Origin of the sequence: Arthrobacter sedimenti, from assembly GCF_042652025.1 — a bacterium.
Classification (GTDB): Bacteria; Actinomycetota; Actinomycetes; order Actinomycetales; family Micrococcaceae; genus Arthrobacter; species Arthrobacter sedimenti.
In genome coordinates, this window is record NZ_JBHSDQ010000010.1 from 1 (window position 1) to 57,671 (window position 57,671).

At 66.5% G+C, this 57,671-nt stretch carries 45 protein-coding genes and 2 tRNA genes (1 of these 47 running past the window's edge); 19 read left to right on the forward strand and 28 right to left on the reverse strand.

All coding sequences use genetic code 11. The annotated features are described in order from the left end of the window. Positions 1–360 precede the first annotated feature (360 nt). Genes ACFO0G_RS17965 through ACFO0G_RS17975 form a run of 3 tightly spaced genes read right to left on the reverse strand, consistent with a single transcriptional unit; the run spans position 361 to position 7,905 of the window. A complete protein-coding gene (locus ACFO0G_RS17965) occupies positions 361–4,071 on the reverse strand; it encodes a 1,4-alpha-glucan branching enzyme (RefSeq protein WP_376979337.1) in 3,711 nt (1,236 codons plus the stop codon). A gap of 1 nt (position 4,072) precedes the next feature. Beyond that, entirely contained in the window at positions 4,073–5,866 is a 1,794-nt protein-coding gene (treS, locus tag ACFO0G_RS17970; protein WP_286401885.1) for a maltose alpha-D-glucosyltransferase, read from the reverse strand. Further along, a complete protein-coding gene (locus ACFO0G_RS17975; RefSeq protein WP_286401882.1) occupies positions 5,863–7,905 on the reverse strand; it encodes an alpha-1,4-glucan--maltose-1-phosphate maltosyltransferase in 2,043 nt (680 codons plus the stop codon). The genes treS and ACFO0G_RS17975 overlap by 4 nt, the downstream gene beginning before the upstream one ends. Before the next feature lie 191 nt (positions 7,906–8,096). On the opposite strand from ACFO0G_RS17975, the gene glgP reads away from it, so the two are divergent. Both glgP and ACFO0G_RS17985 read left to right on the forward strand, forming a co-directional pair. Further along, entirely contained in the window at positions 8,097–10,715 is a 2,619-nt protein-coding gene (gene glgP, locus ACFO0G_RS17980; RefSeq protein ID WP_376979340.1) for an alpha-glucan family phosphorylase, read from the forward strand. 62 nt (positions 10,716–10,777) lie between these two features. Next, on the forward strand, positions 10,778–12,565 hold the full coding sequence (locus ACFO0G_RS17985) for a thiamine pyrophosphate-requiring protein (protein ID WP_376979342.1): 1,788 nt from the start codon (positions 10,778–10,780) through the stop codon (positions 12,563–12,565). Positions 12,566–12,601: 36 nt separating this feature from the next. Here the strand turns inward: ACFO0G_RS17985 and ACFO0G_RS17990 are convergent, their stop codons facing one another. From ACFO0G_RS17990 to ACFO0G_RS18025, 8 genes are all read right to left on the reverse strand, one after another. Continuing rightward, positions 12,602–12,958 carry a barstar family protein gene (locus ACFO0G_RS17990; RefSeq protein WP_286401874.1) on the reverse strand — a complete coding sequence of 119 codons (357 nt, stop codon included), beginning with the start codon at positions 12,956–12,958 and terminating at the stop codon, positions 12,602–12,604. A gap of 7 nt (positions 12,959–12,965) precedes the next feature. Beyond that, positions 12,966–13,454, reverse strand: coding sequence for a guanyl-specific ribonuclease (locus ACFO0G_RS17995; RefSeq protein ID WP_376979345.1), 489 nt, complete (start codon positions 13,452–13,454; stop codon positions 12,966–12,968). 44 nt (positions 13,455–13,498) lie between these two features. After that, positions 13,499–15,610: a glycogen debranching protein GlgX gene (glgX, locus tag ACFO0G_RS18000; RefSeq protein ID WP_376979347.1), complete on the reverse strand. Its 2,112-nt coding sequence runs from the start codon at positions 15,608–15,610 to the stop codon at positions 13,499–13,501. 90 nt (positions 15,611–15,700) lie between these two features. Next, positions 15,701–16,690: a 23S rRNA (guanosine(2251)-2'-O)-methyltransferase RlmB gene (gene rlmB / locus ACFO0G_RS18005; protein ID WP_286401866.1), complete on the reverse strand. Its 990-nt coding sequence runs from the start codon at positions 16,688–16,690 to the stop codon at positions 15,701–15,703. 113 nt (positions 16,691–16,803) lie between these two features. Further along, complete coding sequence (cysS, locus tag ACFO0G_RS18010; protein ID WP_376979349.1) at positions 16,804–18,267, reverse strand: cysteine--tRNA ligase; 1,464 nt, start codon at positions 18,265–18,267, stop codon at positions 16,804–16,806. Between the two features lie 21 nt (positions 18,268–18,288). Beyond that, on the reverse strand, positions 18,289–18,777 hold the full coding sequence (gene ispF, locus ACFO0G_RS18015) for a 2-C-methyl-D-erythritol 2,4-cyclodiphosphate synthase (protein WP_286401860.1): 489 nt from the start codon (positions 18,775–18,777) through the stop codon (positions 18,289–18,291). Positions 18,778–18,785: 8 nt separating this feature from the next. Continuing rightward, the gene (gene ispD / locus ACFO0G_RS18020; protein ID WP_376979351.1) at positions 18,786–19,568 is read right to left on the reverse strand and encodes a 2-C-methyl-D-erythritol 4-phosphate cytidylyltransferase; all 783 of its coding nucleotides are present in this window, start codon (positions 19,566–19,568) and stop codon (positions 18,786–18,788) included. A gap of 106 nt (positions 19,569–19,674) precedes the next feature. Continuing rightward, complete coding sequence (locus ACFO0G_RS18025) at positions 19,675–20,157, reverse strand: CarD family transcriptional regulator (protein WP_011690592.1); 483 nt, start codon at positions 20,155–20,157, stop codon at positions 19,675–19,677. Positions 20,158–20,428: 271 nt separating this feature from the next. On the opposite strand from ACFO0G_RS18025, the gene ACFO0G_RS18030 reads away from it, so the two are divergent. After that, positions 20,429–21,046: a hypothetical protein gene (locus tag ACFO0G_RS18030; RefSeq protein WP_286404289.1), complete on the forward strand. Its 618-nt coding sequence runs from the start codon at positions 20,429–20,431 to the stop codon at positions 21,044–21,046. A gap of 89 nt (positions 21,047–21,135) precedes the next feature. Here the strand turns inward: ACFO0G_RS18030 and ACFO0G_RS18035 are convergent, their stop codons facing one another. Next, a complete protein-coding gene (locus ACFO0G_RS18035; RefSeq protein WP_079598280.1) occupies positions 21,136–21,816 on the reverse strand; it encodes a response regulator transcription factor in 681 nt (226 codons plus the stop codon). Next, on the reverse strand, positions 21,813–23,081 hold the full coding sequence (locus ACFO0G_RS18040) for a sensor histidine kinase (RefSeq protein ID WP_286404286.1): 1,269 nt from the start codon (positions 23,079–23,081) through the stop codon (positions 21,813–21,815). Before ACFO0G_RS18040 ends, ACFO0G_RS18035 begins: the two co-directional genes overlap by 4 nt. 205 nt (positions 23,082–23,286) lie before the next feature. Here ACFO0G_RS18040 and phoU point away from each other — a divergent pair, with 205 nt between their 5' ends. Then, positions 23,287–23,949, forward strand: a complete 663-nt coding sequence (gene phoU / locus ACFO0G_RS18045; protein WP_376979354.1) for a phosphate signaling complex protein PhoU — start codon at positions 23,287–23,289, stop codon at positions 23,947–23,949. A gap of 198 nt (positions 23,950–24,147) precedes the next feature. On the opposite strand, the gene ACFO0G_RS18050 is transcribed toward phoU, so the two are convergent. Then, positions 24,148–24,894 carry a phosphoglyceromutase gene (locus tag ACFO0G_RS18050; protein ID WP_286401855.1) on the reverse strand — a complete coding sequence of 249 codons (747 nt, stop codon included), beginning with the start codon at positions 24,892–24,894 and terminating at the stop codon, positions 24,148–24,150. An 88-nt stretch (positions 24,895–24,982) separates the two neighbouring features. On the opposite strand from ACFO0G_RS18050, the gene ACFO0G_RS18055 reads away from it, so the two are divergent. Continuing rightward, a complete protein-coding gene (locus ACFO0G_RS18055) occupies positions 24,983–25,837 on the forward strand; it encodes a class I SAM-dependent methyltransferase (protein ID WP_286401853.1) in 855 nt (284 codons plus the stop codon). A gap of 23 nt (positions 25,838–25,860) precedes the next feature. On the opposite strand, the gene ACFO0G_RS18060 is transcribed toward ACFO0G_RS18055, so the two are convergent. Then, positions 25,861–26,214, reverse strand: coding sequence for a DUF2516 family protein (locus ACFO0G_RS18060; protein WP_286401851.1), 354 nt, complete (start codon positions 26,212–26,214; stop codon positions 25,861–25,863). 9 nt (positions 26,215–26,223) lie between these two features. Continuing rightward, positions 26,224–27,414 (reverse strand): trans-sulfuration enzyme family protein, encoded by a 1,191-nt coding sequence (locus tag ACFO0G_RS18065; protein ID WP_376979357.1) that lies wholly within the window; start codon positions 27,412–27,414, stop codon positions 26,224–26,226. A gap of 133 nt (positions 27,415–27,547) precedes the next feature. Between ACFO0G_RS18065 and tmk the strand changes: the two genes are divergently transcribed. The 4 genes from tmk (at position 27,548) to ACFO0G_RS18085 (ending at position 31,164) form a co-directional block, all read left to right on the forward strand. Next, on the forward strand, positions 27,548–28,261 hold the full coding sequence (gene tmk / locus ACFO0G_RS18070; RefSeq protein WP_286401847.1) for a dTMP kinase: 714 nt from the start codon (positions 27,548–27,550) through the stop codon (positions 28,259–28,261). Beyond that, positions 28,258–29,421: a DNA polymerase III subunit delta' gene (locus tag ACFO0G_RS18075; RefSeq protein WP_376979359.1), complete on the forward strand. Its 1,164-nt coding sequence runs from the start codon at positions 28,258–28,260 to the stop codon at positions 29,419–29,421. The genes tmk and ACFO0G_RS18075 overlap by 4 nt, the downstream gene beginning before the upstream one ends. Beyond that, positions 29,418–30,986, forward strand: coding sequence for an alpha/beta hydrolase (locus ACFO0G_RS18080; protein ID WP_286401843.1), 1,569 nt, complete (start codon positions 29,418–29,420; stop codon positions 30,984–30,986). Before ACFO0G_RS18075 ends, ACFO0G_RS18080 begins: the two co-directional genes overlap by 4 nt. 105 nt (positions 30,987–31,091) lie before the next feature. Then, a tRNA-Thr gene (locus ACFO0G_RS18085) sits at positions 31,092–31,164 on the forward strand. Between the two features lie 132 nt (positions 31,165–31,296). Here the strand turns inward: ACFO0G_RS18085 and ACFO0G_RS18090 are convergent. Beyond that, the gene (locus tag ACFO0G_RS18090; RefSeq protein WP_286401841.1) at positions 31,297–31,509 is read right to left on the reverse strand and encodes a hypothetical protein; all 213 of its coding nucleotides are present in this window, start codon (positions 31,507–31,509) and stop codon (positions 31,297–31,299) included. A gap of 316 nt (positions 31,510–31,825) precedes the next feature. Between ACFO0G_RS18090 and ACFO0G_RS18095 the strand changes: the two genes are divergently transcribed. From ACFO0G_RS18095 to ACFO0G_RS18115, 5 genes are all read left to right on the forward strand, one after another. Next, the gene (locus ACFO0G_RS18095; protein WP_376979361.1) at positions 31,826–33,910 is read left to right on the forward strand and encodes an APC family permease; all 2,085 of its coding nucleotides are present in this window, start codon (positions 31,826–31,828) and stop codon (positions 33,908–33,910) included. Positions 33,911–33,980: 70 nt separating this feature from the next. Further along, positions 33,981–34,928, forward strand: coding sequence for a polysaccharide deacetylase family protein (locus tag ACFO0G_RS18100; RefSeq protein ID WP_286401836.1), 948 nt, complete (start codon positions 33,981–33,983; stop codon positions 34,926–34,928). 120 nt (positions 34,929–35,048) lie between these two features. Further along, positions 35,049–35,687: a hypothetical protein gene (locus ACFO0G_RS18105; protein ID WP_376979363.1), complete on the forward strand. Its 639-nt coding sequence runs from the start codon at positions 35,049–35,051 to the stop codon at positions 35,685–35,687. A 61-nt stretch (positions 35,688–35,748) separates the two neighbouring features. Further along, entirely contained in the window at positions 35,749–37,185 is a 1,437-nt protein-coding gene (locus ACFO0G_RS18110; RefSeq protein WP_376979365.1) for a phenylacetate--CoA ligase family protein, read from the forward strand. Next, on the forward strand, positions 37,182–38,036 hold the full coding sequence (locus ACFO0G_RS18115; RefSeq protein ID WP_376979367.1) for an alpha/beta fold hydrolase: 855 nt from the start codon (positions 37,182–37,184) through the stop codon (positions 38,034–38,036). The genes ACFO0G_RS18110 and ACFO0G_RS18115 overlap by 4 nt, the downstream gene beginning before the upstream one ends. Here ACFO0G_RS18115 and ACFO0G_RS18120 read toward each other — a convergent pair. Beyond that, positions 38,033–39,274, reverse strand: coding sequence for an NAD(P)/FAD-dependent oxidoreductase (locus ACFO0G_RS18120; RefSeq protein ID WP_376979369.1), 1,242 nt, complete (start codon positions 39,272–39,274; stop codon positions 38,033–38,035). The genes ACFO0G_RS18115 and ACFO0G_RS18120 overlap by 4 nt on opposite strands. A 128-nt stretch (positions 39,275–39,402) precedes the next feature. On the opposite strand from ACFO0G_RS18120, the gene ACFO0G_RS18125 reads away from it, so the two are divergent. The 3 genes from ACFO0G_RS18125 (at position 39,403) to ACFO0G_RS18135 (ending at position 41,831) form a co-directional block, all read left to right on the forward strand. Continuing rightward, entirely contained in the window at positions 39,403–40,386 is a 984-nt protein-coding gene (locus ACFO0G_RS18125) for a hypothetical protein (RefSeq protein ID WP_376979371.1), read from the forward strand. Between the two features lie 65 nt (positions 40,387–40,451). Further along, the gene (locus ACFO0G_RS18130) at positions 40,452–41,543 is read left to right on the forward strand and encodes a hypothetical protein (RefSeq protein ID WP_376979373.1); all 1,092 of its coding nucleotides are present in this window, start codon (positions 40,452–40,454) and stop codon (positions 41,541–41,543) included. A 102-nt stretch (positions 41,544–41,645) separates the two neighbouring features. Beyond that, a complete protein-coding gene (locus tag ACFO0G_RS18135; RefSeq protein ID WP_376979375.1) occupies positions 41,646–41,831 on the forward strand; it encodes a hypothetical protein in 186 nt (61 codons plus the stop codon). A gap of 152 nt (positions 41,832–41,983) precedes the next feature. Here the strand turns inward: ACFO0G_RS18135 and ACFO0G_RS18140 are convergent, their stop codons facing one another. The 9 genes from ACFO0G_RS18140 to ACFO0G_RS18180 form a co-directional block, all read right to left on the reverse strand. Then, the gene (locus tag ACFO0G_RS18140; protein WP_376979377.1) at positions 41,984–42,829 is read right to left on the reverse strand and encodes an aldo/keto reductase; all 846 of its coding nucleotides are present in this window, start codon (positions 42,827–42,829) and stop codon (positions 41,984–41,986) included. Positions 42,830–42,956: 127 nt separating this feature from the next. Continuing rightward, a complete protein-coding gene (locus ACFO0G_RS18145; RefSeq protein WP_376979379.1) occupies positions 42,957–43,400 on the reverse strand; it encodes a hypothetical protein in 444 nt (147 codons plus the stop codon). A gap of 7 nt (positions 43,401–43,407) precedes the next feature. Then, positions 43,408–44,034: a bacterial proteasome activator family protein gene (locus ACFO0G_RS18150; protein WP_286401808.1), complete on the reverse strand. Its 627-nt coding sequence runs from the start codon at positions 44,032–44,034 to the stop codon at positions 43,408–43,410. 77 nt (positions 44,035–44,111) lie between these two features. Then, positions 44,112–44,315, reverse strand: coding sequence for a YbdD/YjiX family protein (locus tag ACFO0G_RS18155; RefSeq protein WP_286401805.1), 204 nt, complete (start codon positions 44,313–44,315; stop codon positions 44,112–44,114). Beyond that, the gene (locus ACFO0G_RS18160; protein WP_376979381.1) at positions 44,315–46,612 is read right to left on the reverse strand and encodes a carbon starvation CstA family protein; all 2,298 of its coding nucleotides are present in this window, start codon (positions 46,610–46,612) and stop codon (positions 44,315–44,317) included. The genes ACFO0G_RS18155 and ACFO0G_RS18160 overlap by 1 nt, the downstream gene beginning before the upstream one ends. A 139-nt stretch (positions 46,613–46,751) precedes the next feature. Continuing rightward, a complete protein-coding gene (locus tag ACFO0G_RS18165) occupies positions 46,752–49,607 on the reverse strand; it encodes an FtsX-like permease family protein (protein WP_376979383.1) in 2,856 nt (951 codons plus the stop codon). Beyond that, positions 49,607–50,344: an ABC transporter ATP-binding protein gene (locus tag ACFO0G_RS18170; RefSeq protein ID WP_376979385.1), complete on the reverse strand. Its 738-nt coding sequence runs from the start codon at positions 50,342–50,344 to the stop codon at positions 49,607–49,609. The genes ACFO0G_RS18165 and ACFO0G_RS18170 overlap by 1 nt, the downstream gene beginning before the upstream one ends. Next, positions 50,341–50,946, reverse strand: a complete 606-nt coding sequence (locus ACFO0G_RS18175; RefSeq protein ID WP_376979387.1) for a PadR family transcriptional regulator — start codon at positions 50,944–50,946, stop codon at positions 50,341–50,343. Before ACFO0G_RS18175 ends, ACFO0G_RS18170 begins: the two co-directional genes overlap by 4 nt. 121 nt (positions 50,947–51,067) lie before the next feature. Then, entirely contained in the window at positions 51,068–52,051 is a 984-nt protein-coding gene (locus ACFO0G_RS18180; RefSeq protein ID WP_376979389.1) for an NAD(P)H-quinone oxidoreductase, read from the reverse strand. Positions 52,052–52,159: 108 nt separating this feature from the next. On the opposite strand from ACFO0G_RS18180, the gene ACFO0G_RS18185 reads away from it, so the two are divergent. Both ACFO0G_RS18185 and ACFO0G_RS18190 read left to right on the forward strand, forming a co-directional pair. Next, a tRNA-Ser gene (locus tag ACFO0G_RS18185) sits at positions 52,160–52,247 on the forward strand. A 447-nt stretch (positions 52,248–52,694) separates the two neighbouring features. Continuing rightward, positions 52,695–57,233 (forward strand): ExeM/NucH family extracellular endonuclease, encoded by a 4,539-nt coding sequence (locus ACFO0G_RS18190; RefSeq protein WP_376979391.1) that lies wholly within the window; start codon positions 52,695–52,697, stop codon positions 57,231–57,233. Between the two features lie 72 nt (positions 57,234–57,305). Here the strand turns inward: ACFO0G_RS18190 and ACFO0G_RS18195 are convergent, their stop codons facing one another. Next, positions 57,306–57,671 carry the final stretch of an FAD/NAD(P)-binding protein gene (locus tag ACFO0G_RS18195; protein WP_286401787.1) on the reverse strand. 1,566 nt of this gene lie beyond the right edge of the window, so the window shows 366 of its 1,932 coding nt (coding positions 1,567–1,932); the start codon falls outside the window, past its right edge; its stop codon occupies positions 57,306–57,308.

Consider the following 57,671-nt stretch of genomic DNA (forward strand, 5'->3'; position numbering starts at 1 on the left):
CCAATTACATACATAATCGGTATCAACAAACTTGGCACACTATTGAGTTCTCAAACAACAGACACACCCGGCACCACCCAAACCAAACATTCAGGATCGCTCCGGAGCAACTTTTCAAACTTACCCGCTGACATCCTGCGTGTCAAACCGGAGTCCGCGACCATCCTCGGCATATGCTTGAGGGGATCATGTTTTCCGTCTGACTCCGTGGAGCAGCGCGGAAATAAACTGTACCACCAGTCTTCCGGGATTGCCACTCCACTCTGGACGGGCCTCCCCTAAGCTGCCGAAAGGCCCGGAATCACGCGGATTCCGGGCCTTTCGCTCGTTCAGTTCCGGGTTGCTTGGTGCCGGGGTGGATCAGTCAGCCACTGCTGCACCCGGCTTGAAGTAGGACGCCCCGAGCGGCGGCAGAGTGACGGTCAAGGTCGCCGGCTGGCCATCCTGCCCGTGATCCGTCGCCTTCAGTCCGCCTTCGTTCAGCACGCCGGAGCCCCCGTACGTGGTGTGGTCCGTGTTCAGGACCTCCGTCCAGGCACCGGCCGACGGGACGCCCAGGGTGTAGCCAACATGTGGTGCGCCGGAGAAGTTGATGGCGCAGACGATCGGGTTGCCGTCGGTGTCCCACCTGATGAACGACAAGACGTTCCGGTCGGCGTCGCCACCGTTGATCCACTGGAATCCGGCGGGAACGTTGTCCTGCGTGTACAGGGCCGGCGTGGACGCGTACAACTCGTTCAGGTCCTTGGTCAGCAACTGCAGTCCCCGGTGTGCCGGGATGTCCGCGAGCCACCAGTCCAGGCCGTGTTGCTCAGACCATTCGGCTTCCTGGCCGAATTCTGTGCCCATGAAGATGAGCTGCTTGCCGGGGTGCGCCCACTGGTAGGCAAAGAAGGCCCGCAAGTTGGCCAACTGCTGCCAGCGGTCGCCCGGCATCTTGCGGAGCATGGAACCCTTGCCATGGACAACCTCGTCGTGGCTGATCGGCAGCAGGAAGTTCTCCGTGAAGGCATACACCAGGGAGAACGTGACGGTGCCGTGGTGCCAGCGGCGGTTGTAGGGGTCCTCGGAGATGTACTTGAGCGAATCGTGCATCCAGCCCATGTTCCACTTCAGGCCGAAGCCCAGGCCGCCGTGGCTGGTGGGGGCGGTGACGCCGGGGAAGGCAGTGGATTCTTCCGCGATCATGACAGCGCCCGGGTGGGTCTTGTACACGGTGGCGTTGACTTCCTGCAGGAAGGAGATGGCTTCCAGGTTTTCCCTGCCGCCGAAGCGGTTGGGCCGCCACTGGCCATCCTGGCGTGAGTAGTCCAGGTAGAGCATGGAGGCCACTGCGTCCACACGCAGGCCGTCAATGTGGAACTCCTCCAGCCAGTAGAGGGCGTTCGCCACCAGGAAGTTCCGGACCTCGGAGCGGCCGAAGTCGAAAATGAGGGTGCCCCAGTCGGGGTGTTCGCCCAGGGCGGGGTCGGAGTGCTCGTACAGCGCCTCCCCGTCGAACCGGGCCAGGGCCCAGGCGTCCTTGGGGAAGTGCGCGGGCACCCAGTCCAGCAGCACGCCGATGCCGGCCTGGTGGAGGGCGTCCACCAGGTAGCGGAACTCATCCGGGTGGCCGAACCTGGACGTGGGGGCGTAGTAGGACGTGACCTGGTATCCCCATGAACCGCCGAAGGGGTGCTCGGCCACAGGCATGAATTCAACGTGGGTGAACCCGAGCCACTTGACGTACTCCACCAGTTCCTTGGCGAGTTCGCGGTAGCCAAGGCCCAGCCGCCATGATCCGAGGTGCACCTCGTAGACGCTCATGGCCGAGTTGTGCGGGTCGCGCTTGCTGCGCGCTTCCATCCATTCCTGGTCCTTGAAGGCGTAGGAGGGCTCCACCACGCGGGACGCGGTCAACGGGGGGACCTCGGTGCCGAACGCCAGCGGGTCGGCTTTTTCAACCCAGTAGCCGCCCCGCGTCAGGATCTCGTACTTGTAGCAGGCGCCTGCCGTAACGCCGGGAATGAAGACCTCCCAGACACCGGAAGATCCCAGCGAGCGCATGGAATTCTCGCGGCCGTCCCACGCGTTGAAGTCGCCCTTGACGCGGACAGCCTGCGCATTGGGAGCCCAGACAGCGAAGGAAACACCGTTGACGTCCCCGAGCGAGGACTTGTAGTGCTGGACGTGGGCGCCGAGCACGGTCCACAGCTTCTCGTGCCGGCCTTCGCCGATGAGGTGCAGGTCCACTTCACCCACGGTGGGCAGGTAGCGGTACGGGTCATCAACCGTCACCGCTTCCTTGCCCGGGTAGGTGACCGAGAGCCGGTAGTCCGGAACGTGTCCCTGCTCCACCGGCTCCAGGACGGCAACCCACACGCCGTGGGCCTCATGCTGCATGGGAACTTCACCGGCCTGGGTGACCACGGTGATTGCTTCGGCGAGGTGCTTCACGGTGCGGATGGTGACATGCCCGTAGTCGTCCAGGTGCGCGCCCAGGACGGAGTGGGGGGCGTGGTGTTCACCGTTCGCGATCCTGCCCAGGGTGCCTTCATCCACGTGCAGGGGCACCCCCGGACGGTCAGTTCGTGCTGAGCCTGTCATTTCGTTACCTTCCGATGCTGCACCGGCGGACCCGCCGGCACCATTGCTGCCCAGGAGCCGCCTGGAGGCGTTTACTGGAATCGCCACCCAGTCGGGCCTGTTCCGCATTTCATAAACAACTTCGTACAGCGCCTTGTCCAGCCACAATGCCACAAACAGCGGCGAGGTCCGGTCCACCGTGCCGGGAATGACCCCGGCATACCCTGCCAGGAAAGCGTCGGCGCAGTCGTCAACCCAGTTGTCCGGGACTTGCGCGCCTTCCTGTTCGCGCTGGGCTGCTCCGGCTGCGTAGTCGAAGGACCGGAGCATCCCCACCACGTCGCGCAGGGGGACGTCCGGGACGTTCCGTTCGGCGATGGGCCGCAGCGGCTCACCCTCGAAATCCAGGATGGCCCACCGGGACTCGTCGCCGGACTGGCCGGTCACCAGGAGGATCTGGCCCAGGTGCAGGTCCCCGTGGATGCGCTGCAGCGGCCCGGCCGGAGTTTTGTCCAGGCCGGCCAGCAGGGTGTCCAGGGCATCGTCGTAAGGCCCGACGGCGGCACGGGCTTCAGCCCAGGCGGTGCGGACCCGCTGGGCAACAGCAGGTCCTGCCCCCTTGCCGGGTTCAGGCTCGGCTGATTGCCCCAGGGCCTCCGCCAGGCGCTTGTGCACCGTCGCCGTGGCCGCGCCAAGGGCCCGCGCTTCTGACGTGAAGTCCCTGCCCGAGCGCGCGGCGTCCACGGCCAGCCGCCAGGCGTCCCGGCCGCCGGCGAGGAACTCGTGGGCCACGGCGAGCTCACCTTGCACATACTTGGTACCGGTGCCGCCGGAGCCGGTGTTGCCCTGGTTTCCCTGGGCGCCTTGTCCGAGCCACTCCCCCCTGACCCAGCCAAGCGTGGCAGGGACCTCGGAGGTGCCCGCCTTGGTCAGGGCAGCACCCACCTCGATCTCGGGGTTGGTGCCGTCGGAAAGCACCCGGAAGAATTTCACCATGACGGCCGATTCGCCGTCGTCCACCAGGACGGAACTGTTGGACTGCTCGCCGGAGAGCACTTTCACCACGCCCTTGGCCGTAGGCAGCCGGTAGGGACCATCAACCCGGAACCCCGTGGCCGTACCGCTGGCAGCCTTCTCCTGCTGCCGGATGAGCTCCAGCCACGCGCCCACGAAGTCGGGGTCGTGGACGGCGTCGTAGACCCAGGGGCGGGTGGGATCCATTCCCGCGGCATTGCCCACCAGCGCCCGCTCCATCCCGCCTGCCGGCGCCGGCCGAAAGCTCAAGGGAACCTGGACCACCGCGGTGCGCGGGCCGCCGTCGGGCCCCTGCGTGGTGATGTTCAGAAGGAACACGGCCAGCGCCGCATGGCCGCTGGGGTCCGTCAGCCCCAGGCTGCCCGCTTGGGAAACGTCGAAGTCGGGGGTCTTGACCGGAAACCACCGCTGCTGCGGCAGCCATTCCTTGAGCAGCGCGGTAAGGGCGGGAGTGAGGATTGGCTGATTCATCTCAGTTCTCTATCGACAGGATGGGCATGGCCTGGGTGTAGGGCGACGACGGGTTGGACCCCGCCGAGCGCAACCGGAGCCAGAAGAAATCGTGGCTTCCGATGGTCAGGGTGAGGCTGCCGTCGTCGCCGATGCCAGGGAAGATCTGGCCGCCGAAGACATCGCGGAGCCCCCGCCCGGCATACTCGGGGATGCGCAGCGTGGCAGCCACCGGATGCTGGGAAAGGTTGAAGGCGCAAAGGATGGTCTCGGCGTCGGCACCGGCAGGGTTGCCGGCCGGCAGTTCCCGCAGGTACGCCAGGACGGCGTCGTGGTCTGCTTCCACATGCTTGAATCCGCCCAACCCGAAGGCGGGGTGGTTCTTGCGGACGCTGAGGATCTGCCGGGTCCACCGCAGCAGGGACCCTGAATGTGCCGCCTCCGCTTCCACGTTGGCCATGGCGTAGTTGTACACCAGTGACTGGATGGGCGGCAGGTAGAGCTTGCCGGGATCCGCGTGCGAGAAACCGGCGTTCCGGTCCGGGTTCCACTGCATGGGCGTGCGGACGGCGTCGCGGTCCTCGAGCCAGATGTTGTCCCCCATGCCGATCTCGTCCCCGTAGTACAGGAACGGGCTGCCCGGAAGCGAGAGCAGGAGTGCGTTGATCAGCTCGATCTCGGCCCGTGAGTTGTCCAGCAGCGGGGCCAGCCGCCGCCGGATGCCGATATTGGCCCGCATGCGGGGATCCGGCGCGTACCACCCGAGCATCGCCGCACGCTCATCGGCGGTGACCATTTCCAGGGTCAGTTCATCGTGGTTCCGGAGGAACGTTCCCCACTGTGCGCCCTCGGGGATGTCCGGGGTGTCGCGCATTGTTTGGATGATAGGCGCTGCCTTCTGGTCCCGCAGGGCGTAATACAGGCGGGGCATGATGGGGAAGTGGAAGGCCATATGGCATTCGGGTTCCTCCGCGGTCCCGAAATACTCCACCACCTCGTTGGGCGGCTGGTTTGCTTCGGCGATGATCACTCGGCCGGGATAGTTTTCATCCACCATGGCCCGCAGGTCCCGGAGGAACTCATGCGTTGCCGGCAGGTTCTCGCAGTTGGTGCCCTCTTCCTCGTAGAGGTAGGGGATGGCATCCGCCCGGAAACCATCGATGCCCTGGTCCAGCCAGAACCGGACCACGTCGAAGACGGCGTCGATCACGGCGGGGTTTTCGAAGTTCAGGTCCGGCTGGTGGCTGAAGAACCGGTGCCAGAAGAACTGCCGCCGGATGGGATCGAACGTCCAGTTCGATTCCTCCGTGTCAACGAAGATAATGCGCGCGTCCTGGTACTTCTCGTCCGTGTCGCTCCAGACGTAGAAGTCGCCGAACGGGCCGTCCGGGTCCTTCCGGGATTCCTGGAACCAGGGGTGCTGGTCCGAAGTGTGGTTCAACGGGAGGTCGATGATTACCCGGACGCCGCGGGCGTGGGCTTCTGCCACCAGCCGCTTGAAATCGCTGATGGTGCCGAACTCGTCCAGGACGGAGTTGTAGTCGGAAATGTCATAGCCGCCATCCCGCAGCGGCGACTGGAAGAACGGGGGCAGCCAGAGGCAGTCGACGCCCAGCCACTGAAGGTAGTCCAGCCGGTCGATGAGTCCGGAGAAGTCCCCGGACCCATCGCCGTTGGCATCCGCAAAGGCCCTCACAAGTACTTCGTAGAACACTGCCTTGCGGTACCACAACGGGTCATGCTGAAGGCCGGGTGCGTTTAGCTCGAATGTGCTCTTTGGGGTGAAGTGGCCGGAACTTTGCGGATTGAAATTCACTGATGCATTCTCCTCACGCTCAGGATGTGGGCGGGCTCCACGTGCGGATCCAGGCGCACGTAGTTGTACTCGCCCCATTCCCAGCTTTGGCCGGAGATCAGGTCGTCCACGTAGAAGCCGCCGCCCGGGGTGAGGTCCTGCGGGTCCAGTTCCAGGGCTGCCAGGTCCAGGGCCACGCTGCATTCCTTGGTGACGTGCGGATCCACGTTGACCACCACGATGATGGTGTCCTTGGAACCGTCGGGAAGCGTCTTGTGCTTGGAGAAGACCACGGTGGAGTCATCGGTGCTCTGGTGCACCGTCAGGTTCTGCAGGTCCAGCAGCGCCGGGTGGTCCCGCCGGATGTGGTTAAGCCGCGTGATGTACGGGGCCAGCGAGCGCCCTGATTCGGCGGCCGCATCCCAGTCGCGTGCCTTGTATTCGAACTTCTCGTTGTCGATGTACTCCTCCGCGCCGGGCCGGGCCACGTGCTCGAACAGCTCGTAGCCGGCGTAGACGCCCCAGAGCGGGCTTCCGGTTGAGGCAAGCACCGCCCGGATCCGGAATGCCGCCGGTCCCCCATACTGCAGGAATTCGGTGAGGATGTCCGGGGTGTTGACGAAGAAGTTCGGGCGGAAGAACGCCGGGGACTCGTGGCTGACCTCGTCGAAGTATTCCTGGATTTCCTTCTTGGTGTTCCGCCACGTGAAGTAGGTGTAGGACTGCTGGAAGCCTGCCCTGCCCAGTGCGTGCATCATGGCGGGTCGTGTGAAGGCTTCGGCGAGGAACACCACGCCGGGTTCGGCTTTATTCACTTCCGCAATAAGCCATTCCCAGAACCACACGGGCTTGGTATGCGGGTTATCCACCCGGAAAATCTTTACCCCGTGGCTGACCCAAAGGAGCACAATCCGCAGAATTTCCTGGGAAAGGCCTTCCGGGTCATTGTCGAAATTGAGCGGATATATGTCCTGGTACTTCTTTGGCGGGTTTTCCGCATAGGCAATGCTGCCGTCCACCCGGGTGGTAAACCACTCCGGATGGGACTGCACCCACGGGTGGTCCGGTGCTGCCTGCAGCGCGAGGTCCAGGGCTACTTCCAGGCCCAGCTCGTTGGCCCGCGCCACGAAGGCGTCAAAATCCTCGAAGGTGCCCAGGTCGGGATGGATGGCGTCGTGGCCGCCCTCCTTGGCTCCAATGGCCCATGGCGAGCCGGGATCGTTGGGGCCTGCCACGAGGGTGTTGTTGGGGCCCTTGCGGTGCTGCAGGCCGATGGGGTGGATGGGCGGCATGTACAGGACGTCGAAGCCCATGGCCGCCACGGCGTCGAGCCGCTTTGCCGCGGTCCGGAAGTTCCCTGAGGTCCACGCGCCGGTGTTGTGGTCCTTGACGGCGCCTTCGGACCGGGGGAAAAACTCGTACCAGGCGCCGCGGCCGGCACGGTCCCGCTCCACCAGCAGGGGGTATTTCCGGGACACGGTCACCAGTTCGCGGATTGGCTGGCGGGCAACGATGTCCGCTATCTCCGCGCTGAATCCCGCCCCGAGGCGTTCCTCGGTGCTGCGGGACTGGTCCGCGAGGACGTCCGCGGCACGCTGCAGGGCCGCCCGGTCCACGTCGTCCCGGAAGTCCTCTGCGGCGGCTTCGCCAAGCAGCTTGGCACCCTCCGAAAGCATGAGTTCGACGTCGATGCCGGCGTCGATCTTGACCTCCGCGTTGTGGTGCCAGGTGCCGTAGCGGTCGTGCCAGGCTTCGATGACGAAGGACCAGTTTCCGGTTTCCGACGGCGTGAGCACGCCTTCCCAGCGGTCCGTCCCCATGCCGCGTTCCCCGCGGGGCGGCGCAAGCCGGACGCGCTGCCGCTCTGCACCGGAGGGGTCCAGGAGCACTGCGCTGACACCGAGCATGTCATGGCCTTCGCGGAAGGCGGTGGCGCCCACCACGATCGCTTCGCCGGGCAGGGCCTTGGCCGGGAACTTGCCGTCCTCGACGACAGGCTGCACGGCGGTGATGGGAAAACGTCCGAACCGCAGGCCCTCGGTGATTCGGCGCTGGGGCATTTTGGTGGATGCTGCACTGGTTCCTGAGTTAGTCGTCACAGGCTTGACGTTAGCGAGAAATGGGCAGGATTGCTAAGCCTGCTCACTAAATACGCCGTGCCGCGGCCCAATTTCTTCACGCCCCTGTCATTTACCCAAAAGAAACCGAAAGCTGGTTCCGGCCGCGCAGGTTGTCGGTTAGTGTGACGCAGGTGAAGGCAATCCGCAGGTTTACGGTCCGTACAGTCCTCCCCGAGCCCATTCGGCCGCTGGCCCGGCTGGCCAGCAATTTGCGGTGGTCCTGGCACCGCCCCACCCGGGAACTCTTCGCCGGGCTGAACCCGCGCCTGTGGGAGGAAAGCGGGCAGGACCCCATAGGTTTCCTGGGGATGGTGAGCCGTGAGGAGTTCCAGCAGCTCGCCGCGGATCAGTCTGTGGTGGAGCGGGTGCGTGCCGCCGAAAAGGACCTTGACAGGTATCTTGAGGAGCCGCGCTGGTACCAGGGACTGGGGCCCGATGCTCCGGCCTCCATTGCCTACTTCTCCCCCGAGTTCGGCATCACCGAGGTCCTTCCCCAGTATTCCGGCGGCCTGGGCATCCTTGCCGGTGACCACCTCAAGGCGGCCTCGGACCTGGGCGTCCCCCTGATCGGCGTGGGCCTGCTCTACCAGGCCGGCTATTTCAAGCAGTCCCTCTCCCGCGACGCCTGGCAGCAGGAGACCTACCCGGTCCTGGACCCGGACGGGCTGCCGCTCACCCTGCTCCGCGAGCCGTCCCCGGACGGCAACGGCAAGGCACTGGAGATCTCCCTCCCCCTGCCCAACGGCCGGCGCCTGCTGGCACACATCTGGCGGGCCGACGTCGGACGCGTTCCCCTGCTCCTCCTGGACTCCAACGTTCCCGGCAACGACGATGCCGCCCGCAGCATCACCGACCGGCTGTACGGCGGCGGCGGCGATCACCGGCTGCAGCAGGAACTGCTGCTCGGCATGGGCGGGGTCAAGGCCCTGCGCGCTTTCCAGAAACTGACCGGCTGCGCGGCCCCGGAAGTGTTCCACACCAACGAGGGCCACGCCGGGTTCCTGGGCATCGAACGCATCCAGGAACTGATGTCCGGTGAGCAGGCACTGACGTTCGACGAAGCGCTGGCTGCCGGGCGTGCCTCAACCGTGTTCACCACCCACACGCCCGTCCCGGCCGGCATCGACAGGTTCGAAATCAACCAGATCAGCCACTTCTTCCAGGCCGGCCTGGCCCCCGCGGTGCCGGTGGACCGGATCCTGGAACTCGGCCGGGAAAACTACGCGGACGGAAACCCCTCCGTCTTCAACATGGCCGTCATGGGCCTGCGCCTGGCCCAGCGCGCCAACGGCGTGGCCAAGCTCCACGGTGAAGTGTCGCGCGGCATGTTCTCCGCGCTGTGGCCCGGCTTCGACCACTCGGAGGTGCCCATCACCTCCGTGACCAACGGCGTCCACGTGCCCACGTGGGTGGACAGCCGCATCTCCAAGCTGGCCCGCGACCAGTTCGGGAGCGAGGCGGAAGCGCTGGGCAAGTGGGACCTCGCCTACAACGTCAGCGACGCCGACGTCTGGGCCCTGCGGCGGGAACTGCGGGCGGCCCTGGTGGAGGACGTCCGGCGCAGGCTGCGTGCCGCGTGGAAAAAGCGCGGTGCCGCCGATGCCGAGCTTGGCTGGACAGACAACGTCCTGGACCCGGACGTGCTCACCATCGGATTCGCCCGCCGCGTGCCCACCTACAAGCGGCTCACCCTGATGCTGCGCGAACCGGCCCGGCTCAAGGCACTGCTCCTGCACAAGGACCACCCCATCCAGCTGGTCATCGCCGGCAAATCCCACCCCGCCGACGACGCCGGCAAGAAGATGATCCAGGACCTGGTGCGGTTCTCGGATGACCCGGAAATCAGGCACCGGATTGCGTTCCTGCCCAACTACGACATCGCCATGGCCAGGACCTTGTTCCCCGGCTGCGACGTCTGGCTGAACAACCCGCTGCGGCCTTTGGAAGCCTGCGGCACGTCCGGCATGAAGGCGGCCTTGAACGGGTCGCTGAACCTGTCCGTCCTGGACGGCTGGTGGGATGAGATGTACGACGGCGAGAACGGCTGGGCCATCCCCACCGCCAACAACGACGCCTCGCCCGAGGAACGCGACGACATCGAGGCTGCCGCGCTGTACGAGCTGCTGGAGACGCAGGTGGCCCCCCGCTTCTACGGCGGCACGGTCTCCGAGGGCGCCGGCGCGGCCGGCCCCTCGACCACCAGGAGCGAAACCGTGCCCACCCACTGGGTGTCCATGATCAAGCACACCCTCTCCCACCTGGGTCCGAAGGTCTCCGCCGAGCGCATGCTCCGGGACTACGTGAACATCCTTTACCGTCCCGCCGCCGACGCGGGCCGCAGCGCCACCGCCAACTCCTACGCCCAGGCCCGGGCGCTGGCGTCCTGGTCGGCGAAGGTCCGCGGAGCGTGGCCGCAGGTGCATGTGGAGCATGTGGATTCCGTGGGCGTGTCCGAGGATCCGCAGATCGGCGACACCCTGCAGGTCAACGCTTATGTGGCCCTGAACGCGCTCACCCCGGATGATGTCTGCGTGGAGGTGGCCTACGGGCGGGCGGAAGAGAACGACACCCTGGCGGACATCACCATGATGGAGCTGCAGGTGAAGGAGGACCTCGGCAACGGGCGCCACCTGTTCAGCGGTTCCCTGGTGATCGACCGCTCCGGGCCCTTCGGCTACACCGTCCGGGTCCTGCCGCGGCATGAGGCCCTTGCGTCCAAGGCTGAGCTGGGACTGATCGTCAACGCATAGCCCCCGGGTCCGATGGGTACGGTTCCTGGCAGGCAGGCCAGGAACCCACCCTAGGAGGACCAATGACCGAACGCACGGTGGCCGATGTAATCGTGGAGCGCCTCATCACGTGGGGTGTGGACCGGGTCTTCGGCTACAGCGGGGACGGCATCAACGGCTTCATGGGCGCCCTGCGCCGCAGTGAGGGACAGGTTGAGTTTGTCCAGGCGCGGCATGAGGAGTCGGCCGCGTTCATGGCCGTGGGCCACGGCAAATACACCGGCGGCGTAGGGGTGGTCACCTCCACCCAGGGCCCCGGCGCTGTCCACCTGCTCAACGGGCTGTATGACGCCAAGCTGGACGGCGTGCCGCTGGTGGCGATCGTGGGACAACAGAGCCGTACAGTGCTGGGTTCTGCCTACATGCAGGAAATCGACCTCATGGCGCTGTTCAAGGACGTTGCTTCCCAGTTCGTGCAGCAGGTCAGCGCGGCGGAGCAGGTGCCCATGGTGCTGGACCGGGCCTTCCGGACGGCGAAGGCCACCTCCTCCCCCTGCGTGGTGATCATCCCCCACGACGTGCAGTCCGAACCTGCGCCGGAGCTTGGGCAGCAGCACGGCATCGTGGTCACCGCACCGTCCTGGAGCGCCGCGGCCAAGACTCCCCGCGAAGAGGACCTCGCCGCGGCGGCCGCCCTGCTCAATTCGGCGGAACGGGTGGCACTCCTGGTGGGCCAGGGAGCCAGGCACGCACGCGACGAAGTAGTGGCGATTGCCGAGAAGCTTGGTGCGGGAATCGCCACCAGCCTGCTGGGCAAGCCTTACGTGGATGAGAGCCTGCCCATCGCCGTGGGAACGATGGGCCACCTTGGCACCACGGCCAGCGCGCACCTGCTGGGCAGCTGCGACGCCCTCCTGATCGTGGGCTCCAACGATCCCTGGACGGAGTTCTATCCGCCGCCCGGCGCCGCGCGTACCGTCCAGATCGACATTGACGAGAAGAAGATCGGCAACCGCTACCCCGTGGAGGTTGGCCTGGCAGGGGACGCCGCTTCGGCCCTTGAGGCCCTGAACCAGCGGCTGGAACACCGTCCGCGGACCCAGTGGCGCTCGGAGGTGGAGGAAGAAGTCAGCCGCTGGCGGATCCTGGCGGCAGACCGTGCCGCCGTCGCCGCCAGCCCCGTCAACCCGGAACGGGTGGTGCGGGAGCTCAACGGCTGGCTGCCCGGAGACGCCATGGTGAGTGTCGACGTCGGAAGCTGCGTCTACTGGTACGCCCGCCAACTGGTGCTGCCCCAGGGCGTCCCTGCGCACCTTTCCGGGACGCTTGCCAGCATGGGCTGCTCCATCCCGTACGGGATCGCCGCCAAGCTCGCCCACCCTGACCGTCCGCTGCTGGCCCTGGCCGGGGACGGCGCCATGCAGATGCTGGGCGTGGCGGAGCTGGTCACGGTGGCGCACCGCTGGCGCCAGTGGCAGGACCCCCGGTTCGTGGTGTGCGTGTTCAATAACCGGGAGTTGACCGAGGTCACGTGGGAGCAGCGTGAGTCGGAGGCCGAGCCGCGCTTTGCCGCGAGCCAGGAACTGCCCGATTTTCCCTTCGCCGGCTACGCCGATCTGCTCGGGCTCAAAGGCATCCGCGTGGAGGATCCTGAGCTGCTTGCGGAGGCGTGGGAGCAGGCCTTCGCGGCGGACTGCCCCGTGGTGATCGAGGTACTGACCGACCCCGAGATCCCGCTGCTGCCGCCGTTCCCGGCAGGGCGGCAGAAAGCGGACAGCATGCGCAAGGGCCTGGCAGCGGAGGACGACGGCGGCAGGGCTTCGGCACTGCTTGACACCTATGTTTCACACGAGGAGCGCCCACAGGGCTAGCTGCGGCGCGCCGCCACCAGGGCAATAAGAGCTGCTTCAGAGTAGCACGGCGGTGACGGCCAGGTCCTTGCCCGCGTAGCGTTCGGCGTCCTGCAGGATCTCGCAGATGATGCCGAACGACCGGTCGCTGCGGAACGGGGCGGCCACCTGCCACAGGACCGTGACGGGCGGGTTGCCGTTCTCGGTGATGCTGTCTGCGAAGTCATGGAGCGAGTCGTTCAGGGCGTCGAGGTTCACGCCATAGTGTTCGGGGAAGTCCAGGACCTCACCGAAGGTTTCCAGGACGGCGCGCTTGCTGTCAGCGGGCGGGACCACCACGCTGCGGCGGCCGGCGTCGGCTACCTGTTCCTGCAGTTCTTCCAGGGTCCAGGTGTCGCCGGAGAAGATTCTCATGGTTGTGCTAGCTGCCTTCCGCTATGTATTTGAACGTTGAGTAGTGGTCCCCGGTGTAATACTTTTCGCCGCCGTTCCCTGTGACGATGCGCCGGGCGCCCCGGTCCGCTTCGCCGGGCGTGGGGACCGTGTATTCGCGGTAGTAGCCCCGGTCCTTGGCCGGCAGGACCCGCTCGAAGTTTCCGAATACCTGGTCATCCTGGCTGTACTGGTACGGGCCGCCCGCGCGGATCAGCGCCAGCACCCTGCGTCCCTCCAAAGGGAGCGCCGACTCCCGGATTTCCGGAAGGCTGGACGGGTTGGCCGCCCGGTGGGGCGCAGACTGCTTCGCCGCCCCTGACGCAGCCGTGCCGCCCGGAGTGGACGCCTGGCTGGATGCCGTTCCCGGCGTCGTAGTTTCGGTCTGCCCGCCCAGAAGCCCTGCCCCGCCGAAGGCCACCATGGCAAGCACCACCAGGGTGGTGATGAGCAAGGGAACGATGGAGCGGTTGCGCATTCGGGGTGTACCTGCCGGCTGGTTGGGCTGATTTTTGGAGGCGTCTACGTGCGGTAGATGCTGATGGAGTTGGCCTCTGCGAGGTCGGTTTCCCCCGACGGCACCTGGATGCCCTGCCGCTCTTTGTGCCGCGGCGAGGTGGTCAGCCGGAGCTCGAACAGGCTGGGGCTCCGCCTCCCTGCGTCCGGGAGCGTGACCTCCACGTCGGAGGCGCTGCCGTTGACCACCACCAGGCCGGCCAGCTCGCCGTTGTCGTCTCCCAGCAGGAGCTGCATGACCCGGCAGTGCGGATCGTTCCAGCGGTCGGCGGACATGGGCTGCCCGTCGTGGTCGAACCAGTAGAGGTAGGACTGCTCGTCCCGGACCGGGAAATCGTGTGGCTGGGCGGCCAAGAACTCCTTGCGCAACCGGATGTACCGCTTGGTGCTGCGCAGCATTTCGTGTGCTTCCGGCGACAACGTCCAGTCCAGCCAGGTGATGTGGTTGTCCTGGCAGTAGGCGTTGTTGTTGCCCTGCTGCGTCCTTGCCAGCTCGTCGCCGGCGGCGATCATGGGCACCCCCAAGGACACCATCAGCGATGCCATGAGGTTGCGCCTGGACTGGGCACGCTTCGCCAGGATCGCGCCGTTCTCGGTGGGGCCCTCCACGCCGTGGTTGTAGCTGCGGTTGTCCCCGTGGCCGTCCCTGTTTTCTTCGCCGTTGTCCTCGTTGTGCTTGCGGTCGTAGGATACGAGGTCGTTCATGGTGAAGCCGTCGTGGGCGGTGACGAAGTTGACCGACGCCAGGCGCGAGCGGCCGGAGGCCTGGAAGAGGCCTGCGGAACCGGACAGCGCGTCCGCTAGCTTGGCCATGGTTCCCCCGTGCCCGCCGGCATCAATCGCGGCACGGTCTGCCAGCCAGAAGGTCCGCACTGAATCCCGGAAGTGGTCGTTCCAGTCCACCCACCCGGGCGGGAACTGGCCGGTCTGCCAGCCGCCGTAGCCTATGTCCCAGGGTTCGGCGATCAGCTTGACCTCGGACAGGACGGGATCGGCGGCGACGCCGGTGAGGAAGGGGTGCTTGGGATCGAATTCGTTCGCGGCGTTACGGCATAACGTGACGGCCAGGTCGAAGCGGAAGCCGTCGATGTGGAACTCATCCACCCAGTACCGCAGCGAATCGGTGACCAGCTGGACCACGCGCGGGTCCGCGAAGTTGAGCGCGTTGCCGCAGCCTGTGGTGTCGACGAATTTGCCGTGCTCGTCCACCCGGTAGTAGGTGTCCTTCCCCAGTCCCTTGAAGTTCAGGACCGGCCCCTCCACGCCGCCCTCTGCGGTGTGGTTGTAGACGACGTCGAGGATGACCTCCAGCCCGGCGGCGTGCAGGGCCTTGACCATGGCTTTGAACTCGTCCTGGACCGCCTGTGCACCGGCTTCCTGGGCAGCCTGGGTGGCGTACCCGGGGTGCGGGGCAAAGAAGGCAGCGGTGTTGTACCCCCAGTAGTTGTTGAGCCCCAGGTCCTGCAGGTGCGGCTCGTCGATGTGGAAGTGGACAGGCAGCAGCTGGACAGATGTGATGCCCAGGCTGGTGAGGTGCTCCACGACGGCAGGATGCGCCAGGCCGGCGTAGGTGCCCCTCAATTCCTTCGGCACGTCCGGATGGAGCATGCTCTGGCCGCGCACATGGGCTTCGTAGACGATGGTGTTGCGCCAGGGAAGGCGCAGGAGTTCGTCCGTTCCCCAGTCGAAGTCGGTGGCGGTGCGGACGCTGGTGAGGACGCCGTCGCGCTGGTCCACTCCCCTGCCGTACGGATCGAGCAGCAGCGGCTGCCGGGCCGACCCGTTGACGCCGTTGTTGCCGGTGGGAACGGCAGGCGGTAACGGCTGGTTGTCCGACGACGGACGGAAGCCGTAGCGCGACCCGTAGGGCAGGTCCTCCACGATGCCGTGGTGGACGCCCCTGGTGATGTCGGGCAGGGTCTGGACCCGCCACTCCCCGCCCGGAGGGCAGTAGGCGATGTCCAGGCTTGGGACGGCGGGTGCCAAACAGGCAACGTTGGCCCGGCCCCCCGCATGGTGGCGGGTACCACCCGAATCAGCGCGTGGGACGCTGACACCGAGGGGAACAGCCGAGGAGGCGTCCATGGTGGATGCAGTGTCGAAGAGCGGCATGACCATCACCTAAATAGTAGCGGCCATTGGCACTTGACCTGCCCGTTCACCCCTGCGGCGCCGGGAAACCTGCCAGGGACATTGGTCCCGGAATAACTATCCTGCGGAGCGCTGGCGGGAAACCTCATACAGCGAGATGCCCACGGCCATCGAGGCGTTGAGCGACTCCATGGCCGAATCGATGGGGATGGAGACGATCTGGTCGCAGTTCTCCCGGACCAGGCGACTCAGCCCCTTCCCCTCAGAGCCCACCACGATGCACACCGGCTCGGTGGCCAAGGTGAGGTCAGGCAGCGAAACGTCGCCGTCGCCGTCGAGCCCCAGCACGAAGATGCCCATGTTCTTGAATTGCTTCAGGGCGTTGTTCAGGTTGGAGGCGCGGGCCACGGGCACGCGGACCGCCGCACCGGCGCTGGTCTTCCAGGCCGAGGCGGTGACGCCCACGGAGCGGCGCTCTGGCACGATGACACCGTGGCCGCTGAAGGCGGAAACGGAGCGGATGATGGCGCCCAGGTTGCGGGGGTCGGTGATGCCGTCCAGGGCGACGAAGAGCGGGGCGTTGGCGATGTGCCCCTTCTTCCACTTCTCCACCGTTTCTTCGGCCAGTTCGTAGGCGTCCTGGTACTCGTAGGGCGGGATCTGCAGCACCAGGCCCTGGTGGACGGCGTCATCCGTCATCCGGTCCAGCTCAGGCTTGCCGGTTTCCATCAGCGGAATGCCGCGTTCGGCGGCGAGCTTCAGGGATTCCTTGACGCGGTCGTCCATCTCGATGCGGATGGCCACGTGCAGTGCCTTGGCCGGGATGCCTGCGCGGAGCGCTTCAAGTACGGAGTTGCGTCCAGTGACCACTTCCTCGGTGGCACGCCCCTTGGGCCCGGATTTGGCGGCGCCCGCGCTGCGGGCACCGGTGCCGCGCTTTGCGGCGGAGCGTTCGGCGAGCTGCCTCGCCTTGTGGGCCTTGTGGTAAACGCGGTCCTCGGCCTTGGGCGTGGGCCCCTTTCCTTCGAGGGCCTTGCGGCCATGGCCACCGGTTCCGACGGTTGGGCCCTTCTTCGCTTTCACCGATCGGCGACCATTGTTGGCCATGATGTTCCACCCTTGATTGTGCTGACTGAGTCTGCATACCAGTCTACTGACCCGAAAAAAATCGGGGGCTGCTGGTTGCATGAGGGGGGGTCAGCCGGGCTTGGTGGTGGGCCTTAGTCGCGCTTGAGGCTCCAGGTGGCGCCGTCCGGGCCGTCCTCCACCACAACGCCGGCCTGGTTCAGCGTGTCCCGGATGGCGTCGGAGGCGGTCCAGTCCTTTTCGGCGCGGGCAGCGGCACGCGCGGAGAGCTGGGCTTCCACGAGGACCTCCAGCGCCTCGGCCTCCCGAGTGCTCACGGCCGCGGACCCGGCGACCGCGTTGAGGCCCAGGACGTCGGTCATGAGGGCCACTGCGTGCATGGCGTCGCGCGCGGCGACGTCGTCACCCTCGGCCAGGGCGGTGTTACCGGCCCGGACGGTCTCGTGCAGGGCCGCCAGGGCGCGGGGGACGTTGAGGTCGTCGTCCATGGCTTCGCAGAAAGCGTCGATCCCGGCGGATTGGCCGTGGTTGCCATGGGCGATACCGGCGTCGCCGCCGAAACGGGATGCAGCTTTGGCCAGGAAGCCGTCAATGCGTTCGACGGCGGCCGCGGCCTCCTGCAGCGACGTGGGCCGGTAGTCCAGCACCGAGCGGTAGTGCGCCTGGCCCAGGTAGTAGCGCACCACGCGGGGCGGGGCCAGCTCCAGCATTTCGGCCGGGCTGATGGTGTTGCCAATGGATTTGGACATCTTCTCACCCTGGTACGTCACCATGCCGTTGTGCATCCAGAAGTTGGCGAACGGGTGCCCGGCAGCCTGCGACTGCGCCATTTCGTTCTCGTGGTGCGGGAAGCGCAGGTCCAGTCCGCCGCCGTGGATGTCGAAAGCAGTGCCGAGGTACTTGGTGACCATGGCGGAGCACTCAAGGTGCCAGCCGGGACGGCCGGCGCCCCAGGGCGATGCCCAGCTGGCGGTGGCAGGCTCGCCTTCCTTGGAACCCTTCCACAGCGCGAAGTCGCGGGGGTCCTTCTTGCCGCGGGGATCGGCGTCGGGCGCTGCCTGCATGTCGTTAATGTTCTGCCGGGTCAGTGCGCCGTACCTGTCCCAGGAGCGGACGTCGAAGTAGACATCGCCGGAATCATCCAGTGCCGGGTAGGCGTGGCCGCGGTCGATCAACTGCTGGATCAGGGCGTGCATTTCGGGGATGTGCCCTGTGGCCCTGGGTTCATAGGTGGGGCGGGAGACGCCCAGGGTGTCGTAGGCCTTCAGGAATTCGCGCTCGTAGCGGTATGCCAGCGCCCACCACTCTTCGCGGGCCACTTCCCCCTCTTCCGGACTGAAGTCCGGTGCGAAGGACGCCTCCGACTTGGCCAGGATCTTGTCGTCGATGTCCGTCACGTTGCGGACGACGGTGACGCGCAGGCCCCGGTACTGGAGCCAGCGGGTCAGCTGGTCGAAGGCGATGGCGGAACGGATATGTCCCACGTGCGGCATGCCCTGGACCGTGGCTCCGCAGTAATAGAGGCTGACCTTGCCCTCGACGAGGGGGACGAAGTTCCGGACTTCGGCGGAGGCTGTGTCATAGAAGCGCAAGGTCACCGATCCAGACTAGCCGATGGCTCAGGACTGCCGCGGGTACACCAGGGCGGTGGCCATTGCGGAGATACCCTCGCCGCGCCCCGTGAAGCCCAGGCCGTCGCTGGTGGTCGCCGTGACCCCCACATGCGCACCGGCAGCTTCGCTCAGGACCTTTTGGGATTCCTCCCGCCTGGGCCCGAACTTGGGCCGGTTGGCCACGAACTGCACGGCGACGTTGCCGATCTCGAAGCCGGCCGCCCGGACGATCCGCGCGGCCTCGGCGAGGAGGGTGGCCCCGGAGGCACCGGCGAACTCCGGGCGGTCGGTACCGAAGTGCGTGCCAAGGTCGCCGATGCCGGCCGCGGAGAACAGTGCGTCAGCTGCTGCATGCGCCACCGCGTCCCCGTCAGAGTGCCCGGCAAGGCCACGTTCGCCGGGCCAAAGGAGCCCGCCGAGCCAGAGCGGGCGGGGGGCGTCTTCGGGGGCATACGCGTGGACGTCAATTCCCACGCCGGTCCGGGGAAGGACCATGTCCCGGCTCATCCTTCCACCCACCGGGCCCCGAGCGGGCCTTCCAGGAGGCCTTCGGCGAAGATCAGGTCCAGGGGCGTGGTGATCTTGAGGGACTGTGTTGACCCGCGCACGACGTGGACGGGAGCGCCCAGCATTTCAACCAGCATGGCGTCGTCGGTGACAGCCGCTGACTGTTCCTGATCCAGGGCCTGGGCCGCCTGGTGGGCCTGCACCAACGTGCCGGTCCTGAAGCCCTGGGGCGTCTGTACCGCGCGGAGTTCCTCGCGGCGGGCAGTCCCTGTTACGACCTCGGGGGCGAAGCCCGCACCCTCCCCCGTGGTGGCCGCCACGGTTTTCACGGTGTCCACGACCGGCAGCGCGGGAATCACGGCATCCGCGCCGGCGGCAAGCGCATCGGACACGCGGTGGAAAACCGACTCTGGCGTCAGTGCTCGCGCGGCATCGTGGACCAGGACGGCCTCGATGCCCTCCATCAGGGCAGCGATGCCGGCCCGGACGGAGTGCGCCCTGGTGGAGCCGCCGTCGACGAGCGTCAGGAGGGGTCCGCCGTCGGCAAGTTCCCCGCGGAAGTCGTCGCACAACTGGCGCAGGCCCTGGTCCCCTGCGGGCAAGGCGACGCACACCTGCGTGGCAACCCCGGACGCGACGATGCCGCGCAGGGCATGCATCAGGATTGGCTCGCCGCCCAACGGCACGGCCGCCTTGGGCATGCCGTAGCCAAGGCGTTGCCCTGAACCTGCGGCCACCAGGATGACGGCTGTGACCAGGCGCGGAGGTGATTCACTCATGCGGACTAGCCTACGACGCCGGCACTTGCGGCAGGTGCGCAGGCCCCGCCGGATTGGGCCAAAAAAGAAGCCCCGGCTGCACTTGCGTGCCGCCGGGGCTCAATTCTTAGGAAGCCAGGACCTCGTCGAGAACGCTTGCTGCCTTCTCCTCGTCGGTCTTTTCAGCCAGCGCCAGTTCTGAAATCAGAATTTGGCGGGCCTTGGCCAGCATTCGCTTCTCGCCTGCGGAAAGGCCCCGGTCGTGATCCCGGCGCCACAGGTCGCGGACAACCTCTGCCACCTTGATGACGTCACCGGAAGCAAGCTTCTCCAGGTTTGCCTTGTACCTGCGTGACCAGTTGGTGGGTTCCTCGGTGAACTCAGCGCGGAGCACATCGAACACGTGCTCCAGGCCTTCCTTGCCCACGACATCCCGGACCCCAACAAGGTCAACGTTCTCTGCTGGAACTTCAATGGTCAGATCACCCTGAGCCACCTTGAGCTTGAGATACATCTTCTCTTCGCCCTTGATGGTGCGCATCTTGATTTCTTCAATCTTCGCAGCACCGTGGTGAGGGTAAACTACTGTCTCGCCGACCTCAAATACCATGTGGACATTTCCCCTTTCCCGCAGACCAGTTTATCACGATTCAGGCATATGACCGGCCGAAGAAAGGGCCTCCAACCGCGAAAATACGCGGAAAAACGGCCCAATCAACCCCCTCCACCCTCTTGACGAATGGGCGGATTAGTGCATCGCGTGAGCGCTCGCACAGGGGTTGTGACACGGCCGAATCCTCGTTTGACCCTCTTTGCGGATAGGCTATGGCTGAAAAAGACTTCAAATTTCTTGAGGAGTACGTGACGTGCGTTCCACTGCGATGAACCGGGCCCAGCGCGGCAAACTGGCACTGACGGCTGCTGCCCTTGGCGCCAGCCTGCTGACCGCGGGCTGCGGTTACATCACGCCCCAGCAGACCAGCCACCAGTACTCCGCCTCGGACGGCGTCCGCGCGGACCTGGGTCCCCTGCAGCTGCGGAACATGCTCATCGTCTCCGCCGGCGAAAATGAGCCCGGCCGCCTGATCGGCGCCGTCTACAACTCCTCCTCCAAGGACGTAAAGCTCACCGTCAATGGCGCCAAGGGCTCGCAGACCCAGGTTCCAGTGAAGGCCAACTCCTACACGCTGCTCAACGAGAACTCTGATCCCGCCATCCTGAGCACCACCGGCGGCAAGCCCGGCTCCCTGGTGGACGTCAAGGTCAGCGAGGACGGCACCAACGTCAGCAACACTGTCAAGATTCCCGTCCTGGACGCCACCTTGCAGGAGTACAAGGACTACATCCCCACCCCGAGCTCCTCGGCGACGCCTTCCTCATCAGCAAGCGCAAGCTCGTCGGCCAGCGCCAGCTCATCCGCAGGCGCAAGCTCTTCGGCAGGGACAAGCTCCTCCGCCAGCGCCACTCCGAGCGCTACGGCAACCGCCACCAGCCGCTAAGCGGTCACCGGCCCCGGGAGGCCGGCAGGCATAACAAAAGGGAGGAGCCCCACGGCTCCTCCCTTTTGTTATGCCGCCGTCCGGCCGGTTTAGGGTTCGAACTTGTAACCGAGGCCGCGGACCGTCACCAAATAGCGCGGGGCAGAGGGATCGGGCTCGATCTTGCCGCGGAGGCGCTTCACGTGTACATCCAGGGTCTTGGTGTCACCCACATAGTCGGAGCCCCACACACGGTCGATCAGCTGGCCCCTGGTCAGCACCCTGCCCGAGTTGCGCAGAAGCATCTCCAAGAGCTCGAATTCCTTCAACGGAAGCAGGACCTGCTCGCCGTCAACGCTCACCACGTGCCGCTCAATATCCATGCGGACGGGCCCGGCCTGGACCGTGGACGAGATCAGCTCCTCCGGCTCACCCTGGCGACGCAGCACGGCCCTGACCCGGGCCACCAGTTCGCGGGACGAGTAGGGCTTGGTCACGTAATCGTCCGCGCCGAGCTCAAGGCCTACTACCTTATCGATCTCGGAGTCCTTGGCGGTCAGCATGATCACGGGGACGCTTGAACGCTGGCGCAGCTGCCGGCACACCTCGGTGCCGGAGAGGCCCGGAAGCTGAAGGTCGAGCAGCACAAGGTCGGCGCCGTTGCGGTCAAATTCGGTGATGGCGTCGAGGCCGTTGTCCACCACCTCCACCTCGAACCCTTCTTTACCCAGCAAATAGGACAAGGGATCGCTGAACGATTCCTCATCCTCCACAATCAAAATCCTGCTCAAGCGTTAGCTCCTTGTTCTGTAGCGCCCGGTTCTGTTGCGCCGGCAGCGCGGGGTACTTGGGTGAGAGATGGTTGCCCGGACGTCTCCCGAACCTGCCCCGGCGCCACTGCCGGTGCCCCGGGAACTGAAGGCTCGGCGTCGCCCTCCTGCCCTTCCATTTCGGGCAGCCGGAGGGTGAAGGTGGAGCCCTGCCCGGGCTGGGACCACAGCGTCACTTCACCGCCATGGTTGGAAGCCACGTGCTTGACGATGCTCAGGCCCAGGCCGGTACCTCCTGTCTGGCGGGACCGGGCCGCGTCCACCCGGTAGAAGCGCTCGAAGACACGTTCCTGCTCCTCGGGGCTGAGGCCCTCCCCTTGGTCGGTCACGGAAATTGACACAAGGCCTTCCCTGGAGCGCACGCCGATCCCCACGCGGGTATTGGGGGGTGAATAGCGGATGGCGTTGTCGATGAGATTCCGCAGCGCAGTAACCAAAAGGTCCTGGTCGCCGAACACCTTGCCATCGGTGCGCCCGCCCACCACGATGCTGATGTTCTTGCTCTCGGCGGGAAGCTGCGACCGGTCCACGGCCTCGGCGATGACAGCGTTGATGTCGACAGGTCCGCCCTGCTGCGTCACGCTGGCGCCCTGCAGGCGGGAAAGTTCAATGATGTCCTGGACCAGGGCTGCGAGCCGTGCCGACTCCTTGTGCATGCGCTTGGCAAAACGGCGGACGGCTTCTTCGTCATCGGCGGAAGATTCGAGCGCCTCGGCCAGCAGCGAGATGGCACCCACCGGGGTTTTCAGCTCGTGCGATACGTTGGCGACAAAGTCATTGCGGATCTCTTCGGTGCGGGTGATCTCGGTGCGGTCATCGGCGAGGAGGAGGATGTATTCCTCGCCCAGCATGGCTGCCCGGACCTGCACGATGATGGTTCCCTGCCCCAGCGGCCCCCGCGGAAGCTCCAACTGCTTTTCGAGGATGACGCCGTCCCGCCGGACCCCGGCGGTCATCTCCAGGAGTTCCTTGTGGACCACAGTGTGTCCGCGGACCAGTCCGTAAGCGTAGGCTGCGGGGCTTGCGCGCACCACCCCGTCCACGTCGTCCAGCACCACAAAGGCACGTCCGACGACGGCGAGCACCTCCGCTGCACCGGCCGGAAGGGCAAGCTCCTCGGGTTCGACGTCCAGCAGCTCGCGCTGCTTCTCGCTGACCCGGTAGGCAAGCACGCCGAACGTGCCAAGCGCCAGGCCGATAAGGCCGGCAACCAGACCAATGAGCATAGGATCCACAGCTCCACTTTATGCTCTTGCCTGGAGCGGCCTGCCGCCTTATTGCCCATCCGGTGAACGGTTCAACTAACGTTCATCTGTGTGGGCATAATCGTTTACCGGGCGATGCCAGAGTTGGTGGTTAGAGTGCCCAACGGCGACACGATTCCTGCTGCCCTGAAGCGGCCGGCGGGAGTTCCAAGGAAAGGACGCCTACGTGCGTAAGGTTTTTCAGGAAGAGCTTACCCAAGTCGGTGACCAGCTGGTGGAGATTTCCCGGCTGGTCAGCGAAGCGATGGCCAAGGCCACTACCTCCTTCCAGGTAGCGGACGTGGATCTCGCCCAGGACGTCATCGCAGCCGATGCGCGCATTGACTTCCTGCAGAACAGCCTGGATGAGCGGGCAATCGACATTCTGGCGCTGCAGGGCCCCGTCGCCAGCGACCTGCGCATGATCGTGGGTTCCCTCCGGATGAGCGCCTCCCTGGAGCGGATGGGCGATCTGGCCCGCCACATCGCCCAGCTGGCCCGCCTCCGCTACCCCTCCATGGTGATTCCGGAGTCCATGACGGACACGTTCAACCGGATGGCCGAACTGGACCAGGAAATCGCGGACAAGCTGACGGTACTGCTGGAGAGCCGCGACCTTGAGGTGGCCCGGGACATCCTTAAGGCCAACACCGCCATCAATGATCTGCACCTGAGCGTGTTCAAGGCCATCGCGGCTCCCGACTGGTCCGGGTCGCCCGTCACCACCGTGGACGTAGCCCTTGCCAGCCGTTACTTCGAGCGGTTCGCGGACCACGGCGTTTCCGTCGCCCAGAAGGTGACCTACCTGGTCACAGGCGCGTGGCAGCCGAACGCCACCGAGCACAGCTAAGCCAAGTAGAACAACGACGGCGGGCTGGTCACCTGAGGTGGCCAGCCCGCCGTCGTCGTTTCACCTTTGACGCAGCGCGTTCTTCGGCCGGAGTGCGTCTAAGGGTGGGCCCACTACGTCAGGGTTCCCTGGCCGAGCTTGCGAGGTCAGGGAGACGTTGGGGCGAACGACCGAGCACCCGGCGGAGAACGCGAAGTCTTATTTCTTGCCCTGGTTGGCAACGGCCAGGATGGCCTGCTCTGCGGCCTCGGGATCGAGGTAGGTGCCGCCCGGCTTGATCGGCTGGAAGTCCTCGTCGAGGTCGTACACCAGCGGGATGCCGGTGGGGATGTTCAGGCCGGCGATGGCCTCGTCGCTGATGCCGTCCAGGTGCTTGACCAGAGCCCGGAGCGAGTTGCCGTGTGCGGTGACCAGGACGGTCTTGCCGGCCTTGAGGTCTTCCTTGATGTCCGATTCCCAGTAGGGCAGGAGCCGCACCAGGACGTCCTTCAGGCACTCGGTGCGCGGGAGGGCATCGCCCAGGTCCGCGTAGCGGGGATCGTGCGCCTGCGAGAACTCGGAGTCATCGGACAGCGGCGGCGGCGGGGTGTCGTAGGAGCGGCGCCATTCCATGAACTGCTCCTCGCCGAACTCGGCCAGGGTCTGGGCCTTGTCCTTGCCCTGCAGCGCACCGTAGTGGCGTTCGTTCAGGCGCCAGTCGCGCTTGACCGGGATCCAGCCGCGGTCCGCCTTGTCCAGGGCGATATTGGCCGTGTTGATGGCCCGCTTCAGCAGGGAGGTGTAGAGCACGTCCGGGAGGATGTTGTTCTCTACCAGCAGCTCACCTCCGCGCGCTGCTTCCGCGCGGCCCTGGTCGTTCAGGTCAACGTCCACCCAGCCGGTGAACAGGTTCTTGGCGTTCCATTCGCTGTGGCCGTGGCGCAGCAGAATCAGCTTGTAAGTCATGATTTTCATCCTAGCCGAGCAGTGTTGCCGCCCGCCCAGCGTTACAAGGCGGCCCCACGATGGCGGCCAGCGAAGATAGGGTTGTGCGGTGGTTCAAAAGGCTGAACGGGTCAATGCCCCGCAACTTTCCGGCAGGTCCGCCGTCGCCAGGCAGGGGCGGCCGGTGGGCAACGTGACCCGCGGCACCACCAATCCCAACCGGATGCGCCGCGTGGACCGCTGGCTGGCCGGACCCCAGGCCTGGCGGCTGAGGAGGGCATCCGAGCCGCTCGTGGTGGACCTGGGCTATGGCGCAACGCCGGCAACCGCCGTCGAACTTTATGAAAGGCTCGCCGTGGTCCGGCCTGACGTGCGCGTCTGCGGCATTGAAATTGAGCCGGAGCGCGTCCGGGCGGCGATTCCGCTGCAGCGTCCCGGACTGACGTTCCACGTGGGCGGCTTTGAATTGCCTGTTCCCGGGCGCCCCGTCCTGGTCCGGGCCTTCAACGTCCTGCGGCAGTACGAAGAGGCTGACGTAGCGGGGATTTGGCGGCTGGTGCAGGACCGGTTGGCGCCTGGCGGCCTGTTCGTCGACGGCACGTGTGATGAGATCGGGCGGCGCGTGACCTGGGTGGCGCTGGACCGGGACCGCCCGCTGTCCCTCAGCATCTCCGTCCGATTCGGGAGCTTCGACCTGCCATCCGACGTCGCCGAACGGCTTCCCAAAGCCCTGATTCACCGCAACGTCCCCGGCGAACCTGTTCACACTTTCATGCAGGCGATGGACCGGGCTTGGCTTGGGAGCGCGGCGCTGGCCCCTTTTGGCAACAGGCAGCGCTGGGTAGGCATGTGCAGGAGCCTGCGCACCGCAGGGTGGCCGATCCAGGACGGACCGGGCAGGTGGCGGCTGGGTGAGCTGACGGTGGACTGGGAGTCCGTGGCGCCGTTACATGCGGCCGGGTGATGAACGGGCCCAGGCCGGCAGGGTCACCAGGGGCCGTAGGGACCCATGTTGCGGCTGCCGCCCCGGCCGGCGTCCTTCACTGCAGGCCGGACATCGGCCAGGTAAACGGAGGCTGCTACGACAGCGGCGAGCCCGAACAGGCCGAGGGTGCTGAAGATGCCTCCACCAGCGCCCAGCAGCGAGATCAGGCCCACGGCGGTTGCACCACCGGTGAGGGCAAGCCAGAAGGTCTTGGTCCGCTTGCCGGTGGCTTCGAAGGCGTTGGGCCGGTGGCGGAGGCAGTCCACAAAAGCCCACAGTTCAAGCCCCAAGGCCACCAGGCCAAGGATGAAGAACACTGCCTGCTCCACGTACGCAATGATTATTCGACCGTCCACAATCCCAGCCTAGCCGCCAAGAGTGTCCAGCGCCTGCTTAAGGTCAGCCCACAGGTCCTCAACGTTTTCCACCCCGACGCTCAGGCGCACCAGGTTCTCCGGCACGCTGGTGGGTTCGGCCGAGTGCCGGCGCCGGCGCTCGATGAGGGACTCCACCCCGCCAAGGGACGTCGCCGGCAGCCAGAGTTCCAGGGCCTGCACCAGTTTGTCGGCGGCATCAGCACCGCTAAGGCCTGCGGCAGGCGCCACCTGGATGCAGATGATGGAGCCGAATCCCTTCATCTGCTCCTTGGCGCGGACGTGCCCGGGGTCGGTGCTGAGGCCGGGGAACCGGATCGATTCGATGGCGGGGTGCGCGGCAAGGCGTTCCGCCAGGACCATGGCTGACTCCTGGGACCGCTCTACGCGCAGCGCAAGGGTCCGCAGGCCGCGCAACGCCAGCCATGCTTCAAAGGGACCGGCGATGGCGCCGTGGATGATGCGGTGGTGGAGGAGCGTGGCGCGGATGTCGGGATTGGAGGTGACCAGCGCGCCGAGGACGACGTCGGAGTGCCCGGCCAGGTACTTGGTCACCGAGTGGAGGACGACGTCGGATCCCAGCAACAGGGGCTGCTGGACCAAGGGGGTGGAGAAGGTGTTGTCCGTAACGACGATTGCGCCGGCGGCGTGGGCGGCCTCTGCGACCGCGGACATATCGGCGATTCCGAGCATGGGGTTGGTGGGGCTTTCGAGCCACAGCATGGCCGCCGCCTTCGCGGACGGTCCCGTGGGTGCCAGTGCTTCCCTAACGGCATCGGTATCGGCGATGTCCACGGTCCGGAGCTCGATGAAGCCTTTTTGGGCCAGTTCCGAGGCCATCACCAGCGAACCGGAGTAGCTGTGGTTGGGCATGACCAGCACGCCCCCTGCGGGAATCAGCGACAGCGCAGAACTAACCGCCGCAAGCCCCGATGCGTACAGCAGGCCGGGAAGCCCGGATCCTTCAAGCTGGCCCAGCGCCTCTTCGAAAGGGTCCCAGGTGGGGTTGGAATAGCGGCCATACCCCCGGTCGCCGTCGCCGAGGGGGCCGGTACCGAAGTAGGTGGAGGAAAGGGTGATGGGAGGATTGACCGGCTGGTCCCTTTCCCGCGGCGGCCGACCCGCTGCCACCACCACGGTCTCGGGTGACAAGGACGCGGTCTGGTGCTCGGAAAGACTCATGGTGCAAAGCGTACTGTTCCCGCTTGATCTGCCGCCAAGCGGTGACGTTTTGTGGACGGCGGCCCCTACACCCGTCCTGCACAGGCGCCGGCTGGAGGCCGGAAATGTCCCCATGCCTCGGTAGGCTTAAGAAGTGAACAACCAAAGGGCCGGATTATTCATCGCATTCGAAGGTGGCGATGGCGCCGGCAAGTCCACCCAGGCTGCCCGTCTCGCGGCCGCGTTGGAATCCCAGGGCCATACAGTGCTGCGTACCCGTGAACCCGGCGGAACCCCCATCGGGGAAAAATTGCGCTCGCTGGTGCTGGACCACGGCAATGGCGAGATTGACGCCCACACGGAAGCGCTCATCTTTGCCGCGTCCCGTGCCGCCCACGCCGCCCAGGTCATCCGACCGGCACTTGGCCGCGGCGAGATCGTGCTGACTGACCGCTACATCGACTCCTCGGTCGCCTACCAGGGGGCCGGCCGAAACCTTGGACAGGACAACGTCCAGTCCCTCAACCAGTGGGCCACCTCGGGCCTGCAGCCACACCTCACGGTCCTCCTGGACGTGGACCCTCGGCTTGGCCGCGAGCGCCGGACCGCCGGGCAGGCAGCTGAGGACCGCCTCGAATCCGAGGCTGACGAATTCCATACCCGAATCCGGGGCGCCTTCCTGGACCTCGCCGCGGGCCGCCCCGAGTCCTACCTGGTACTCCCTGCCCAGCTGCCGGCCGACGACCTGGCGGCCCGGATCCTCGCCCGGGTGGAAACCCTGCTTGATGCGCCCACCCCGGCGGCAGGGCACGCTCCCGTGCCGCAACTGGCGGTACCTGAAGCAGCGACGGACGGCGGTGGGGCGTGACCGTTTGGGATGACCTCCAGGGCCAGCCCGCCGTCGTCGAACAACTGCGCCAGGCCGCAAGCGGCGAAAGCCTGACGCACGCCTGGCTGTTCACGGGGCCGCCGGGCTCCGGCCGCTCCAACGCCGCCAAGGCCTTCACCGCCGCACTGAACTGCGACCAGGAGGACGTCAGCCTCCGTGGCTGCGGGCAGTGCCAGGCGTGCCACACGATCCTGGGCGAAACCCATTCGGATGTTACGTTCGTGCGCACCGAAAAGGTCACCATCACCATTGATGAGGCCCGGGAACTGGTGGCGGCGGCAGGCAACCGGCCATCATCAGGGCGCTGGCGGATCATCGTCGTGGAGGACGCCGACCGCATGGCCGAGCGGACCACCAACGTACTGCTCAAGGCCATCGAGGAACCCACGCCGCGGACTATCTGGATGCTTTGCGCGCCGTCCCCCGCCGACGTCCTGGTCACCATCCGCTCCCGCTGCCGGAGTGTAGCTTTACGGCTGCCGCCGGCCTCGGACGTTGCAGCCCTGCTGGTGCGGCGTGACGGCGTGGACCCTGCCCTTGCGGAGCAGGCAGCCCGGGCAGCGCAGAGCCATGTGGGTATTGCCCGCCGGCTGGCCAGGGATCCAGCGGCAAGGGAACGCCGGCTGGAAACGGTCCGTTTTCCGCTTGGCCTCCGCGGCGTCACAGCGGCGGTCATGATGGCGGACAAGCTGGTGAAGATCGCCACCGCCGAGGCCAACAGCTCCAACGAGGAACGGGACGCAGCGGAAAAGGCCGCCCTCCTCGCAACGCTGGGGGCGCCCGAATCGGGCACGCTGCCCCCGGCCATGCGCGGCCAGCTGAAGCAACTCGAGGACGACCAGAAACGGCGGGCCAAGAGATCCATTACGGACTCCCTGGACCGTACGCTCACCGATTTACTGTCCTTCTACCGGGACGTGCTGATCATCCAACTGGGGAACGCGGTGGAACTGGTCAACGTTGAGCTGAGGAGTGAGCTGGAAGAGTTCGCCGCCCGCAGCACTCCTGAAACCACCCTGGCCCGCATGGATGCCATCAACAAAGCCCGCGAACGCATCACCACCACCAACGTTGCCCCGCTGCTGACCATCGAGTCCATGGCGGCCAGCTTGATCCAGCCCTCCAAGGAGACCCGATGACTGCCCGCCCCCTGTCCGCACGCCACAGGTCCCTGGCGGTCGCCGTCCGCGCCGCGGGAGCAATGGCCCTGGCCATGGTCCTGGCCTCGTGCAGTCTGCTCAACGGCGGCGACAAGAACCCGCCGGAGGCGGCCACGGCCAAAGCCGACCCCTCGATCGTGGCGTCGGCCCCCGCGGGGCTGGAAAAGTTTTACTCCCAGGAAGTCGTGTGGCAGCCCTGCGAAGGGGAATTCCAGTGTGCCAAGGTGACGGTGCCCATGGACTATGCCAATCCGGGCGGCGACACTATCCAGCTTGCCGCTTTGCGGGCGCCCAGCACAGGCAAGAAGACCGGCAGCCTCCTGGTCAATCCCGGCGGTCCGGGTGCCTCCGGGTACGACTTCGTCAAGGACGCGGCCGCAACCCATTTCTCAGCCGGTGTACGCAACGCCTATGACCTCGTCGGCTTTGATCCGCGAGGCGTCAAGCGCTCCGCTCCCGTAACCTGCATGACCGACGCGGAACGTGATGCGGCCCGGGCCAAGATCTATGCCCTCGAAACCGACGCCGGACTCAAAACGGCGCTGGCTGACAACAAGGCGATCGCTGACCAGTGTGCGGCGCAAACCGGCCCGGTCCTGGGCCACATCGACACCGTCAGCGCCGCCAAGGACCTGGACGTACTCCGGGCCGTGGTGAACGACTCCAAGCTGAACTACCTTGGCTACTCCTACGGCACCTTCCTGGGCTCCACCTACGCATCGCTCTTCCCTGACAACGTGGGCCGCATGGTCCTCGATGGGGCTTTGGACCCGTCCATCAGCAACGAGGACCTGACCAGCGGCCAGGCCCGGGCCTTCGAAAAAGCACTGCACAGCTACGTCGCCAGTTGCCAGAAGCAGGGCAAGTGCCCCTTGAGCGGTGATGTCGACTCCGGAGTGCAGCAGATCCGGGACCTGATCAACGCCGTGCAGCAGACGCCCCGCACTGCCAAGGACGGGCGCTTGGTCAACGCCACCATGTTCGTCAGCGGCCTGATCACCCCGCTCTACAACGACCAAAGCTGGCCGGCCCTCACGCAGGCGCTGGAGGCGGCGATGTCCGGAGACGTCAGCCTCATGCTCCGGCTGGCCGATCTGGGCGCCGACCGCGGCTCCGACGGGAAATACACCTCCAATTCAACGTTCGCCTTCAACGCGATCAACTGCCTGGACTACCCCATGGTTTCGGACGCTGCAGGTATGCGGGCCGAAGAGAAGCGGCTGGAACAGGACTCGCCCACCCTTGGCTACTTCTTTGCCTACGGCGGCACCACCTGCGCAGACTGGCCCTACAAGAACGTCCGCACCCCGGCGCCGGTCGAATACACCGGGGACTCTCCGATCGTGGTCATCGGTACCACGGGTGACCCCGCTACCCCCGTTGACTGGGCAGCCTCACTCCGCAAGCAACTGGGCAACGCCTCCCTGCTGACGTGGAGGGGCGAAGGACACACCGCCTACGGGCGGGCAAACAGCTGCCTCGAGGATTCGGTGGACAACTACCTGGTGAACGGCAAGGTTCCGGCCGACAATACGGTCTGCTGATCGCCCCGGGAGCCGCCGCACCTCCCATTTTGACCGGGGCGCGGAGACTCCATTACAGTTGACTCTTGCATGAGGCGCCCGGTTCCGCCGGGGATTTCGTGCGGTGCTTCCTTAGCTCAGTCGGTAGAGCGTTTCACTCGTAATGAAAAGGTCATCAGTTCGATTCTGATAGGAAGCTCGGGATAAACCCCGGACAGCCCCTGGTTCCAGGGGTTTCCGGGGTTTTTCGCTGGTTAAGCGGTTGGTGTTTGCTGTTCGCGGGGCCCACTGATGGTCCCGCACGGACCCCTTGAAAAACTGCAGGTCACGGTCAGTTACCGGGCTCATCCATCTTCGAGCGGATAAAGTCCTGGTCCTCGCGGGACATCGGGGCCTCTCCGTGCATCCCGGTGGGCAGGTTCTCCCCCGTCTCCTTCGAGATCACAGCCGTGATGGTTCTTGGGAGGATCTGGCATCCCGGATTGTCCATGAACCACTTCCGGGTGGCCGGATCGAGCCGGCCCCAGCGATCTTTGAGATTCATTTCCTGCGCTGCCTCCTTGCTCTCCTCCCGGTGCGAAAGTCGCCCGGGAGCGGGCGCCGTGCCCATTTCAACCCACAAGTAAACCCGGCCCCTAAAAAAGCCCACAGGGGCTAAAGTCCCGGTATTTGCAGCTTTCCGGCGCGGGGCACTTGGTGGAGACAGCCGATTGCGGAACCAGTGCCGTTAAGAAAGCGACAAGATACTCCCGCCAAACCATTCGCGGCACCGCGGCGGTGTTAACCTCGCGGCTTACGGGCGTCGGCTTCCCCAGCCCTGGAGTGAGGCCCGTGTCGGGACCAGCAGAGGGGAGAAACCCGTGACTGCTTCTATCCAGCACTCCATACCGGAAAGCGTTCCCCGCCCTTCGCAGGACGCGGCGCCACGGAGCCCTTTGATCCGTTGGTTGCTTGAAAACCGCGTCCAGCAACCGGAAGGCTTCGAAGCCCCGGAACACGAAGACGGACAACAACGCTGGTGGAAGGTCATGTGCCTCACCGGCGTCGACTACTTCTCCACACTGTCCTATTTGCCGGGAATCGCCGCCCTTGCTGCCGGCGCGTTGTCTCCGCTGGCCACACTGCTCATTGTCGCCCTGACGCTTTTCGGCATGCTGCCCATGTATCGCAGGGTGGCCGCTGAAAGCCCCCACGGCCAAGGCTCAGTGGCCATGCTTGAAAAGCTCCTGCCCTTCTGGCGCGGCAAGGTCTTCGTCCTGGTACTGCTCGGGTTTGTAGCTACATCCTGGATCATCACCATTACGCTCTCTGCGGCGGACGCCACGGTCCACCTGCTCGAAAACCCCTTCCTCCCGTCCTTCCTCAAAGGACAGGCGGTACCCATTACCGTCCTCCTGCTGGTCATCCTGGGCGGGGTGTTCCTGCTCGGGTTCTCGGAGGCCGTAGCGGTCGCAATACCCCTGGTGGGGGTCTTCCTGCTGCTGAATGCCGTGGTCATCGGTTCAGGCATCGCCGATATCTTCGCCGATCCGGGACCGTTGAATTCATGGAGCGGGTCACTGACGGCCCAGGGAACAGGTCTGGGCGGCATCGCAGGCCCGTCACTCCTGGCCTTCCCCCTACTGGTCCTGGGACTGTCGGGATTCGAAACGGGCGTCAGCATGATGCCATTGATCGCATCCCGGGGCGCCACTGGCGAAGACAGGCTAAATGGGCGCATCCGAAATACACGCAAGCTGCTCACCACTGCGGCGCTGATCATGAGCGTCTACCTCATCGGCAGCAGTTTCGTGACCACTGTCCTCATCCCCGCCGAAGCATTCCAGCCGGGCGGGGCAGCCAATGGCCGTGCCCTCGCATACCTCGCCCACGAACGCTTGGGCAGCGTGTTCGGATCCGCATATGACATCAGCAGCATCCTTATCCTCTGGTTCGCCGGGGCGTCGGCAATGGCCGGGCTCATCAACATCGTCCCGCGCTATCTGCCGTCATATGGCATGGCGCCTGAATGGACCCGTGCTGTCAGGCCGGTGGTGCTGGTCTACACCACGGTCAGCATCCACATCACAGTAGGATTCCGGGCGGATGTAAACGCCCAGGCCGGTGCGTACGCAACAGGAATCCTGGTGATGATGGTGTCCGCAGCCATAGCTGTGCTGATCTCGGCCATCCAGCGGAAACACGCCGGAGCCGTAACAGGCTTCACCCTGCTGACGCTGGTGATGCTCTATGCACTGGGCGCCAACGTAATCGAGAAGCCGGACGGCATCACCATCTCCGCCTTCTTCATCCTCGGCATCATCACCGTGTCACTCGTATCAAGGGTCAGCAGGACCACCGAACTCCGCGTGGACAGTATCGAATTCGATGCAACTGCACGCCGCTTCATCAAGGACTCCCTGGACTACGACGGGCGCCTGACCCTGATAGCCAACAAACCGCAGGCGCGTGACGTCGCCGAGTATGACCGGAAATCGGCCGACCAGCAGGACAGCAACCCAACTCCCTGGACCGCCGACGTGATCTTCCTTGAAATCGATGTCACCGATCCCTCGGGCTTCAGCAAGGTACTGGTTGTCAGGGGCGTCGAGGTGGGTGACCACCGCGTTCTGCGTGTACAGAGTCCCGCCCCGCCGAATGCCATCGCAGCCATCCTGCTGGCACTGCGGGACGCCACCGGTGTCATTCCGCAGGGCTACTTCGAGTGGTCCGAAGGAAACCCGCTGGCGCACCTGATGCGGTACCTGCTCCTCGGCCAGGGCGACACTCCCCCTGTGGTACGCGAAATCATCCGCCGAAACGAACCCGATCCCCGGCGCCGTCCCGGCATCCACGTCGGATACCGGTGCACTGCACCCTCCTACCGCCCTTTGTTACGACCGACGCCCCGTTGGGCGGCGGGGTTCAGGAAACGGCAAGTCCGGCAAGGTATCCTCCCGTCATGACTCCCCGCATCCAGGCCGCTGTTCCGCGCGCTGCAGCCTGCACCGCTGCGTCCTGGCAGGGGTCGTAGCAGTGGAACCGAACGCGCCCCGTCACCTTGGCCAGGACGGCAAGGGCCCCGGCCGGAGGGCCGTCCTGCTGGCAGCAGTGCTCACCTTGTCGTCCGCCGTCCCGGACCTGCAGCCGCATCCGAAGCAGGCGGCCGGAACGCAGAGCGAAAGCGCGGCGCCCGATATAGCCCCGCCCGGCGATCTTTCCCCTCCAGTGATACACACAGGCCCGGACGGTGACGAGCCTGCACCGGCCACGCCAACGCCGACGCCTGTCCCCTCACGCCCGCAGATCGTCGAAACCTACGGTAAGCACCAGGCCCGCTATTGGGGCCTGGAGGCTCCAGGCGTGCTGACGCGGCTGCCGCCCGGCCAACAAGGCATCGCTCTCACCTTCGACTTTTGCGGCGGCTCCGGCGGCAACGGCTACGACCAGGCCCTTCTGGACACCCTGCGCCAGCGCCACGTGCCCGCCACCCTCTTCCTTAACTCGAGGTGGATCACGGCCAACCCCGCCATGGCCCGGCAGTTGGCAGCCGATCCGCTTTTCGAAGTTGCCAACCACGGCACGTCGCATAAGCCGCTGTCCACCACCGGCAACTCCGCCTATGGAATCCCGGGCACAAAGAACGCCGGCGAGGTCTACGACGAAATCATGCCGAATGACGGTCTCCTTGCCGGCCTGACGGGCAAGCGTCCCAGATACTTCCGCCCGGGCACCGCGTACATGGACGACGTCGCTATGGACATCCTCGGTACATTGGGTGTGAAAGCGGCCGGCTTCAGCATCAATGGCGACGGCGGCGCAACGTTTCCCTCCGCCGTCGTAGCCAAAGAAGTGGGAAAGGCCCGGGCGGGCGACGTGGTGATCTGCCACGGCAACCACCCCAACGGCGGAACGGCCGAAGGCGTAAAACAGGCGTTGGACAAGCTGCTGGCAGCCGGAATGTCCTTCACCCACCTACCCTGAGAGCTCATGCCCGATGCCGGTGGCGGCCTGCCTGCTGATCCGATACGTTGACAGGGAAGCCCTGCCCACCACCGCGCGGCTGGACCGCGGTCCAGCCGCAGCCAGACGTTAGGAATTCCCATGCCGGAACAGCACAACACGCCCGCAATCGGGTGGGTCCCTGCCTGGGCGGATCTTCTGGGACGCACTGCCGAGGCAGCCGATGCAGGATTCGTTGTCGGGGGCGAACCCGGACAGGTGGTAGAAGGTCAGGAGTACGTTGCACTCTGGCCGGGCCAGGACGCGGAGGAGTTCGCCGCCAAGGCAGCTGGCGAAGGGGGCCGCCTGACCCTGCTTTGCGCTGACGCCGGCAGTGCTGATGGTTTGGCCCCAGGCGGCCTCACCCGGGCGTCCGAGAGGGTTCTGCTCATGGCACCCACGGCCGAATTGAACACGGATGTGGAGCTGCCTGAGAACTCCCAAGTGGCCTTGGCCCCCATGGAGACCTACGACGCCGTCGAAATAACGGTCTTTGACCGCCCGGTGGCCCGGGGACGTGTCCAGGTGCGGGACGACTTCGCCACCGTGGCCATCACGGAAGTTCCCGAGGGTCCGGAGAAGGAGATGTTCGAGCGCGGATTGTTCGCAGCCATGGCCGAGGAGGCTTTCCTCCACGGCGCGGAGTACCTGCACATGGTTGTTGAGCCGGATGCTGCCGGCCACTTCGAGGAGTCCGGGTGGACCGAAGCGGGCCGCCTGGTGGGTTTCGACAAGAACTAACGACGGCGGCTTGGCCCACCAGCCTCTTCCTGCGGGCAATATCCACTTCTAATATCGACTCATGGTTTTACCTCGGGGAGCCGTGCTCCGCGACCGGCGTGGTGATGCGCTGCGGGTTTGGTGGGACGCCTTCCGGGTGCACCGGCGGGGTCCGGAAGCGGTCCGCGCCCGCCAGCGGGAGCGGCTGGCCGATCAGGTGGCCTTTGCACGCGAACACTCGCCGTTTTACCGGGAGCTTTACCAGGCGCTGCCGGGACGGGTCGACGACCCCGCGGTATTGCCCGTAACGGACAAGCGGCAAATGATGGCCCGGTTCGATGACACCCTCACGGATCCGGCGGTCACACGCGCGGGCGTGGAGGCATTCGTGGCGGATCCGGCCCGGATTGGGGAGCGGTTCGCCGGCGAGTACCTGGTGGCCACCACGGCCGGCACCACGGGAACCCGTGGCTTGTTCGTGCTGGATGACCGCTACTGGGCGGTGACGTCAGGCATGATGGCCCAGCTAAGCGCAGGCTGGCTGTCGCCGGCCCAGCTGGTGCGGCTGATGGTCCGCGGCGGCCGCTTTGCAACGGTTGTCGCAACCGGCGGCCACTTCCTTTCTGTAGCCGCCGGGACCCGGGAGCGGCGGGAAAAGCCGCGGCGCCACCGCCGGCTGAGGATCTTTTCCGTCCATCGGCCACTGCCGGAGCTGGTGGCCGGCCTTAACCTGGTGCGGCCGGTTTTGCTGGGAGGCTACGCGAGCATCCTTCGCCTGCTGGCAACTGAGCAGGAAAGCGGGCGGCTGCGCCTGCACCCCACTCTGGTGGTCAGCACGGCCGAGGGCCTTCCGCCGGGAGAGCCTGAGCGCATCCAACGGGCTTTCTCGGCCCCCGTGCGGGAGGTTTACGGGTGCACCGAGTCCAGCTACGCAGCGGCCAGCTGCGAAGAGGGCTGGCTGCACCTTCTTGAGGACTGGGTAATCCTGGAACCTGTCGATGCCGACCACCGCCCTGTTCCACCAGGAGTGGTCTCACACACGGTACTTATGACTAACCTGGCAAACCGGGTCCAGCCCATCCTCCGCTACGACGTAGGTGACCGGGTGCTGGTGAAGCCCGACGCGTGCGAGTGCGGCAACCCGGCCCCGGCCTTGAAGGTGGAAGGCCGCGCCTCTGACGTGCTTACCTTCCCCGCCGCCGACCGCCAGGGCCGTATCGCAGTGCCCCCGCTGGCCCTGGGCACCGTTATCGACAGGACACCGGGAGTGGAACTGTTCCAGATAGTCCAGTCGGCTCCCGCCCGGCTATCGGTGCGGCTGCTTCCCGAACCGGGCACGGACCCGGATCAGGTGCGAAGGTCGGTAGTGGAAGGGCTGGCAGCACTGCTCACCGGACTCGGCTTGGCCCACATCGCGGTGGAGGCTGACGCAGAACCTCCCGAGCAGTCGGCGGGCGGGAAGTTCCGCACGGTCATTCCGCTGCCGCCCACCAACACCCAGGAATTCCCGTCACCGTGACAAGCGCAGGAGACGCCGCGGGCAGCGTGGGAAGCCAGGAACTGCAGGTGCGGTTCGAGCGCTTCCAGGCCAGGTTCCCCATCCGTTCCGTGCAGTTGGGGCCGGCGGCATGGAACTACCTGGATACCGGCGGGCAGGGGCCGGTGCTGCTGATGCTCCCGGGTGGAACCTACCGCCCGGACAACTATTTTCAGCTCATCGAGGACCTCGCCCGGGACCACCGCATCCTTGCCCCCGCCTACCCAGCAGTCCATCCGTTGCCCTTGGTGGTGGCCGGCCTGACGGCGCTGCTCGACTATGCAGGGGTTGGGAGCGCCACGGTGTGCGGGTGGTCCTACGGCGGCTATGTGGCCCAGGTCTTTGCCAAGGAGGCTCCAAGCCGGGTGCGGAACCTGGTGCTGGCGGAGACCGGCACCAGGCACATCTTCGGCCTGACCACCATGCGCGTCTTCGCCGCGGTGTTCGCACGCCTGCCCTTGCGCGCCAAGCAGTCGTTCACCCGGCGGCTGTGGCGGCGCTGGTCCAGCGCTGTGCCTGAAAGCCGGGAATTCTGGGACCGCCGGTTGGAGGAGGAACTTCAGCAGATAAGCAACCTCCAGCACACCGCCGGGGTGGCCAACATGATCGACTTCATGGCGCACTACACCCCCTCCCCCGGGTGGCTCGCACCGTGGAAGGGGCGTGTGCTGATCCTGCAGTCCGCTGGCGACGAAGCTTTTTCAGCCGACCGGCAGGCTGAACTGCGGGCGGCCTACCCCGACGCCGTAGTGCGCACCATCACCGGCGGCCACACGGCCCTGTTCAGCAATCCGGGCTGGTTTACCTGGCACATCCGGGATTTTGACGGCTAGTCCGGCCTGCCCACCACCACCTGTGCCGGGCTGTGGGTCACGTAGCCATTGGCCCAGGAGAACAAGGCCCGGACTTTCTGCTGGAAGCCGGGCAGCAGGGCAAGGTGCACCGCCAGCCACGAAACGAACGCCAGCGGGCCCTGCAGTTGCAGTCGCCGGCGGCCCAGTTCCGCTACGGCTGCGCCGCGTCCCACCATGGCCATGTAGCCCTTGTCCCAGTAGCGGAAGGGCTCCCGGACACCGCCGGTAAGGTCTGCGTAGATGTTGCGGGCCGCCCACTTGCCCGATTGCTGTGCCACGGACCCAAGCTGCGGGAGCTTGTTTCCGTCGGCATCGGTGATGTTGGCCGAATCACCCAGGACGTAGACACCTTCGAGGTCGGGGGCTGTCAGGTCAGGCTGTACGTCCACCCGGCCGCCCCTGCCCTGCTTCAGGCCGGACTCCGTAATGATCCGGCCGGCCTGCAGTCCGCCGGCCCATACGACGATGCGTGCAGGGATGACCGTCCCGTCCTTGAGGGTAACCCCGTCCGGCCGGACTTCACCCACCGCGGTGCCCATGTGCAGCTGAACACCCAGCTTGGTCAGCCGGTCCCGCGCGTACGCCTGGGACTTTTCAGAAAAAGCAGCCAGCACGTTGGGAACCATGTCCACCAGGTGCACGTGGCACCGGGCGGCCAGCCCCGGCGAGAAGTACTTCGGCACAAGGTACTTGACGTTTTCCGCAAGTGCGCCGGCGGTCTCCACCCCGGTTGGGCCACCGCCCACCACGATCACGTCGGCGTCTGCCGAGGGTTCCCGGTCAGCCTCGTCCATCACCGCTGTTATCGCGGCGCTGAGCCGCGTTGCGTCCGCCACCGAGTACAGCGGGTAGGCGTGCTCATCAGCGCCCGGCGTATTGAAGAAGTTGGGCACCGCGCCAGTGGCAATGACCAGGGCCCGCGACCGGTAATTGGCGCCGTCCGCGGTGGTGACGGTGCGGCTGGCCGCGTCGATGGCGGTCACCTCCGCCGTCAGGACACGGACATTGTTGATCCTGCGGAACTCGGACCGAAGCGGCCGGGTGACTGCCGAGACGCCAATCTGGGATGCAGCCACCTGGTAGAGGAGCGGCTGGAACTGCTGGTAATTGTTGGCATCGAGCAGCAACACCCGGACGCCCTTGCGGCCTAACTCCTCAGCCGCCGTCTTTCCGGCAAAACCGCCGCCAACCACGATGACCTGATATGAATCGTCCATTCGTGCAACATACCCCTCCCGGCGGGCGAGTAACAGGGTGCCCGGCCGCTGCGTTATGGCGGACATCTTGTCCCGGGCCGGGCGGGCAACCTTCAAAACCCTGCCCTCCCGGCACCTAAGATGGCGGCATGGAAGACGAAGCCCTGGCGGACATCGCGGACAGGCTCTATGCCGGGACGCTGGACGGCTTCGTCGCGGCCCGGGCGGCCGCCGCCCAGGAGGTTGCCCGCCAGGACAAAGGCCTGGCTGCAGCGGTCCGCGGCCTGCCCAAGCCGTCCGTAGCCGCGTGGGCCCTGAACATGCTTGCTCGGCACCGGCCGGACGTGTTGGACGGTCTCGCCGATCTCGGGACGCGCATGCAGGCCGCGCAGGAGTCGCTGGATGCTCCTGCCCTCCGGGAACTGGGCCGGGAGCGGCGCACCATGCTGGCTGACGCCGTCGACATTGCCCGCTCTGTTGCCCGGGAACAGGGCCGTTCGCTCAGTGACGTGATGGCCTCGGACGTGGAGGAGACCCTCCGGGCCCTGACGGCGGACCGGGGTGCGGCCAACGCCGTCGGCAGTGGCCGGCTGCTGAAGGTCCTGTCCGCCGACGGCGTCAACGACGTCGACCTGGAGGGGGCGGTGGCCCTCCCCGGGCTGCTTCCCGCGGCTCCGTCCAGCCGCCCCGTGAGCACTCCCCCCTCTGCACAGAAGGCACAGGCCGCAGCAGCAGCGAAAAAACGGACGACGCCGGAACCCGCCTCCCAGCCAAAGCCCACCAGGCCACGGCTCGAGGCAGTGCGGCAGACCCCACGGCCAGCCTCGCCACCGGCGCTGGAAAAGGCCAAAGCGGCCCTGGCCGAAGCCCAGTCCGCCGAAGATGAGGCGGCACGCCTGGCCGGCGAACTGCAGGACCAGGAGGAGCAGGCCAGGACGGAAATCGCGGAACTGCAGCAGGAAACGGTTGAGCTGCGCAGCCGGCTTAAAGCCGCCGAAGACCGCCTGGAGCGATCCCGCAAGCGCCTTGCGGCGACGTCCGCGGAAGCAAAGCAGGCGGCGCGGGCGGCGGACAAGGCCAGCCGGACCGCTGTGCTGGCACAGGAACGGGTGCTCCGGCTGGGCAGTGACTGAGGCGCGGAAAAAGCCCATGGCCGCTCCCTCTCCCGCAGGCCGTTCGCGGGACCTACTCTGGAGCTATGGATGCCGCAGCAGCCCATGCCTTTGCCATTCCGCCGGCAGCAGTACACCGCCCCACCACAGCCCTCGAGGACGCCATCACCCTCGCGGCCGGCGTCTGGCTCCTCATTGGAACCTATGTTGATGGCTGGGCCCACAACAACCTCCGCAACCTCGAGACGTTCTTCACGCCATGGCACGCCGTCCTGTACTCGGGCTTCGCTGCCTGTGCCATCTGGATCGCCTCCCTGACGTGGCGCCGGCACGTCACCGGCACGCGGTGGGTTGAAGCCGTGCCCGCGGGCTACGGGGCTGCGGCGGCCGGCGTCGCCATCTTCCTGGCCTCGGGGATGGGAGACTTCGCGTGGCATTCGGTGCTGGGCATTGAGCAGAACATCAGCGCGCTGTTCAGCCCGTCCCATCTTGGACTTGCCACGGGCGGATTCCTTATCCTCGGTGCGCCGTTCTCGGCAGCATGGCAGTCACCGGTGCGCCCGTGGCCCCGGCTGGTGCCGGCGTTCGTCAGCGCCACGCTCGCCGGGATGGTCGCTGCGTTCATCCTCCAGGAATTCGCCGTCTTTGCCCGCCACGGGCTCGTCCAGACCTACACCACCGCTGCGGGGACGCCGCCCGCGGTGACGGCCCCCACGTCGGCCGGCATCATGATCTCCCTAGCGACTTTCCTGGTCTCGACGGTGGTGCTCTTTGTTCCCGTCCTGTTGCTGTCGCTGCGGTGGCGCCTGCACGCCGTGATCCCCGCGGCAATGACCCTTGTCCCTTCGGCAGCCCTCCAGGTCATGGTGGCGCTGCGGGACGCCTGGCTGGTGCCGGTGGCCCTTGCCGGCGCGGTCCTGGTGGGAGCGGTGTGGGCGGTGGTGCGGCCGGCGCCGGACCGTCCCGGCAGGCTCATGGCTGTGGCAGGCCTCTCCCCAGTCGTTTTTTGGGCACCCTATTTCGCCGGCGCGGCGCTCCGGGACGGCTCCCTGAGCTTCTCCCCCGAGATCTGGAGCGGAACGCTCGTCTGGACCGGGCTGGGAATGCTGGCACTGGCGGCTCTCATGTTGAAGGTTCGGGCCGGGACCGGCGCCGACGGAGATCCAGGGACCGGATAGGGGCCCGTCAGGGGCGTCGAATCTGCAGCGGGACCGGCCTCCATCCACAACACGCGGAGGACGGTTCCTCAGAATGTCAGACCCCGGTTGCACACTGGATTCATGGAAAACCAAGCTGTACAGGAATTTCACGTCACGTACTTCGACGCCGACTGTGGCCGGGCCCAGTCAGAGGTCTTCGAGACGCTCGCAGAGGCTGAGCGCTTCGCCTGCCGGCACTGCCACGGCCAGGACAACTGGGCCGTGGTGGACGCCGTCGTGGTGGAGCATATCCAGGTCGCTGCCTAGGAGTCCCACCAAAACGGTGCCCGGGAAAGCCGCGTCGCTGCCAGTGGTTAAAGGCGTCAGCCCGCGCTGCCAGGCATTTGCCGGCAGCGCGGGCTGACGTTGTTTGACGGGAGCCTGCAGGCCACGGTGGGCCCGGCTCCCCGCGTCGCGGGTTAGGCGAAGTCGGAGACCGCGGGATCGGCTCCGATGCGGCCTTCGCCGCTGGCGGTGCGGTCCAGCTTGTTGATGGCCTCAACATCCTCGGCGTCCAGGGACACCTCAAGGGCTGCGAAGTTCTCCTTGATGCGTGACTCGGTCACGGACTTGGGAATAACCACGTTGCCGATCGCCAGGTGCCACGCGATGACCACCTGCGCGGGGGTGGCCTGGTGCTTGTCGGCGATGGACGCGATGGTGGGGTCCTTCAGCAACTCGCCGCCCTGGCCCAGCGGAGACCATGCCTGGGTGAGGATGCCCTTGGAGGCTCCGAACTCACGCAGTTCACCCTGGTTGAAGTAGGGGTGCAGTTCGATCTGGTGGATTGCCGGGACCACGCCCGTCTCGTCGATGATGCGCTGCAGGCCCTCGACGGTGAAGTTGGATACGCCGATGGACTTGACCCGGCCGCGCTTCTGAAGCTCGATCAGCGCCTTCCAGGTGTCAACGTACTTGTCCTGCTTGGGCTGCATCCAGTGGATCAGGTAGAGGTCCAGCGTCTCCAGGCCAAGCCGGTCCATGGACTCCTCGAAGGCGGCGAGGGTTGACTCGTAGCCCTGGTCTGCGTTCCACAGCTTGGTGGTGATGAAGATCTGCTCCGGGGAGAGGCCGGAACCGGCGATGGCGCGGCCCACGCCGGCCTCGTTGCCATAGATCTTGGCCGTATCGATGTGGCGGAAGCCGGCTTCGAAGGCCTGGCGGACAACCTTTTCAGCCACGTCGTCCTCAACCTGCCACACACCGTAGCCGAGCTGGGGAATCGTGTTTCCGTCGTTGAAAGTCAAGGTAGGTGAAGGAGTCATGCTTTCATCCTGCCAAAACAGGGCCCGGGAATGCGCTCGATCCGCGCCTTGTCAGCCAGTCGCGTAACCCCAAAATTCCCAAGCAAATCGGGAATATTTCACTCAGCTGCCAAACGCCGTCCGCTGGCTATTCCCCGCGAAGCTGCCTCTCGGCGTCCTCAACCTGCTGGAAGACGGCCTCGGCACGGCGCCGCACGGACGCTGCTCCTACGGGCACGGGGCCGACGGCGAGCCGAAGCATCGCTGCAGCTTCGGCCGTGGTGGCCAGCGAGTTTCCGGCCTTGGACAGTGACCGGTGCACGTCCGCGAGGGCGGCGGGTATGTCCAGGCCCTCACTGGGCGCACGGCGCTGCGCCTCCATGCACACCACCCGGACCCGCTGCAGGAGCGCGGCGAGTTCGTTGGCGATCTCCACCAGTTCGGCGTACAGCTGGTCGTCTTCCACGCCCTCGAGCACCTGGTGGAAGCGGTCCAGTCCGCGGTGGAAGCGGTCGTGGGCGCGGCGCCACAACCCCTTGCCCAGTTCCGCATCATCCTTGCGCCCTTGCCGGGCGGCGCTGAAAAAGCCCAAGCGGAACCTACAGGTACTGGCCGGGACCGTGGTCCGGTTCGTCACGCCCGCTGGCCGGGGACGGAGCTCCAGGGCGGGCGCCCGCCGGTGCCCGCTGGGGCTCGCCGTTCTCACCAATCACGACGCCGGGCGCGATCATGGTGCCGGGCGGCAGCTGGCGCAGCTGCATCTGCGCGGCGGCCTGCTGCTGGGCGGCGTGCTGGGCCGCGATGGCGGTCTGGATACCGTGGAAGAGGCCCTCGAGCCAGCCGACCAGCTGGGCCTGGGCGATCCGGAGTTCGGCGTCCGAGGGCGTGGCTTCGTCGGAGAACGGCAGGCTGATCCTGTCCAGTTCCGCCACGAGCTCCGGCGCCAGGCCGTCCTCGAGCTCCTTGATGGAGCGTTCGTGGATGGCAGCGAGCCGGCCACGTGCAGCGTCGTCCAGCGGCGCAGACTTCACCTCTTCAAGGAGCTGGCGGATCATGGTGCCGATCCGCATCACCTTGGCCGGCTCGTCCACCAGGTCCTGCAGGCTGCTGCCCCGGGGCTTGCCGTCCCCGGCGGACGGATCCTGCACGGATTCCTGTGCGTCGTCAACGGGGGTGCCTTCTACCGGGAGGTCCTCAGCTGCCTGAGTGTCTTTGGGATCGCTCATGCGTTCATACTCTCATGGCCTATCCGCCCGGGGCCCGCCAGGAAGCCTCCTGGCGGGCTTGTCCGCTGCCGGCACAATCAGCAGCACCTGCCCTGCGGGTTGCTGTCCTGGCGGTCCGTCCGGTCCCGCCAGAACTCCCGCTCGGTCAGGGGTGCCTCCTGGTGCCCTGCGGCCCTGTGGTGTTCCAGGTACTTGGCGTAGGCGTCAGCGCCCATCACGCCGCCCAGGTAGCGGGCGAACCCGCGGAACCCGCTGGCCACCAGGGCGATGCCGCTGCTCATCAGTGCCCGGCCCGTTCCAGCCGGGCGTCGGCGGGCACTTTCTCCCACTCGGCCGCCAGTTCACGTTCGGCGGTGGTGGGAACCAGCCCCGCAGGGGCGAAGACGCGCGACGGCACGAACGGGTCCTCGTTGTCCGTGGTGGCTGTCCCGGCCGCCCTGTCACGGAAGGCCTTGACCGTGGCGAGTACCGCCGTCGCAATCACGATGATGCTGAGCACCACGAAGATCACGGACAACCAGCCCTGGATGGCGGTGTTGCGGACTACAGCTTCCATGGCGGCCACGCTCTTGGCGGTGCCGAACTCGGTCTTGCCGTCCGCCAGCGCCTTGCTGAAGGCAGCGTTGTTCGCGAAATATCCCACCGCCGGGACGGGCGAGAAGATCTTCTGGTAGCTGGCCGTGATGGTCACCACCGCGGCGAACGCCAGCGGAAGGGCCACGATCCACAGGTATTTGAAGGTACCCCGCTTGGCGACGATGGCCAGGCACACGGCCAGTGCGATGGCGGCCAGCAGCTGGTTGGCGATGCCGAAGAGCGGGAACAGGGTGTTGATGCCGCCCAGCGGATCGGTAACGCCCATCAGCAGCACGGCGCCCCAGGCAAGGACCATGATGGCGGTGCAGAGCCAGGCACCGGGCCGCCAGGAGGCTTCCTTGAACTTCGGGATAAAGTTGCCGATCGAGTCCTGCAGCATGAACCGGGCAACGCGGGTGCCGGCGTCCACGGCGGTGAGGATGAAGAGTGCCTCGAACATGATGGCGAAGTGGTACCAGAAGCCCATCAGCGCCGTACCGCCGACGAACTGGTGCATGATGTGGGCCAGGCCCACGGCGAGCGTGGGGGCGCCGCCGGTACGGGACACGATGCTCTGCTCGCCGACGTTCCGGGCCGTCTCTGCCAGCAGGTCGGGGCTGATGTTGACCCCGGCCAGGCCCAGGCTGTTGACCCAAGTGGCCGCGGTTTCGACGGTTCCGCCGGTCAGGGCAGTGGGGGCGTTCATGGCGAAGTAGAGGCCACGGTCGATCGAGATGGCGGCGACCAGGGCCATGATGGCCACGAATGACTCCATCAGCATGCCGCCGTAGCCGATGTACCGGGTCTGCCGTTCCTTTTCCACCAACTTGGGGGTGGTGCCGGAGGAGATCAGGGCGTGGAACCCGGACAGGGCGCCACAGGCGATGGTGACGAACAGGAAGGGGAACAGGGCCCCGGAGAAGACAGGCCCGTTCTCCCGGCCGGCGAACTCGCTGAAGGCCGGGACGGTGACTTCGGGCCGGACCACGATGATGGCCAGCGCCAGCATCACTATCACGCCGATCTTCATGAAGGTGGAGAGGTAGTCGCGCGGGGCGAGCAGCAGCCACACCGGCAGGATGGCGGCGATGAAACCGTAAATGATCAGGCCCCAGGCGATGGTCACCTTGTCCAGGTGGAACACGGCTGCGCCCCATTCGGTCTGCGCCACGAGGCCGCCGCCGATGATGGCGGCCATCAGCAGGACGAAGCCGATGATGGAGACCTCCATGACCTTGCCGGGGCGCAGGTAGCGAAGGTAGACGCCCATGAACAGGGCGATGGGGATGGTCATGCCTACGGAGAACACGCCCCACGGGCTTTCACCCAGGGCGTTGACGACGACGAGCGCCAGGATAGCCACGATGATCACCATGATGAGCAGGGTGGCAATGAGGGCCGCGGTGCCGCCGATGACGCCGAGTTCCTCGCGGGCCATCTGGCCCAGGGAGCGGCCGCCGCGGCGCATGGAGAAGAACATCACCAGGTAATCCTGGACGGCGCCGGCGAGGACGACGCCGACGATGATCCAGATGGTGCCGGGAAGGTAGCCCATCTGGGCTGCGATGACCGGGCCCACCAGCGGGCCGGCGCCGGCGATGGCGGCGAAGTGGTGGCCGAACAGCACGTTGCGGTCCGTGCGGACGTAGTCCTTGCCGTCGGCCTTGTACTCGGCCGGGGTGGCGCGGCGGTCGTCAGGTTTGGTGATGTACCGCTCGATCACCTTCGAGTAGAAGCGGTAGCCGATGAGGTACGTGCACACGGAGGCGAAGACGAACCAGATGGCATTGACGGTTTCACCGCGGACGATCGCCAGCATGAACCACGCGACGCCGCCCAGCAGGGCGATGGCGGCCCAGAGTGCGATCTTTGCCGGCGTCCATTTCCGGTCCTCGGCCTCGAGCCGGGCCTCATCCACGGCGGCCGGGGGAAGATCCGGGTCTGTGGCCAGTCCGCCCTCCGCCCGGGATCCGTTCTTCCGTTGGTCAGGCACTCCGGCCATGTCTCCTCCTTGAGAGTTATCCCACTTCTGCTACGGGCACCCTACCAACGGGTAGCCCGGCGGAGACGCCCGACGGCGGCGCGGCGCCGGCCTGTGCGGTGAACGGCACCGACCCGGCGACGAACGAGGGGGCTTCCTGCTAGGCCAGGCCGCGCCGGGACAGCGGCAGGCCGGAGCGCGTGCAGGCCCACGCAAGCGATGCGCCGGCGAACGGAACGGCAACCACGAGGGCCAGCAGGTGCAGCCAGGGAACCTCCACCGCGGTCCGCATATCGGTGGACAGGACCAGCAGCAGTGCGGGCACTGCTCCCGCCAGCGCCCCCAGCAGGGCTCCGACGCCGCTGGTGAACAGGGCCTGGGAACCTGCCAGTGCCCTGCGCAGCCGGGGTGACGCGCCGACTCCGGCAAGGGTGGCATGGTCCGTGCGGGCGTCGGCAAGGGACAGCCCTGTGGTGATGCCGGCTGCGCTGAAGGTGATGAACGCGGCGGCGGCCACGATGGACCAGCCCATCCACTGGCTGCCCTGGGAGATGCCCGGTTCCGGCTGGAAGGGCATGCCGGGCTGCCCGTAGACGGCAGCGGCTGCAGCGGAGGCTGCATCCGCTTCAGCCGCCGCCGGGTACTTCGCCAACTGCACCAGCACGCCGGTGGGTGCCGCGCGCAGGTCAAGGCGCCGGGCTGTTTCGGGTGAGACGACGCCGTAGTAGGGGACCGCGACGGCCGGTTCGAGGACCGCTGCGGCCAAAGTGGTGTTGCTGACCACTGAAGGGACAGTGCCGGGTCCTGAGGGCGCCGGCCCCTGGGTCCGCACATCCTTGGCCTGCAGCACGGCCTTTCCGTCATGGACGAAGACCTGGTTGGTCACCACCATCCCGCCGGCCTTCAGCACCGCGAGCGCCTCCGGGGATGCGTCCCGGCCCAGCGCTGCCCGGATCTCCTCCCCGCCGCCCACCAGGATGGCCCGGTCGGACGGCTGTTCATTGACCATGGATCCGCGGCACCGCCAGTCCGCCCGGTCTACGAGCCTTCCCTGCGGCGTCTTGGGACACTCGTTGGCCTGTGGTGTGGCCAGTGAAAAAACCAGGCAATTAGAGGTGTCCGTCCGTGCCGGGAGCCCTGGATCGGCCGGTCCTTCCGGGCAGCTGCGCAGGCCTTCAGGAGCCGTGATGAGTTGGGTCGATTCGACAGTGCCCAGCGCCTCCGCCAGCGCGGACGAGAGCGCGGTCGCATCCACCCGCAGCGGCGGCCGCCTGCTGCCATCGGCAGCGAGTGGCTGGTCCACCGTAAGGGGCAGGTACGCCTGGTTTTCCAGGGCGCCCCAGTAATGCGAGTCCCGCAGCCCGGCCTGCTGGCTGGCTGACAGCACCAGGGCGGCGCTTGCCAGGGTGGCGGCGGCGAGGACGGCGGCCACCGCGGGGACACTCCGGCCGCGGTTCCTCGCTGAGTCCCGCACGGCCATCCGGAGGGAGAGGGAGAGCCATTGTGTCCGGGACGTCAGACGGAGGATCAGCCAGCCGGTCAGCAGCACCAGGCCGGCGACCCCCATGACCGCCCCCGCAATCAGCATCGTGACCACCACCGGCAGTTGCTCTGCCTGCCTGTCCGGGTCGGCGGTGGAACTGCCCAGAAGCCAGCCCGCCGCCAGCAGACCAGCGGCAAATGCCAGCGCGATGACGCCGGCCAAGGTGGTGCGGCGCCCCGTGGTCGCTGGCGCCCGTCCGGATTTGAGCGCACCCAGCACTGCCTGCCTGGACACCTGGCGCGCCGGGACCAACGCGGCCAGCACGCAGGCGCCCAAGCCCATGGCCATGGCCAGGGCGGTCAGGAGGAGGTCCGGGTGCAGGCCTGCCAGCCGGGCGGAACCGGTGGAACGGACCACGTGGACGACGACGGCAGCGGCCCCCAGCCCCACTGCGGCGCCGGCGGCCACGGCCACGCTGCCAAGCCACAGTCCACCGGCAGTGACGACGGCTCCGATTGTGGAAGTATCCGCTCCGGAGGAGGCCAGCAGTGCCAGCTCACGTACCTGGCGCTTGGCGCCGACGGCGAAGGCGGCACCGGCCAGCAGGCCCACTTCGAGCAGTGCGAGCGCGCCGACCAGGCCGAAAGTGGCATAGACGCTCACCAGCACCGGGGTGTTGTCGTGTAGCCGGAAACCAGGAACAGTGCGCTGGCCGGCGGGCGGCGGGTCCAGCACTACACTGCGGGAGAGCACGCCTACGCCTTCGCTGTTGGCCTCTTTGATCTGTTGCCAGGTGACCGGTTCCGGGCCCACCAGGTAGTAGGACACGGACTGGCGGGTCAAGGGGCCCGGCGCAAGTTCCGCGGGCGCCTGGCCGGCCTTGAGGTACAGGATGCTGTTGCTGTCCGCGGCGGAAGCGTCACGGATGGTACCCACCGGGACAAAGGTTCCTGCCGACGTCGTAAATTCCTGGCCGAAGGCGAGGTGGAACCGCGCCATCAGCCCCGGCGAAACCAGCACCTCCGTCCCGTCGTGCGGTGCGCGGCCGGCCAGCAGGCTGTACTTGCCCTCAAAAGCCGGATTGAGCGCGTCAACCTCGCGGCCCTGCAGGGAAACAAGGGCCGCGCCCACACCGGTGGTTAGCGTAAGCGTCCGCTGCGGAAGGACCTCGTAGCCCGCCGGGATGGCGTCGGCAGGGTTTGTCCGCTGGAAGTCCGGGTCGTAGCGGCCGGAGCTGGAAGCGACCGCACCGTCATTAAGCGGGTCCTGCAGGGAGTCCGCGCTGGGAACCGGCAACACACTGAACCGCGCCTGGGTGTTGCCCAGCTCGTACCGGACAATCTCCCCGGGCGTGCGCTGGGAGCTCTGGTAGAGCGTGGCGGCGCCGGTCATGCCCGCCACCGGCAGCATGATCAGCAGGACGATCAGGAGCGAGCGTCCCTTATGGCGGGCGATGTCGCGGCGGGCCAGCCGCAAGGCAACCCGGCGGCCGCTCCGGCGGCCCTGGGGCGCGGGAGCGAGGTCAAGCGGCATCAGAGTCCGGCCTGCGTGAGGAGCATCGTGGGGTCGTGCATGGCTGCCGCCTGGTCAATGATGCGTCCATCGCGCAGGAAGACCACCCGGTCCGCCCAGGCCGCGTGCCTGGCCTCGTGCGTTACGAGCATGACGGCGGCACCGGCGTCGGCGCGGGACCGCAGGACCTCCATGACTCCCTGGCCCGTGGTCGAATCGAGCGCGCCGGTGGGTTCGTCGGCCAGGATCAGCCGCCGCTGGCCCACGATGGCGCGGGCAATGGCCACGCGCTGCTGCTGGCCGCCGGACATCTGGTCCATGAACCGGTCCGCGAGTTCAGGGATGCCCACTTGCCGGAGCGCATCGGCGGCCTGGCGGTGCGCCTTCCGGGCCGATGTTCCGTCCAGCTCCAGGGGCAGCGCCACGTTTTCCGCGGCGGTCAGCGTGGGGACGAGGTTGAAGTCCTGGAACACGTAGCCGACGGCCCGGCGGCGCAGGCGGGCAAGGTCATTCAGGCCCAGCCCGGCCAGGGGCGTGGACTCGACGAAGACAGCGCCCGACGTCGGCCGGTCCAGTCCGCCGGCAAGGGCCAGCAGGGAGGACTTGCCGGAGCCCGACGGGCCCATGACCGCGACGAACTCCCCCGCGGAGATGGTGAGGTCAACGTCGCGGAGTGCCGCGACCGCCGTCGCGCCTTCCCCGAAGGTCCTGCCAACCTTGGCGAGCTCAAGGACCTGCTGCGGCCCCTGGACGCTCACCGGCGGCTGTCCGCGTTGAGCGGGGCGTCTTCCGTGGCCCCGTTGGACGTCTTCCGCGGGGCACCCGTGGCAGCGGCCTGGGCCTGCTGGACCATCCTGGCCTCGCACAGGTCCAGCCAGCGGACCTCCGCCTCGGTCTGGAAAATCAGCGAATCCAGGACCAGGAGCCAGGCGGTGTCGCCGGCCCTCTGGTTGGCCGCGGTGTCACGGCGCGCCTTGGTGTAGTCCTGAAGGGCCCGGATGGATGCCACCCGCTGGGCCTGGATGATCGCCTGCACGTCCACGCCGGGCAGCGTGACGGCGAGGGCGAGCTTGATGGCCAGCTCATTCCGCGGCGGGTTGTTCCGCTCCACCGGAGCCGCGAACCAGCTGCGCACCTCCGCTTTTCCGGCGGGGGTGATGCTGTACACCACGTGCCCTTCGCCGTCGTCGCCTTCCTTGGCCACCAGGGCATCGCGTTCCAGCCGGTCCAGGGTGGTGTACACCTGTCCGATGTTCAGGGGCCAGGTGGCTCCGGTGCGGTTCTCGAACTCGACCCGAAGCTGGTAGCCGTAACGCGGCTGGTCCTGCAGCAGGGCGAGGAGGCTGTGGCGTATCGACATGGTGCTCCCCCGGGCTGGTCATTGTCGGTATGCACAGGCCCCCAAGACCCGTGCATACCGCGTATGGTCAGCGTAACGCCCAAGACTTCCGGGCGCAATACCGGGTATGCAACAGGAGTTGCTACATGACCAGCAGGACTTTGCCCACGTGGTCGCCGCTGTCAAAGTAGCGGTGGGCCGCACTGACCTGGTCCAGCGGGAAGGTTTTGGCAACGAGCGGGCGGATCCTTCCATCGGCCACCAGCGGCCACACGGCGTCACGGACGGCGGTCATGATGGCGCCCTTTTCCGCCACCGGACGCGGCCGCAGGGCTGTAGCCACCACGGCAGCCCGCTTCTTCAGCAGCAGCCCCAGGTCCAACTCGCCCTTGGCCCCGCCCTGCAGGCCGATCACCACCAGGCGGCCATAGTCCGCCAGGGCATCCACATTCTGCTGGAGGTACTTGGCCCCCACCACATCCAGGATGACGTCCGCGCCCTTGCCGTCATTCTGCCGCCGAAGGCTCTCCGGGAAGTCTTCCTCTTTGTAATTGATGGCAATGTCCGCCCCGAGGAACGCTTTGGCAGTGCTGACCTTTTCCTCGGTGCCGGCCGTCGTGGCCACCTTGGCACCGAACGCCTTGGCCAGCTGGATGGCCATGGTGCCGATCCCGCCGGTGGCACCGTGGATGAGGACCGTTTCGCCCGGCTGCAGCTGCGCCGTCATGATCAGGTTGGAGTAAACCGTGGCGGCCACCTCAGGGAGGGCTGCCGCCGTGACCAGGTCCACCCCCTCAGGCACGCGCAGCACCTGCTCGGCCGGAACGGCCACCTGTTGCGCATAGCCACCGCCGGCCAGCAGGGCCACCACCTTGTCCCCCAGCGAGAACGGCTTGCTGACGCCGGGGCCGAAGCCGGCGATCCTGCCGGAAATTTCCAGCCCGGGAACTTCGGAGGCGCCGGGCGGCGGCGGGTAGAACCCGCGGCGCTGCTGCACATCGGCGCGGTTGAGGCCGGCCGCCACCACATCAATCAGCACTTCACCCTGGCCGGGCACGGGGGCATCCACGTCCCGGACTTCCAGCACCTCCGGGCCGCCCGGCTCCGAAATGTAGACGGCTTTCATGGACCTCTCCCGTTCCTGACTCAAATCCTGGCTGCAACCAGTGTGCACCGGGCACCTTCCCCGGCCTGTTTTGTTGCAGGCAAGTGCCTATGAAACACTACTAGCTGAGGAAGGTTGTCCGAGCGGCCGAAGGAGCTGGTCTTGAAAACCAGTGTGCGGTAACCCCGTACCAAGAGTTCGAATCTCTTACCTTCCGCAAAGGGAACCCCTGGCAGCCGGAAACGGCCGCCAGGGGTTTTTGCCTTTAACCCCACTGCTTCGGCGCCAGCGGGCGCGACTGCGGATGATCCCTGTTGCCGGGACGTAAATTCTTTGGACTAACCCCTGCCAAAGCCCGGCCGGAAGGCTACCCGCCGGTATCGTTTGTGATTGCCGGCACACCTGCGTGTTTGCCGGCATCGTCACTCCCGCCAACAGCATTTCCGGTACGGGTTGGGGAAGCCCGTACCGGAAGGCGTGGCGTTCCGCTGGGGAACGTCCCGCCGAATGCACGCGCCAGCCACCTTGCGTTCATTCAGTGCTGCTGTCATGAGCCGGACACCCACTTGACCAGGAGCAGGACTGCACACCTGGTCCGACCGGTACAACCGGACGCACCCTCCCGGGCCACCCACCCGGGACACCTCAATGAAAGTAAGAGCGGATGCATCAAAAAACATGGAAGTTGACGCTGGGCACAGCGTTGTCGGCGGGGCTTATCGCAGCCCCGCTGGCAGCTGTGCCGGCGATTGCGGACAACACAGCCGCGGAGGTCTCAGCCGCGGCCGGCACCTCCCCCGTTGTGATCAACGAGGCCTACCTGAGCGGCGGCAGCAGCGGCGCCGCCTACAAGAACAAATTTGTGGAGCTTTACAACACCTCCGACGCTCCGGTGTCCCTTGACGGCTGGTCCGTGCAGTACCGCTCCGGCAGCGGCACGGCGGCGCCAAGCGGGGTGGCCGCCCTCGCGGGATCCATCCCGGCCAAGGGCTACTACCTGGTGCAGGGCGGCAGCAACGGCGCCAACGGCGCCGACCTGCCCAAGCCCGACCTCGTGGCCAGCGCCCTGAACTTCGCCGGCGCCTCCGGCACCATCGTGCTCGCCAAGCAGCCCACCGCCGTCGGACTTCCCACCGGCTCAGTGGTGGAAACCGCAGGCGAAGCCGACCTCCTGGGCTACGGAACCTCGAACACCTTTGAGACCCAGGCCGCCGCGGCGCCCGCCTCGAACACCGATGTGAAGAGCCTCAACAGGAGCGCCGGCGCGGACAGCAACAACAACACCGCAGACTTCACCCTCAGCGCCGCCATCACGCCGACGTCCACCGGCGGTGCTGCTCCCGCGCCGGACCCCACGCCGGCCCCTGACCCAGTTGCCAGGACCATCGCCGAAATCCAGGGCACCGGGACGGAAAGCCCGTTGACAGGCGCAGCCGTCACCACCCAGGGCAAGGTCACTGCAGCGTTCCCCACCGGCGGCCTCAATGGTTACTACATCCAGACCCCGGGCACCGGCGGCGACCTCACGGCCACCAACCATGCCGCATCCGACGGCATCTTTGTCTACTCCCCTGCCACGGTGGGTTCGGTGCAGGCAGGCGACTACGTCCAGGTGACCGGCACCGTGGCCGAGTACTACGGGATGACCCAGCTCAACGTCACGGCGGCATCGGGCCTTACCAAGCTGACCGACGCCGCACCCGAGGTCAAGCCCACCATCTTCACCCTCCCCGCCACGGAAACCTTCCGCGAGTCGCTGGAAGGCATGCTGCTGGCGCCGCAGGGCCCCCTGACGGTGAGCGACAACTACAGCCTGAACCAGTACGGCGAGATCGGCCTCGCAGGCGGGACCACCCCGCTCGAGCAGCCCACCGCCGTGGCACCGTACGGCTCGGCGGAGTACACCGCCGTCGCGGCGGAGAACGCGGCACGCGGCATCAAGCTGGACGACGGTGCCAGCACCAACTTCCTCAAGGACGCCACCACCAAGGCCGAGGTCCTGCCGTACCTCACCACCACGGACCCCGTGCGGGTGGGCTCGCCTGTCAGCTTCACCACCAACGTGGTGCTCGGCTACGCCAACAACTCCTGGAAGCTGCAGCCCCTGACCCACCTGACCGAGGCCAACAAGTCCACGGTCCAGCCGGCCAGCTTCGGCGCCACCCGCACCGAGGCTCCCGCAGCTGTGGGCGGCAACCTGAAGATCGCCTCCTTCAACGTGCTGAACTACTTCCCCACTACGGGCGACACCCTGTCCGGGTGCACCTTTTACGAGGACCGGGCCGGCAACCCGATCACCGTCCGCGGCGGCTGCAACGCCCGCGGTGCGGCCACTGCCGAGAACTTGAAGCGCCAGCAGGACAAGATCGTTGCCGCCATCAGCAAGTCCGGCGCCGACGTGGTCACCCTGATGGAGGTCGAAAACTCGGCGCAGTTCGGCAAGGACCGCGACGACGCCCTGGCCAAGCTGGTCGAGGCTCTGAACGTTCCCACGCCCGGTATCTGGGACTACGTCCGCACGCCTGCCAACGCTCCGCCACTGGCCGACGAGGACATGATCCGCACCGCGTTCATCTACAAGAAGGCCGCTGCAGAACCTGTCGGTGAATCGATCATCCACAACGACACCGTTGCCTTCGCCAGCGCCCGCAAACCGCTGGCCCAGGTGTTCAAGCCCGTGGGCGGCGCTGCCGGCAGCGAGTTCATTGCCATCGCCAACCACTTCAAGTCCAAGGGCTCGGCCGCAACGCCGGATGACGCGGACAAGGGCCAGGGCGCCTCCAACCTCGCCCGCACGGCCCAGGCCACGTCCCTGCTGGACTTTGCCAACTCCCTGCAGGCCACCAAGGGCACGGACAAGGTCTTCCTGATCGGCGATTTCAACTCGTACGGCAAGGAAGATCCCATCAACGTCCTGACCGGGGCCGGCTACGTCAACCAGGATGACAAGGCGAAGAACGCCGACGGCTCGGCCAAGCACTCCTACCTGTTCGGGGGCCTGGCGGGCTCCCTGGACCACATCCTGGCCTCGCCCGCCGCCAATGCGGTGGTATCCGGTGCGGACATCTGGAACATCAACTCCGTTGAATCCGTGGCCCTGGAGTACAGCCGCTACAACAGCAACATCACCAATTACTACGCCCCGGACCAGTTCCGCGCCAGCGACCACGACCCCGTGGTGGTGGGCCTGAACCTCCCCTCCATACCTGCCAGCGTTGACCTGAACTTCCTGAACATCAACGATTTCCACGGCCGGATCGACACCAACACCGTGCAGGCGGCAGGCACCATCGAGAAGCTGCGCGCTGCGGCTGCTCCCGGTGCCACGGCGTTCCTGTCCGCGGGCGACAACATCGGCGCCTCCCTGTTCGCCTCCGCGGTTGCCAAGGACCAGCCCACCATCGACGTGCTGAACGCCCTGGAGCTGAAGGCATCGGCCGTAGGCAACCACGAGTTCGACGGCGGTTGGGCGGACCTGCGCGACCGCGTCATTGCCGGCGGCACCAACGCCAAGTTCCCCTACCTGGGCGCCAACGTCTACAAGAAGGGCACCACCGAACCGGTCCTGCCGGAGTACACCGTGCTGGACATGAACGGGATCAAGGTGGCCGTGATCGGCACCGTTACCCAGGAAGTTCCGTCCCTGGTGACGCCGGCCGGCATCGGCGACCTCGACTTCGGCGACCCCATCGAGGCGATCAACCGGGCAGCCGCGAAGATCTCGGCGGACAAGCTCGCCGACGTGATCATCGTTGAGGATCACGACGGCGCCGGCTCCGGCGTGGTGGAAGGCGCCACCCTTGAACAGGAAGTGGCAGCCGGCGGACCTTTCGCCAGGCTGGTCACCGAGACGTCCCCCGAGGTGGATGCCATCTTCACCGGCCACACGCACAAGGAATACGCCTGGGACGCCCCCGTTCCCGGCGTGGCAGGCAAGACCCGGCCCATCGTGCAGACCGGCAACTACGGCGAAAATGTGGGCCAGATCCAGCTGACCGTGGACACCGCCACCAAGGAGGTGGCCGCGTACAAGGCCGGGAACGTCAAGCGCAGCACGGATCCTGCCGCGGACCTGGTTGCCGCCTACCCGCGCGTGGCCGCCGTCGACGCCATCGTCAAGAAGGCCTTGGCAGATGCCGCCGTCGTTGGCAACCAGCCCGTCGGGTCGGTTACCAAGGACATCACCACCGCGTTCACCACGGATGCCACCGGCACCGCCAAGCGCGATGACCGCGGCAGCGAATCCACCCTGGGCAACCTGGTGGCCGACTCGCTGCTTGATTCGCTGAAATCCGCCGACCTCGGCGGCGCGGAGATCGGCGTTGTGAACGCCGGTGGCCTGCGCAACGAGCTGTACTACGCGCCGGACGGCACCATCACTTACGCCGAGGCCAACGCGGTGCTCCCGTTCGTGAACAACCTGTGGACCACGTCCCTGACCGGTGCGCAGTTCAAGACACTCCTGGAGCAGCAGTGGCAGACCAACCCGGACGGCACGGTCCCCAGCCGCGCCTACCTGCAGCTGGGCCTGTCAAAGAACGTGAACTACACCTATGACGCCGCCCGTGCGGCCGGTGACCGGATCACCTCGGTCCGGGTGAACGGCGAGCTGCTGGACCCGGCGAAGTCCTACCGGGTGGGCACATTCAGCTTCCTGGCAACCGGTGGGGACAACTTCCGGGTCTTCACTGAAGGCACCAACACCCGGGATTCCGGGCTGGTGGACCGGGACGCTTGGATCGGCTACCTGCAGAAGAGCAGCCCCCTCTCCCCGGATTTCGCCCGCCGTTCCGTGGCTGTCACCAACACCACGGCCGCCGGGGTCAAGCCCGGAGAGCCCATCACCCTGGCAGTATCCAAGCTGGACCTGACCTCCCTGGGCAGCCCTGTGAACACCGTGCTGGAGGCCTCACTCACTGACGCCGCCGGCACGGTGACGCCGCTCGGCACTGTTCCGGTGGCTTCCGGCGCTGCATCAGTGAACCTGGCGGTCCCTGCCGGCGCTGCGGAGGGCACCGCAACCGTGGTGCTCACCGCCGTCGAGTCCGGCACCGTGGTGAAGGTTGCCGTACTGGTTGGCGCGGACACCCCGGCGCAGCCGGTCTGCGTCCCTCCGGTCAAGCCCACCCGCCCGGCCGACGTCAGGGGCCAGGCGAACTACGGCCAGGCCATGGCCGAGTACCGGGCCTGCCTACGCGGCTAAAACAGCAGATGCGCCATCACTTTTCGTTCCTATTCCGCCGGTTTAGGGACCAAAGTGATGGCGCATCGCCGTTTAAGCCCGGTTGAGAATGGCGGCCGCGATCTCGTCGGCGTCGCGGAGGGTGCGCTGGCCACTGCGGTATGTCGGGCTGGCCGCCTGGACCGACTCGGCGGCGATTGCCGTGCCCCACTGGGCGGAGGACAACTGCAGTCCCAGTACGTACAGGTTCTGCGTTACGGATCCGTTGGCGGCCACCGGTCGGTAGGGGTGGGGCTCCACGTCCAGGCCGGTGGACTGGATGGGGGCGCCTTCCGGTGTCATCATGAGCTTGGGGCGGACCAGCCCATCAGACAGCAACTGTTCCAGCACCGGGGAGTCGTTGGCTGAGACCCGGTTGCCGGGGGCCAGGGCTTCCACCATGGTCCGGGCGGTGGCGGG

What these genes read in the sequence shown, in the direction of transcription:
- ACFO0G_RS18175 (WP_376979387.1), bottom strand. Translation starts at nt 50,946, where the DNA reads ATGTCGATACGCCACAGCCTCCTCGCCCTGCTGCAGGACCAGCCGCGT.
- ACFO0G_RS18120 (WP_376979369.1), bottom strand. Translation starts at nt 39,274, where the DNA reads ATGGACGATTCATATCAGGTCATCGTGGTTGGCGGCGGTTTTGCCGGA.
- ACFO0G_RS18090 (WP_286401841.1), bottom strand. Translation starts at nt 31,509, where the DNA reads ATGAATCTCAAAGATCGCTGGGGCCGGCTCGATCCGGCCACCCGGAAG.
- ispF (WP_286401860.1), bottom strand. Translation starts at nt 18,777, where the DNA reads ATGGTCCTTCCCCGGACCGGCGTGGGAATTGACGTCCACGCGTATGCC.
- ACFO0G_RS18040 (WP_286404286.1), bottom strand. Translation starts at nt 23,081, where the DNA reads ATGCTCATTGGTCTGGTTGCCGGCCTTATCGGCCTGGCGCTTGGCACG.
- ACFO0G_RS17995 (WP_376979345.1), bottom strand. Translation starts at nt 13,454, where the DNA reads ATGCGCAACCGCTCCATCGTTCCCTTGCTCATCACCACCCTGGTGGTG.
- rlmB (WP_286401866.1), bottom strand. Translation starts at nt 16,690, where the DNA reads ATGGCCAACAATGGTCGCCGATCGGTGAAAGCGAAGAAGGGCCCAACC.
- ACFO0G_RS18160 (WP_376979381.1), bottom strand. Translation starts at nt 46,612, where the DNA reads ATGGCCGGAGTGCCTGACCAACGGAAGAACGGATCCCGGGCGGAGGGC.
- ACFO0G_RS18105 (WP_376979363.1), top strand. Translation starts at nt 35,049, where the DNA reads ATGCCGGAACAGCACAACACGCCCGCAATCGGGTGGGTCCCTGCCTGG.
- ACFO0G_RS18140 (WP_376979377.1), bottom strand. Translation starts at nt 42,829, where the DNA reads ATGACTCCTTCACCTACCTTGACTTTCAACGACGGAAACACGATTCCC.
- ACFO0G_RS17975 (WP_286401882.1), bottom strand. Translation starts at nt 7,905, where the DNA reads ATGCCCCAGCGCCGAATCACCGAGGGCCTGCGGTTCGGACGTTTTCCC.
- ACFO0G_RS18190 (WP_376979391.1), top strand. Translation starts at nt 52,695, where the DNA reads ATGCATCAAAAAACATGGAAGTTGACGCTGGGCACAGCGTTGTCGGCG.
- ACFO0G_RS18025 (WP_011690592.1), bottom strand. Translation starts at nt 20,157, where the DNA reads ATGGTATTTGAGGTCGGCGAGACAGTAGTTTACCCTCACCACGGTGCT.
- ACFO0G_RS18130 (WP_376979373.1), top strand. Translation starts at nt 40,452, where the DNA reads ATGGATGCCGCAGCAGCCCATGCCTTTGCCATTCCGCCGGCAGCAGTA.
- ACFO0G_RS18080 (WP_286401843.1), top strand. Translation starts at nt 29,418, where the DNA reads ATGACTGCCCGCCCCCTGTCCGCACGCCACAGGTCCCTGGCGGTCGCC.
- ACFO0G_RS18135 (WP_376979375.1), top strand. Translation starts at nt 41,646, where the DNA reads ATGGAAAACCAAGCTGTACAGGAATTTCACGTCACGTACTTCGACGCC.
- ACFO0G_RS17985 (WP_376979342.1), top strand. Translation starts at nt 10,778, where the DNA reads ATGACCGAACGCACGGTGGCCGATGTAATCGTGGAGCGCCTCATCACG.
- ACFO0G_RS18125 (WP_376979371.1), top strand. Translation starts at nt 39,403, where the DNA reads ATGGAAGACGAAGCCCTGGCGGACATCGCGGACAGGCTCTATGCCGGG.
- ispD (WP_376979351.1), bottom strand. Translation starts at nt 19,568, where the DNA reads ATGAGTGAATCACCTCCGCGCCTGGTCACAGCCGTCATCCTGGTGGCC.
- ACFO0G_RS17965 (WP_376979337.1), bottom strand. Translation starts at nt 4,071, where the DNA reads ATGAATCAGCCAATCCTCACTCCCGCCCTTACCGCGCTGCTCAAGGAA.
- ACFO0G_RS18110 (WP_376979365.1), top strand. Translation starts at nt 35,749, where the DNA reads ATGGTTTTACCTCGGGGAGCCGTGCTCCGCGACCGGCGTGGTGATGCG.
- ACFO0G_RS18065 (WP_376979357.1), bottom strand. Translation starts at nt 27,414, where the DNA reads ATGAGTCTTTCCGAGCACCAGACCGCGTCCTTGTCACCCGAGACCGTG.
- ACFO0G_RS18165 (WP_376979383.1), bottom strand. Translation starts at nt 49,607, where the DNA reads ATGCCGCTTGACCTCGCTCCCGCGCCCCAGGGCCGCCGGAGCGGCCGC.
- ACFO0G_RS17990 (WP_286401874.1), bottom strand. Translation starts at nt 12,958, where the DNA reads ATGAGAATCTTCTCCGGCGACACCTGGACCCTGGAAGAACTGCAGGAA.
- ACFO0G_RS18030 (WP_286404289.1), top strand. Translation starts at nt 20,429, where the DNA reads ATGAACCGGGCCCAGCGCGGCAAACTGGCACTGACGGCTGCTGCCCTT.
- ACFO0G_RS18155 (WP_286401805.1), bottom strand. Translation starts at nt 44,315, where the DNA reads ATGAGCAGCGGCATCGCCCTGGTGGCCAGCGGGTTCCGCGGGTTCGCC.
- ACFO0G_RS18050 (WP_286401855.1), bottom strand. Translation starts at nt 24,894, where the DNA reads ATGACTTACAAGCTGATTCTGCTGCGCCACGGCCACAGCGAATGGAAC.
- ACFO0G_RS18180 (WP_376979389.1), bottom strand. Translation starts at nt 52,051, where the DNA reads ATGAAAGCCGTCTACATTTCGGAGCCGGGCGGCCCGGAGGTGCTGGAA.
- glgX (WP_376979347.1), bottom strand. Translation starts at nt 15,610, where the DNA reads ATGGTCATGCCGCTCTTCGACACTGCATCCACCATGGACGCCTCCTCG.
- ACFO0G_RS18150 (WP_286401808.1), bottom strand. Translation starts at nt 44,034, where the DNA reads ATGAGCGATCCCAAAGACACTCAGGCAGCTGAGGACCTCCCGGTAGAA.